A 57671-nucleotide genomic window follows, 5' to 3' on the forward strand; every position below is an offset into this window, starting at 1 on the left:
GGTGTGATCCCGGCTACATACTTCTTTTCACATATTATGCCTTATACACTCCCTACAGGTATTTTGCTGAGCCTTATTTTTGCATTTATTTTACGTGATTTTCAGAATGAACAGAATCGTATTTTGCTGATCCAGAGTACAAACCGGCTTTTATCTGTGCAAAAGGAAGAGTTACAGAAAGCCCAGATTGTACTGGAGGATCGAGCGAAACAATTGATGATTGCCTCACAGTACAAATCCGAATTTCTCGCCAATATGTCCCATGAACTGCGTACACCACTGAACAGTGTCATTAACTTTGCCCAGATGATCAGCGAGAATGCCGACACGATGGATCAGGAGGATATTGTACGTTTTGCCAATATGATCGACCACTCCGGGCAGGAACTGCTTACGCTCATTAACGATATTCTGGATCTTTCCAAAGTAGAAGCGGGGCGGCTGGATATTGTACTGGAGGATATCAGTGTCGCACAACTTACAGAAGATGCCATGAGCCACTTTCAGCTTGTTGCCGAGAAAAAAGGTATTCAGTTGGTTCTGGACAAAAAACCGGGACTGCCCGAGACGCTCTGGTCTGATCCCCAGCGGGTTCAACAGATTTTGCGGAATCTGATGTCCAATGCCATCAAGTTCACTCACCGGGGGAAGGTCACGCTGACCGTAAGCACCAAGCAGATTAAGAATGCAGGTATTCAGAATCGATGGCTTATTTTCTCCGTTCAGGATACAGGCATTGGTATTTCGGAGGACAAGCATCATTCCATATTTGAAGCATTTCAGCAGGCTGACGGGTCGATTAGTCGAAAATTTGGCGGTACCGGACTAGGCTTGTCGATCAGTCGGGATTTAGCGAGATTACTGGGGGGATCGATTGAACTGGAGAGCGCTGAAGGTAAAGGAAGCACCTTCTATCTCTATCTTCCGTTGGACCGTGAAAAAATGAGTTGACAACCTTCGCGCCGTGAGTAGAATTTGGGATGACAACTAGCATCGACCGGCTTTTGAGACCCGGTCTAAGGAGTGTATCCCCATACAGAAGACGGTCAACGTTAACCCTCCCCCGTTAGCAAGCAAACCACGGCGCAAGGGTTCGACACAACGCACGAATTTATCGATTGCAACATGGGAGGGTGTACCGGCAATTATTTTACAGACCTTGCTGGGAGGCCCATTTTTAACCGGATTTCTGCTGTACCTTGGGGCCGGGTCGAGACATATCGGCTTTGTGCTCGCGATTACGACGTTTGTAAACATTGCCCAGATCGGAGCAGCTTACTGGATGCAGCGTATTCGCAGCCGTAAACGCATGCTGCTGTTATTTGTGGGCACACATCGCATCTTGTGGAGTGCAACGGGACTGATCCCGTTTATATTCCCCAAAGAGTGGTGGGTAAGTGTATATATTGGCGTGTATACGGTTGCTTTTATATCAAATACCATCGGCGGTATGATCTGGACTTCACTAATTGGCGATATCGTACCTGCTAAGGTGAGAGGGCGTTATTTTGGAATTCGAAATACGATTCTGAATGCTCTTGGAAGCGTATGCTTATTTGCAGGCGGTATTGTTTTGGACCGTTACCCGGGAGAAATGGGCTTTCTGATCCTGTTTATTCCGGTGTGGATATGTGCTATTGCCAATACAGTCATCTATTTCTTCTATCCGGACGTTCCCTTCGAACGTTCTACCGAAAAGGTTTTCTGGCGCATGTTCATCAAGCCGTTCCAGGATCGTTCTTTCCTGAAAGCAACGCTGTTCCTGGCTTCATGGTTATTGATCCAGACCTTGATTGTTCCGCTTTATTCCTATGTTATGCTCGATTTATTGAACATCAATTATCAGACGGTATCCCTGATCACGGTAGTCCAGACGCTGGTCATGATGGCCGGGTTCTATGTTTGGGGTAATCTGAATGCCAGATTCAGCAACAAAACCCTGTTGTTTTGGACGTTGCCAGTCATTGCACTCTCCTGTTTGTCGTGGGGTTTAATGTCGTTCATGCCCGTATTGATCGCACTATTTCTATCTCATATCTTCCTTGGGATCGGTGTAGGTGGATTTAACCAGCTGGCATTTAACTTTACGATTGGAGACACACCCAAAAGTGAAAGACCGATGTTTGTCGCGGTGTATTCGGCTCTGACCGGAGTCACTTCGTTTCTCGGGCCGTTGTTGGGTGGCTGGTTGTATGAAAAGATGGAAACCTGGTCCGATGCGCTGGCCTGGATCTCAGCCTATGGATTTCAGATGGGGGTTGGTGTCGTGATGCTGATTCTGACATTTACCCTTGGACGTCGTGTACTGTTAAAATAGATATTGAATATTTACACGGGCACTTCGATGACAGAACAACCTTGTAAATATTTAGATTGATCATATGTATCTGGTATGACTTCAAAAAAAGATGGCGAAGTGGAGGGATGTATTTGAAGCGTCTCGAACGGAAAGCCATGGTGATTGGAGCCACGGGGCTTGTAGGTGAATTACTGGTTCATAGTCTGCTGGAGCACCCGGCATACAGCTTGGTTCGCGTTCTGGTTAGACGTCCGCTTGAGCTGCAACATCCCAAACTGGAACAGCATGTGGTGGACTGGGAACAGCTGGAGAGCCAAGACCACTTATTCGATGGAATCGATGACCTGTACTGTTGTTTGGGGACAACGATCAAAAAAGCAGGCAGTCAGGACAATTTCCGTCAGGTAGATTATCATTACCCGGTTCGTGCAGCTACGATTGCGAAGCAACATGGTGTATCACAGATGCTAGTGATCTCCTCCATGGGAGCGAGTGCAGATTCCCGTGTCTTTTACAGTCGGACCAAAGGGGAAATGGAGGATGCATTGTCCGATATCGGTTTTCCGTCATTGCATATCTTCCGCCCTTCCTTGATTCTGGGAGATCGAAACGAGAAGCGGTTTGGTGAGCAGATGGCTGCCTATGCCATGAAGTTTCTGGATCGCTGGATGAAAGGCAGAGCGGACAAATACCGGGCGGTCCACGCCGCAACTATTGCACAGGCCATGACCAATATTGCGCTGGTGCAAGCCAAGGGAAACCATGTGTATTCAAATGAAGTCATTCATGTCCTTGGTGTGGACGGGGGCTAAGAAACCTTTGAACGAGCTGTTTGCTTCATGTGGCTAGTGAGGAGCGTTTCTCGCTTGAGGTAGATCGTGGTATAATAGGCAACAAAAATGAGTTCGAACCCTGACTCCATGCGGCAGCAGGATAACGAACACAAAGGAGAACTCGTCCATGAAAAAACCAATCTCTACCGATCATGCGCCAGGCGCCATTGGTCCATACAGTCAAGCCGTTGATGCAGGCGATTTCATCTACACTTCCGGACAGCTTGGTCTGAATCCTCAAACGGGAGAGTTCGGCGCAGATGTACAGGAGCAGACACGTCTGTCTTTGAGCAATGTGAAGGCTATCCTTGAAGCAGCAGGTACAAGTATGGATAAAATCGTGAAAACGACGGTGTTCCTGAAGGACATGAACGACTTCGTTCCTGTGAATGAAGTGTATAGCACGTTCTTCGAACAGCCTTATCCTGCACGCAGTGCAGTGGAAGTTGCTCGTTTACCAAAAGATGCACTGGTGGAGATTGAAGTTATTGCCCTGAAATAGGACAACCTTATTCGTTCTTTTATACATAAACAGCCGATTCAGGTCGAAGACCAGAATCGGCTGTTTGCTTTTATGTTTTTTCGTTATATTTAAGCGTTATATTTGAAGTAAACTACTCAATCGCGATCTTGATTCCGGGCGAAGAACAGCCATACCGCATAGATGGCCAGGACGATCGCAATGATGATTGCCGTATAATATACGGAAGTGACATCCTTCTGTTTAAGTGCAATGGCGATATATGCCCATGTGAATACAAGTGGGTATATGCTATCGCGATAACGGAAGCTAACGAGAACAGCCAGCACCATACCGACAATCAGCATAATGATCGTCCAGGTTGGTTCGCTGATACCAAAACCATCCCAGCCAATTTTATATAACAGTACAGCTGCATTGACAATCGTTGCCACGCTAATCCATCCAAGATAGATGCTGAATGGTAGCTTCACAAGCCAGATCTCAGCAGTGGTTGGAACCGTAATGGTACGTGTTTTTACATACAGCATGATCAGGCACAACAGAAGCATTACAATAATCAGTAAAGCGAGACCGGTCTGCAAGTTTTGAAAAGCAAAAATCCAGGCTACGTTGAAAGCACAGCTTGCCAGGAACCAATACCCGAGACGGGTAATCGAATCCCTTTTCCAGGAAGCGGGCACGAACTGATAGATCACAAACCCTGCTAATAGCAGGTAGATCAAACCCCATATAGAGAAGGCATAGCCAGAAGGTGTGAGTAGCACAGGATACATATCCGATACTTCTTTATTGGTCTTGCCCCCGATCGGCAGAGCGTTGGAGAGGTAGTTCACGATAATTACAGCGATAAAACCAATGGCGTTTAACCACTTGTACGGATTGTTACGTGACATTGTGTTTCCTCCTTGGTTTAACGAATGAATGAACCACGGGTCAGTCTACAATGAATATACCCAGTTCTTGCACATTCTAATAACAGCCGCAAAAAATTCACAAGTTGATCCTTCAGATCCTTGTGCTCTGCCGCTTATGTTGGAACGGCACTCTGTCCCAATGTACGCGAAACGAAGCAGAAATATGTCCATGCCCACGATGTCCCACTAGAAGAGGAGGAAGAGAAATGCTCACAAGAGAAACGATGGAGCAACAGCAAACCTGGTTCTATGTAGTTGCACTGTTCGTAGGGGCAGCGATAGGGCTGAGTAATCCGGTATGGGGGAATGTTTTACACTACACTGTGTCCCCGGTTCTTGCCGTTCTGTTATACAGCATGTTTGTACAGATTCCCTTTTTACAGTTAAAAGAGTCCTGGTCGAATCTTCGATTTATGGTGGCGCTACTGGTGGCTAATTTTATCGTAGTACCTGTAGTTGTATGGTTGCTCACACTTGTCTTTCCGCAATCACCAGGCGTTCTGATCGGAGTCTATCTGGTACTGTTAACTCCCTGTATTGATTACGTCATTGTGTTCACACAGCTCGGCCGGGGCAATGAGAAGCTGATGCTCGCCGCAACACCTTTTTTATTTGTTATACAAATGATCCTGTTGCCGTTTTATTTATGGTTATTGATGGGTACCGAGATAGCGCAGATCATGCAGTTAGGGCCGTTTGTAGAGGCTTTTTTTGTTCCTGATCGTTATTCCACTGCTGCTCGCTGTTGTTACACAAGTTTTCTCCAGAGGTAAAGCGAGCGGGGAGTGGGTCATAAATGCGACGGCATGGCTCCCGGTTCCGATGATGGCACTTGCGCTGATCGTGGTTGTCGCTTCCCAGATTGGCAAAGTCTACAATGATATGGCGATTATCGTAAACGTGATCCCGATCTACATTGCTTTTCTGATCATTATGCCTTGGATATCTCGGATCATTGCTAATTGGTTTCGATTGAATACAGGCGCAGGGCGGGCGTTGATTTTCAGTTCAGCCACACGGAATTCGTTGGTTGTTCTGCCACTGGCGCTGGCACTCCCGCCAGAATGGGCAACTATCGCTGCGGCTGTTATTGTTACACAGACGATGGTGGAGCTTGCAGGGGAGATAGTCTACATTCGACTTGTACCTGCGGTGATTTTGCGGGATCGGTAAGCGTACTAGGGTGTGTCTATGTTATGATATATTACAATTAATAAAACCATTTTTGGTAAATAAAAGGGGGATGTGAGAATCCCTATTTATCGAAAGATTATGTTCTACCTGGATATTGTCCTATTACTGTTCAGCCTCATCTATTTCCCCGTAGTAGCTCATAAGACAGGAAATAATATGGCTTATGGATTTATGGCTGTAATTTTAATAGGTACAATCTCTCGGATCGTATCCTATCTTAGAAAAGAAAGAGTCAACAAATCGTCATGATATAGGCTATTTTCTGTAAAAGTAAAATTAAAAAGAGTACTTCCGATGGGTTATGCCGGGAGTACTCTTTTTAATTCGGATCAAATACTCATTACGTACCCGCCTCCAATAATGTTTTACGATATTCCGCTGGCGTGATGCCCTCCATTTTTTTGAACACTTTGCTGAAATACTTTTCATCTTGGAATCCAACCATCTCCGAGATTTTGGCGACACGCAGGGAAGGATTTTGTAGTAACAGCTTGGCGTTGTTGATACGCAGTTTGCCCAGATATTCCGACCAATTCAGACCAAATTGCTGTTTGAATTTACGGGAGATATACTCCCGGCTCAGATAGAAACGCGCGGCAATCTGCTGTAAGGACAGGTCCTCCTGATAATGGGCGTCCATATAACGTGCAATCTCACTCATGGGATCAGGATTGGCGTGGTGATGAGCGGTGAGCGCCTTACCGGCCGCGAGCAGTCGTTGTTCCAATGATGAACGAAGCAGGGGGAAGGATAACAGTCCTTCAGCGTCCAAAGGTAACTCGGCAAAGGGAATAGACTGTTCCTCCGTCACTTCTTCCTCATGGAATGACGAACCTGCCGTATCATCAAGCCAGCGGCTCAGCATCCATTCCAGCTCATCGATCCATTGCTGGATCTGCTCAGCACTGACAACCGCAAGATCAGTAATCGGGTCAAGCCACTCGGCGACCGCAGCAGATACACTGGAAGCCCGGCAACTCATGGCTGCCATACGCAGGGGTTCTTCATGGGCGGTTAAACGCCTGATTTTATTTCCATTTGATGATTCCACTGAGGCATGGATTCGCTGTTTAATTTGCACAGCATTACGTCGCCACAGCCTTGAACTTGCTTCCAGATAGGCCGCTGAGATTCCGCCAGGGTAAGACTCACAGGTGGAGATGCCAAAATGAAGCCGGCGCTGAATCGTCTGCTCCAATCCCTGATTGACCTTGTCCAGAATATGTTCCAATGAAGTGGATGGACCCCAATGCAGCAGAACAATCTCGTCCGGTTGATCCAACTGACGAAACATTACGCCTTCGTCTGGTGTGGATAACATCTCGGCACAGATATTGAGCACCGAGAACACAAGCAGGTCCGGTTGACTGCGGTATTTTGCCAGACAATCTGCATCCAGATGGGACAGGCTGGTGACAGCGACACTACAGACAGAGATTAGACGGGGGAGATTTAACTCATCCTGCAATCGCTGCATGTGTGATGGGCTGCTGCCTCTTCCGACGGCAAGTTCGGTGAGCAGACGATCCTGGTAGTGGGGGCGCATTCGATTAACAACAATGGATTGCCTGGTGGATTGTATCCGAATGGCGTCTTCCTCTTCCCAAGCTGTAACGGCCTTTAATAGAGATGCATTCAGCTCATCTGCTTCCACAGGTTTCAGGAGGTAGTCCATGCCACCATGTCTGATTGCATGCCTCACGAGTTCAAAATCATCATATCCACTGATAACCAGCACCTTGCTGTGCGGGGTATGAGCCGATATCCATTCAAGCAATGCCATACCGTCCTTGCCCGGCATCCGCATGTCACTGAGTATGATTTGAGGTTGATGTGCCGTGATGGCGGCGATGGCTTCATCCCCGTCTGCTGCTTCAAGTAATGTATCAATGCCAAACTCTTCCCAATGACCAAGCAACCTTATGGCATCGCGGACATGTTTTTCATCATCTACAAGCAGTGCCTTCATGTTGTTCACTCTCCCGCGTATAGTTTAACCGTAATCTTCACACCATTGGGTTCCTGATTGTTGATCTCAAGCCTGGCTGAGTGACCGGGATGTGAGTTCAATTGAAGTCGGCGTATTACATTTCGTAGACCGATGGATTCAGACTCGTCGGATTCTTGTGTGGATAACCCGGTTGTTGTATGACTTGGATGCAGCCATCCGCGGATCTCCAGTAATTTATCTTCAGGTATGGAGGGGCCGTTATTATTCAGTTCTATTTCAATCCAATGATCGTTGATCCGGCGGCTGGATAGGGATATGTGACCTTTGCCAGGCTGAATATCTGCTCCATGTTTGAAATAGTTTTCAATTAAAGGTTGTAACGTCATTCTTGGCATTTCGACAGATAGAGTATCTTCGGCAAAATCCAAATCCACCTCAAGGCGGTCACCAAACCGCTCCTGCTGTAGTTCCAGATATAATCGGGCATGCTCCGCCTCTTCGCGTAAGGTCACGCAGGTCTGATCCCGCATGCTGTAGCGCAGCATTTTGGACAGGCTAGAGAGTAGTATATACGCCCGTTGTCCCTGATGTTGAAGGGCAAGTGTACCGATCGATTGCAGTGTGTTATATAGAAAATGCGGATGAATCTGCGCTTGCAACGCTTTGAGTTGATTTGTTTTATTGGCGATCTCGAGTCGATATTCCCGCAAAATAAGATTGTTTACCGTATCCATCATATCTCGGAAATGACGAGCGAGCACTCCGAATTCATCTCGGCTGGATAGATGGATATCCACATGCAGACGCCCGGCTTGAATCTGGTTCATATACCGCATGAGTTGCTTGAGCGGACCGGTGATTCGGATGGAGATGAACAAGGTTGCAACAATGACCAATACTAGTGCCGCAATGGCAATCATCGCGTTATTCCACGTAAGTGTGGTGGCTCTGGCATATAACGTCTCATTTGGGATCTGTTTGACGATGGTCCAATCGGCGTACGTGCTGCCAAGTTGCTGGTATACATACATGGAACGATCCTGTTCAAAATGCCCTGCAACATTCTGGGCTGTACCTAAGCTAGATCGCGCGATATTCAGTTCACTAGCCGTTTCCTCTCGTAGTGCATCCGTATGATTGACCTCGGAACGTCCTTGGTAAATGATCTGATTCTGACCATCCACCACATAGATCTGTTCCTTAGCCGGATCATACAGCCTGCTACAGATTGCTGCAATGGTATTCATATTCAGATCAATGGCGAGTACACCCAGACGCTCAGTGGACGGAATATCCTTGATCACCCGATGCAGGGTAATGACCGTTCTGGCAGGGTCATCGGGGGAGGCAGCCTTGAATCCGTACGTGTGACTCATATGGGCCGATTCCACCCAGATATCCGGGCTGTCACCGCTTGTTTTTCCATGAAGCGAGCCGGAATAGGCCTGTTTGCGTTCCTCCCGCTTCGGAAAGGGATTTGTAATTAAGGTGGATTGATTGGCGGCAAAAGAGTGCAAATACAGCTGGAATACATCCGGCACAGCCGCGCGTATTGTCTGCAAAGTGGTATAGACTTCGGCAACCGCACGATAATCACCAGGAATTTTTGCCAAGTTACGCAGAAAGTTCGGGTCGTTATACACAGCGAGCGACGCTCTGGCCACGTTATCCACATAGTTATTGAGATTGGTGGACGCTTGGTAGATCAGGCGTTTGTTTTCTTCCACAGCTTGTTCCCGCAGGGCTGTCTTGGTCTGGATAAACGTCATGCTGATCGATGCGAGCAGCGGAAGGGTGGTAGCAATGAGCATAAAAGCAATCAATTTGGTGCGTATACTGTAGTATTTGGACATCGGAACACCCCTTCTGGTTGCAGGTTAAGAGAGGACAATATTTTACCCCCAACTGTTCACAAGGGTCGGTGTTTCCCTCGGTGATAATGGGGTTTAATAGAAAAAGAGACCAATTTCATCCATCTATAGAAGGGGAGAACGATATGAAGCATCGCAAATCTTCACAGCTGTTACAGCAGCTTGTGTTCGTGGGTCCCTCCATCGTGTTTTTTATTCTCATCATCGTGGTCCCTTTCCTGCTTGGCATGGTGTATTCCTTCACGGATTGGAACGGGGTATCCGAGAACATTAATTGGGTAGGGTTTGATAACTTCGTGCATGTGTTTGCGAATGATCCCAAGTTCCAAACGGCGTTTTGGTTTACGGTGCGCTTCACCGTGGTTGGTGTGGTACTGACCAATGTGATTGGCTTTTTCCTGGCGTATTTTCTGACCAAACCGCTCAAGACGAGAAACATTCTGCGTACGATCTTTTTTATGCCTAACGTGATCGGTGGGTTGTTGCTCGGCTTTATCTGGCAGTTCATATTTGTGAAAGGGTTTTCAGCAGTAGGCGATGTAACCGGCTGGTCATTCTTCAACCTTCCTTGGCTGGGAGACGAACCAACCGCCTTCTGGGGAATCGTGATTGTGTTTGTATGGCAGACCGCAGGATATCTGATGGTCATCTACATCTCATCTCTGACAAATGTATCCCCTGATCTGCTGGAAGCCGCCGAGATTGATGGCGCAAGTCGCTGGCAGGTACTGCGGAGCATCATTCTTCCGCTCATTATGCCAGGTGTAACGATCTGTCTGTTCCTAGCGATCTCCTGGTCGTTCAAAATGTTCGATCTCAATCTGTCACTGACCAAAGGTGGACCGTTCGGATCGACAGAGTCGGTTGCACTTAATATTTACAATGAAGCCTTTGTAAATAACAGATATGGCATCGGAACCGCCAAAGCGCTCGTGTTCTTCGTAATCGTTGCCATCATCACCATGATTCAGGTACGTCTGACGAAGAGCAAGGAGGTAGAAGCCTAATGGAGACGACAAAAAATTACCGCTTCAGTACCATTGTAACCGAGATTGTCATGGTACTCCTTGGACTTTTATTCCTGGTTCCGTTTTACTTCCTGTTCGTGAATTCGGTCAAAACCTTCGGTGATCTACTCACCAATTCGGCTGCATGGCCGGAAGTATTTCAGTGGGGCAATTATGCTAACGCTTGGGAGAAAATTAACTTCCCGTCCGCGCTGATGAACTCGCTTATCGTTACTGTGGTCAGCAATCTGTTGCTTGTGCTGATCAGTTCCATGGCCGCGTACCGAATGGTCCGCAGCGATACCCGGTTCAACCGTATTTTGTTCGGCATGTTCATTGCCGCTATGGTGATTCCGTTCCAGTCTATCATGATTCCACTTGTTACTGTAACCAGTAATCTGGGATTGATCGACAGCCTTGGCGGCCTCATTATCTGTTATCTCGGTTTCGGGGCACCGATGTCTGTCTTCCTGTTCCACGGATTCGTAAAATCCGTCCCACTGGAGATTGAGGAAGCGGCTCGTGTGGATGGAAGCTCGGTCTACGGAGTGTTCTTCCGGATCGTATTTCCACTCATGAAACCGATGTATGTAACCGTCATCATTCTGAACACACTCTGGATCTGGAATGATTATCTGCTTCCATCGCTGATCCTGCAAAGCTCCAACCTGCGTACGATCCCAATTGCGACTTTTGCACTCTTCGGTCAATATACGAAGCAATGGGATCTGGCTTTGCCGGCACTTGTGCTCGGTATTATGCCGATCATTATCTTCTTCCTGCTGATGCAGAAGTACATCATTCAGGGGATTACGGCTGGATCAGTTAAAGGGTGAGGGTGCGAGTGCAGGGTCGCTGTGGGAGAGTGCGAGTGCAGGTCGCTGGCGGGATCAAGTTGCGCTTTCGGTCGCTGTTGCTCCTCGGTGGCCTGAATGTATTAGGGCAAGGAAGCCACCGAGTATCAAAGGCGAACGCTCCGCTCCTACATCGCATCCTGATCCCTTTGCTCCCACCTCGCACGGAGGTGTGCAAAGGGAGTCATGCCCGCATAGCTTGGGCACGACTCCTGGGGAAAGAGCAATAAAGAGAAAAGACCAAGAATGAAATGATTTTAAGACCAGGTTTGATAAGGCAGAAGGTGAGTGTATAAGGGCAGGGTCGCTGCGGGATCAAGTTGCGCTTTCGGTCGCTGTTGCTCCTCGGTGTCCTGAATGTATTAGGGCAAGGAAGCCACCGAGTATCAAAGGCGAACGCTCCGCTCCTCCATCGCATCCTGATCCCTTTGCTCCCACCTCGCACGGAGGTGTGCAAAGGGAGTCATGCCCGCATAGCTTGGGCATGACTCCTGAAGAGAAAGCATCGATAAAGAGAAAAGATCAATAAAGATGCTTGTATAGCCAGGAACTTCTTCTGCAGAGTGAGGGTATGCTCCCTGTTCAAAGCGCTAACGAACCCACCGCATCTTAATAGGTGGATAATCAAGGAATACAAATTGTAACGAATCTCTGAAACGTTATTCGGTTACAAAACAGCGTCAGAGGCTTAAAATTCGACCAAATCGACGAAATAACGTCGCTGTGATTCGTTAGAATTGGAACCTGTGCAAATAGGTGCGAATAACGTGCGCTCGGTTCGTTAGAATGAAAACACGCTTCAAGGGAAGGTTATTCTGTCATCGGAGTGCCAGTGTAAATATTCATTAGTGGAACGGTTATACTGAAACTACTATAGGGAGAGTGTATGTATGAAAAGAATGACAAAGTTGACGTTGCTTATGCTGATTGCTTTTTCGGTAATGCTCGCGGGTTGTGGCAATGGAGATAAGAGTGGCAGTCCGGTCAACACGGATGCTCAAGGTGGTGGCGAGGCTGCTGCTGGAGATAAAACCATTAAAATCTTCCAATTCAAAGTCGAAATCGCGGAAGCGCTCAATCGTCTCAAAGCGGAATATGAATCCTCCCATCCAGGTGTCAAACTGGACATTCAGACTGTAGGTGGCGGCAGTGACTACGGTGCTGCATTAAAAGCCAAGTTTGCCGCTGGCGAACAACCGGACATTTTCAACGTAGGTGGTTATCGTGAATTGGATACATGGCTTGAATATCTGGAAGATCTGTCTGGAGAATCATGGGCCAAGGATGCACTCGAAGTAGCCAAAGAGCCAATGACCAAAGACGGCAAACTCTACGGACAGCCGCTCGCGCTGGAGGGTTATGGTTTCATTTATAACAAAGACCTCTTCCAAAAAGCAGGTATTACCGAAATTCCAACGACACTGGAACAATTGGATCAAGCTGCACAGAAACTTCAAGCCGCAGGCATTACCCCATTCTCTAATGGATATCAAGAGTGGTGGGTGCTGGGCAATCATAACGTAAACGTCGCATTTGCAAATCAGGCAGATCCGGTTAAATTCATCCAAGGACTCAACGAAAGTACGGAGAAGATTCCTGGGAACCAAGTGTTCGCCGACTGGATTAACTTGCTCGACTTAACGCTGAAATACAGCAACAAAAACCCGCTGACAACCGACTACAATACGCAAGTTACGTTGTTTGCGAGTGGAGAAGCGGCGATGATGCAACAAGGGAACTGGACTCAAGTACAGATCGATGGAATCGATCCAGATCTGAATCTGGGTATCCTCCCAATGCCAATTAACAATGAACCCAATGACAAATTGTTTGTCGGCGTGCCGAACTATTGGGTTGTGAACAAGAATTCCCAAGTGAAACCGGAAGCAAAAGAGTTTTTGGAATGGCTCGTAACTTCGGATATCGGGAAACAATACATGACAAAAGAATTCAAATTCATTCCGGCGTTCAGTTCCATCACGGCATCCGAAGAGGATCTGGGTGACCTCGCCACAGAGATCATGAAGTATAGCCAGGAAAATAAAACACTCAGCTGGAACTTCAACCGTTTCCCTGAAGGGGTTCCACAAGAGTATGGCAGCACAATTCAGGCTTACGTTGCAGGCAAATCGGATAAAGCCGGATTGCTCGACGCATTGCAACAGAACTGGGATAGTCTGAAAAAATAATCCGGATCATGGACGGTTTACTATCTGGTCATATTGATTAAAAAGGATGATCCGACCGAAGCTTCAATTTAGGGTAGTTATCCAAATTAACTAGTATCCACAGGTTACCAAAGAAAAAGTTGGCCAATTGAAACAGGTTAGCCAGAAATCTTATTCTGGTTGGCCTGTTTTTGTTTTTCCGAGGAGCCAATGACGCTCTCTGAAAAGTTCAAAGTCAGCTATATTCCTGAAATGTGGATAACCTCAAAGCGGTTTAACGATCTAATGACTTATTTAACACAGAGTTAATACTATATGTGGATATCCTGTGTGTATAACACTCTAAATGTGGACAAGTATGGAGTAGCTGGAGTGGGAGGTCCTCTTTTGTTAACAGAAATACTTGTTTTCAACTGTTTAGTACTGTATAGTTCTAAATATGACAAATCCAAAAATGAACACGGGACCCGCCAAATCCAAAAGTACCAATCCGGTGAACCGGACCAAGGCAGTTGAAGTGGCGGCACAATTATTTCTGCGTCAGGGGTACAGCTACGTCAGCATGGATGAGGTCGTGCGAGTGAGTGGGGTATCCAAGTCAAATATTTATTATCATTTTAAAAACAAGGAGGAGCTGCTCCAGGCCGTGGTACAATACTGGATTGCCCAGTATGAGTCGGAGCTGTACCTGCTACTCAGTCAGCGTGAACGAGGAGTGGAGGAGCGTATCTACTCATTCATGGCATTGCTGTCGGCAGGTATTGAGGGCCGAAATTACGAAGGGAGCTGTCCCTTTGTTACGTTATATATGCAGACACCGGACAGTGCACCCCAAGTGAAGGAAAGCATATCCAGATTCTTTCGTGAACTTAGACCGATGGTGGAGAAGTTGTTTCAGCAAGGTTTGGATCGCGGTGAATTTCGCAAAGAAATCGAACCGGGACCGGCTGCGTTGTTGTTTATTGCCGCATTGGAAGGTTCACTAATCCTAGCGGGAACTGCCCGTGATGTTGGGATTATTGAACAATCGGCACGTACGTTTTGTCAGATGCTTCGTTAATCGAAGCTCTTTTTTTGAATATAACTAGTACTGTGTAGTACTAAAAGGAGCCGTAACAGAATGAATGTACATACTAACCGTGTATCCAATGAAGAAAACACTGCAGCACATTCAACAAACATGAATCAGGTAATAAGTAAGTCTGATATGGCAAGTACGACCATTTTTATGACAGGAAGTACAGGTTTTATCGGCAAAGAAACGGTCAAACAACTCACGCAGGGAGACGCACAATTGCTCTTGCTGGTTCGTTCGGAACAGCGAGCCAGAACTGTGCTGAAGGCTTATGGAGTGAAGGATCTCGACCGGATTACCTTTATTAAAGGTGATTTGTCCATTTCGGGTCTTGGCCTTACCGCACCAGATCGGGAGCGTGCTCTTGAAGCGAATGTGATCATGCATGCGGGAGGAACGATGGACGTCACTTTGGAACGAAAAGTAGCCGAGCAGATATTCATGAACGGGGCCAGGGAACTGGCACAGCTAGCACAGGAAATCCACTCTACTCATGGATTGAGACACTTTATCCACGTTGTTGGTTATATGAGTCCTTATGGAGAGCGGAATGAACAGGGGAATTATCTACAGGTTGAGCATGTGGATAACAATGAAAGTGCATATGAAGAGATGAAGTTCCATGCCGATCTGCACATTCGCGAGCATGCAGAACAGCATCACTATCCCTTATCCGTTGTAAATCCGAGTACAGTGGTTGGGCCACGTCCTACAGGTGAAACCGAGCAAACGGGTGGGATTGGGCTGCTCATTCAGGCGATTCAGAAAGGACTTATGCCGGTAGTGCCGGGAGGTTCATCCTATTGGTTACCGCTTGTGGAGAATGACATTGTTGCACAGACGCTTGTTTTTCTATCTAGGGAAGCTGCTCCAGTCGGAGGAACTTATCCACTGTTGGCGCAGAAGGAAGACAGTCCCAATATGAAGGAACTGCTGCAACTCTTGGCGCAGCAATTGGATGTACCCAAGCCGAAAGGGGCTGTGCCACTACCATGGATTCAATGGATCATGAAATCAGGTGGTTCACGCATCAGTGGTGTTCCAGCGGAGTCGGTTGCTTTTATTACCAACAGGTCATTCCCGGTTGAAGAGACGGAGGCTCTGTTCACACGTATGGGGCAATCCTGGCCGGACATCCGGGAACAGCTTCCGCTGGTTACAGCCGATCTAGACTATCGTTTTCGGTATGCGCCGTTACCTGAGGGTTTTCCGACAGATTATATTCGGTCTCGAAGTGGAAATATGGCTATGCTTCGTTGGGAGGGTGAGGGAGAGCCTTGGATTATTGTACATGGTTTGCTTCAATCTGCGGATGAGATGTTACCGTTAGGAAAACAGCTTAGGGACCTAACCAGGAACCCGGTATGGTTAATCGATCTCGCTGGATTCGGACGGTCCCCGGTACATCAGGGGGATGAAGCATTTGAAGGTCAGGTGGATGCACTGCTAACGGCTCTTGGTGAGTTTGAAGGTCCGGTGAAGCTGGTGGGGCATTCGATCGGTGCTGCTATTGCAGCTGCGGCACAGATGCGTAGCGGGCGGGCGGACATTCGACTGGGGTTGCTTCAGCCAGTAGCTGACAATTCGAATCCGAATGTGCTGAGATGGATTTCTCGTTTACCAAGAGGAGTGATGCGCTCCCTGCTGCGTGGCAGATCGGAGAAAAGTTGGAATCAAATGTTCAGTTCACATAGCGGCGTAGGTGACAGCAGTGTTATGGCCGAGGCCATGGGCAAGAGAATACGCTCCAGTCTCCAGTCCCCTCGTATTGCAGGGGCACATGCAGACTTGTTGCGCTGGATCCACTCGGGTCAGAGGAAAGGCGCCAGATCAACGTTGTGGGCGAAAATGGAAAGTCAGCATTATGCCAAGAATGTATTAGTTGTGTGGGCCAATCAAGATCAGGAATATCACTATCCCCAGGATATGAACTTACAGGTCAAACGGATAGATGTACCCTATGGACATTACTTTCCGACGTTTCAGTATAAGGAAACAGCTGCAATCCTGGCCGAATGGGCCTATACCTTGAGGTGAGTTCAGGTTTGGACATGCAGGAATCCCGTGCCAATTGTCGAAAGGGTCAAGTCGAGTTGCAAAGAGGATTAACCAAAGACAGGAGAGATGAATGTATGAGCAAGCAACGTGTGGAAATCAGTAAAAATGTGCTAACGGAATGTCTCGGACTGCGCAACGGAGAGAATCTGGTAGTTATCGCAGACGATATGAAACGGGATCTGGCTGAATCCATCTATGAGGCAGGCAAAGCACTTGGAGCAGAATCAGTCCTGTTAATCATGGAGGAACGCAGCAGATCCGGTGAAGAGCCTCCTGCGCCAATTGCAGAGGCCATGATTCGAGCAGATGTAGCCGTGTGTGTAACGAAATATTCATTAACACATACCCAGGCACGCAAAAAAGCCGCTGCTTCAGGGACCCGAGTGGCAACCATGCCCGGCATGACAGAGGATATGTTTGTGAACGGAGCCATTACAGCTGAATATTCGCAAGTAAAGGCGTTGACCGAGAAGGTAACGGCTCTATTAACCGCAGGTCGCCATGTGCGAATAGAGAAGCAGGGCCATAGTCTTTCCTTTTCCATTGAAGATCGTAACGGTGTACCAAGCACAGGTATGTATTTGAACCCTGGTGAATCGGGCAACTTGCCGTCAGGAGAAGCTTATATTGCTCCCGTTGAGGGCAAGGGCGAGGGCAGTATTGTTGTAGATGGTTCCGTTGCTGGAATTGGGGCACTCTGTGAACCGATGCTATTGACCGTTAGTGAAGGACGGTTGGTGTCAGCTGAAGGACCAGATGGGGCTCAATTACTGGAAACGCTTGGTGAGGGCGATGGTCGTTTTCTCGGCGAATTCGGGATCGGTACCAATAATAAGGCGCGAATCACGGGTGTGGTGCTGGAAGATGAGAAAGTGTACGGCACAATTCATGTGGCCTTTGGCAGCAATAACACATTTGGTGGAACGATTGCCGCAGGTGTTCATATTGATGCAGTTGTACAAAAGCCGGACGTGTACATCGATGACAGGCTGATCATGCGTCAGGGTGAATTGGTCGAATAACTACAGCGAAGGAAATTGGGCATGTCCACAACGTGTCCACAGTAATGGATAACTGAAGCGGAAATTCAGATTTTACGTCAGATTTACAAACAAATACACAACATGTCCACATTAAATTAATGAATATCCACATGAAACGCCAAAGATATCCACAGCATGTGTGCAATATGTGCACAACTTATCCACAAATCAGGTATAACTCGTGTTTTCATCCGATAAAACAGTCGTTTTGGAGTAATGAAACAAGTTATCCACAGGAATATCGCTTTTTTGTTCCAAGTATTTGAAAACATAGAAACAGATCCATAATATATGGGGATAAAAAAGACCCGAAATCGGCATAAAGCTGATCTTGGGTCTTTTTTATGAATATAATTTTTCAATCCGATGTCAGGTTACTTACGCTCAATTCTAAAACGACTGACTTCCACCACCCTCCACAACAGGGCAAATGAGCAGAGCGGAGACAGCAACCGTAATGCAACGTCTGTTGAAGTTGGCAAAATTGATCTGAAGCCTAAACATTTGATCAAAAATAACCGATACACCAAAGTAACATCTAATGGGACGAAAGTAGTCTGATTATACGGAATGAGAGGATATGGGGATAACTATGGACGAGGGAATGCAATATATTAATTTTTCGGTAGGAGACCAGATCTTTGCACTACGAATTGATGAAGTTCATGAGATCATCAGAATGGTGCAGGTGACAACAGTTCCATTTGGAAGCCCGGAGATCCGAGGTTTTGCTTCGCTGTACGGTAAGGTCGTTTCGGTGGTGAGTCTTCGTGTATTGTTAGGCATGCCAGACCAGGAGGATACCACTTCTACACGTATTATTGTGGTGCCTTACAAAGGTGGATTTGTACCGCTTATCGTAGATATGGTCGATTCTGTCGTAAGTTATGATCGTTTCGAGGAACCAGCTGAAGAACACCGCCGTTTCATGCTTGGCGTTTTTGACAAGATCGGGTTCTGTGAAGATCATCGTGCAGGTATTTTGAACCTGGATGTATTGCTGGGCAGCTTGATCAGATCATAGGAGTATAACGATCCGTAATTCTTTCAATATTCAGTATTATCCTTCGGTTTACCCAAATGTTCCTCATCCGCTTTTCGGGAGAAGGGACATTTTTTTGTGCCGCTAGGGCGTTTTCAGACACGCCCTAACCATCGAAATAACCACTTTTTATGGGCAAAGGTTTTTAAATCCGGTCATTTTCGTATATGATGGAGAGTAACAATGCGAAGGGATGACGGGAGACTTTAATGATGCAATCGCTGTATGGAGTATGGCTTGGTGACGTATTTTTTTGTTTTTCCGGTGAAACATCGGAACCACGTGTGGATGCATGGAGCCACGTGGTAAGAAGGTTGAATTTTGGCGACGGGGGTCGTCTGTTTCAGCCTGCCGCTCTGCGTCTTGCGGAGCTGCGCTGGCCGAATCCGCTGAGGAACACGGCTGAAGCGAAGAACACGAAGCGGCGTCAACTGCTGGGACGCACATTGGAAGGATTGGCAGTCTCGCCCAAGGATGCCTTCAGGCTGCTGTTGCAATGGGATGACCGTTTGTTAAATGCAGCCGGAATTCAGGTTGGAGAAGAGATGCGTTACTGGATCAAGGCGGCGCAGTTCACACAGGAGCTGCTGTTGCGGGGAGCAATTGCTCCATCGGCTGAATTCGCAGCAAAGACCGGAGCACGGCGACGGACCGGGCAAGAGACATTAACAGGCGTATGGCGTCCACGCTTGCAGCAGGAGGAGGACATTGAACGCTTCCGCGATCTTGCTGAAGCGATGCCTCCGATTGGATTGGCTGCTCCTGGAGCTTATGCTTCATTGGAACCGGAAACGCGTGAAGAAGCAGGGGCTGCGGTATTATTTTCATTCATGAGTGGCATGATTCATGCTGTAGTGACAAGTGAACTGGAGGGCATGGACAGTGAACTGTCCCGTTACCGCACCCCATATCGACGCGGATCTTCGCCAGTAGCCGAACTCTGGTGGAACAGTCTGATCTCGATGTTCCGTCCTGTGACGGTGCAAGGGCCGACGGACGATATGACAGCGTTTATTCATACGCTGCAAGAAGTTGGTGGAACGTCAATGCCAATTGTGGGAGCAGAAGAGATGGCGCCTGCTGAAGGCCAATTGAAGCTGGTGCTCCGCTTGGAGCCGCCGCTGGGCGAACATGAAACGATCTGGGGGATCAGCTTTTGGGCGGACAGTGAGCAGGAACCAAGCTTGAGGTTGCCTGCACGGACTATCTGGGCACATCCAGAGCGAGATCTGGACCGAGGGAAGGTGTTATATACCTCGGCGGCAGAGCAATTATTGATGGCACTCGGGCAAGCAACAGAACTGGCACCTGAACTGGAGACAGCGCTGCTTACCGCTCGTCCGGAGGAAATTAAGCTGGAGCAGCAGGGTTTCTTTGAATTTCTCACGCATGCGGTTCCACGTTTGCAGAAGGCCGGGATAACCGTTCTCATGCCTTCAAGGTGGAGTCGTGCCGGGAAACGTCGTGCGGGACTGCGTCTGCAGATGTTGAATCGGGGAACAGAGCGGTTGCCTGGAGCCACATCGGCACTGGGCATGGAACAATTGGTTGCTTTCAAGGCGGAACCTATGCTGGATGGTAAACCGGTCACGGCGGAGGAACTGGCAGCACTGGCTGAATCCACAGTACCTTATGTCATGTTCCGTGGTGAATGGATTGAAGTGGATACAAAAGAGATTCGTCAAGTTCTGCGTTACATGAAAAAAGAAGAAGAACAATATATGCCTCTCTCCGAATGGCTGCATCTGGCAGCGGATGAAGGGGAGGATTCCGCATGGAAGGGCCTCTCCGTCTTTGGTGCCGAATCTGATGGGATGCTTGCTTTCCTGCTCGATGGACAGGTGCTTCGCAGTATTGAGCCTCGTCAGGTTCCGGCAGAATTGCATGGTGAACTAAGACCTTATCAGGAACGGGGCTACCAATGGTTATCCGCGATGCGTGAGCTGGGCTTTGGCGTATGTCTCGCGGACGATATGGGACTTGGGAAGACGATTCAAGTAATTACCTGTCTGCTAGACCGCAAACACGAGGAACGCCAGGCAGCTGAAGAGGAAGCCCATGAGAATGAGCTGTTGAATGGATCAGATCATTCTTTCCCAGCGGATCAGCACACGCATGAGCAGCCTGTTCATCTGCCTGCACTTATTGTGTGTCCTACCTCGCTGCTTGGAAACTGGCAGCGTGAGCTGAAGCGATTTGCCCCGGATCTGTCGCTGTATATTCATCATGGCGGACAACGGCTGCACGGGAACGAATTCCAGGCAGAAGCGCAGACGCATGACATTGTACTGACGACCTATCATCTGGCGGGCAGAGATGGCCCGGATCTGGCTTCGTTGCACTGGTCCACCATTGTGCTGGATGAGGCACAATATATTAAGAACTACCGTACCAAACAAGCGCAAAGTGTAATGCGCCTGTCTACACTTCATCGTATAGCGATGACAGGAACGCCTGTAGAGAACCGACTGAGCGAACTTTGGTCGATTTTCCAGTTTCTCAATCCGGGGTATCTGGGCACAGCTTCATCGTTCCGCCAGCGGTATACGGGACTGGGGCCATCCGAAGAAAATGCAGCATCCTTGCGTGAGCTTCATCGACTGGTATCTCCATTCATGCTGCGCAGGCTGAAGAGTGATCCGGATATTCGCAAGGATCTGCCAGAGAAGCTTGAACTGAAATCCTATTGTTCTCTGACGCCGGAGCAAACGGTGTTGTACCAGCGTGTGGTGGATGATCTGATGGGTGGTCTGGACGGCAGAAATGGCATTGCCCGGAAGGGGATTGTTCTGTCCTCCCTGACCAAGCTCAAGCAGATCTGTGATCATCCGGTGCTGGCGGACAGCAATCGGAAAGACCACGGCAAGGCTGAGGCATCTGGTAAGATGGAACGTTTGCTTGAACTGCTGGACGCCATCCGTGATAACGGGGAATCTGCCTTGATTTTCACGCAGTATGTTGCTATGGGAGATCTGCTGGTATCGAGGTTGAAACAGCGATATGAGGAAGAACCTTATTTCCTGCATGGTGGTGTGTCGAAGTCGCAAAGAGACGATATGGTGGAGACTTTCCAAAAAGGAGAGGGGCCATCCATGTTTGTTCTATCTCTTCGTGCTGGAGGTGTAGGTCTGAATCTGACACGCGCGAGTCATGTTGTTCACTATGATCGGTGGTGGAATCCTGCGGTTGAGAATCAGGCAACGGACCGTGTATTCCGAATTGGGCAGAATCGCAATGTGCAGGTTCACAAGTTGATCTGTCAGGGAACACTGGAGGAACGGATTGATGAGCTGATCGAAAGTAAGAAGGCACTCTCCGAGCAGGTCGTTGGTTCGGGTGAGAATTGGCTGACCGAGATGTCGGATGATGAGCTGCGTGGCCTGATCTCTCTTCAGGGTGAGACGTGGCTGTGACCTTGAACATTCAGGGGAATATAGATGTTGAGAAAGGGGGATTATTGTGAGCGAAAAATGGAAGATCGAGCTGCATATGTCCCCCGGTGGATGGACAGCAGAAGTAAATACAGCAGCGGAAGCGGACCAGGAAGTTTCCGTTTCCGCTTCCGCTGTTAAGGGCAAGACCGGATCGGCCGCAGGCATGTTCACGGTCACGGGAACACCCGCCCGACTGAGCGAAGCCCAGCGCGAGGCTGTACTGGCTCAGCTGCGCAAGCGCCCGCTGACGCTGTACGCCCTGCTGCGCGGCGGCCCGGCGCCCGAGGAGATCGCCGGGCTGCTGCCTGTTGCGCAAGCGCCCGAGGGCTCGCCAGGCGCAGCAACGGCCAGCGCGGCCGTGGCGTGCACCTGCGGCCGCCCGGGGCGCGCGCATGCCGCGGCCGCTGAGCGCGCCGTAGCCGCGCGCCTCGCGGCCGAGCCGCCGCCGCGGCCTGGCGCACGCCGGCCTGCCGCGCGAAGCGGCTGCCGGCGTGCTGGGGGCATGGGCGGATGAACTCGCCCATGATCCCAGCGGCCCCGGCCGCGCGGCCGAAACGGCTGGCCGCCCGCAAGTGCGCGGCGGCGAAGGCGGCGCCGTCGGCGAGTGGATCGCCGAGGCCGCCGCGGACGGCGCCATGCACCAGCCGGGGCCGGGCTTTGGCGCCGTTGAGGTGCGCCTCGCGCGGCCGGGCAAGCCGCCGGCCTTGCCGGAGCTGACGGCGCTGCTGCCGGGCGTGCCGGCCACCGCAGGGCTGGATTTGATCCGCGAGCGTGTAGCCGCGCGGATGTGGCAGGCTGTCCAGAAGAAGACGGACAGCCCGGCAACCAAATGATGCACCCATCAGAGCGGGGGAGATCTCAGATCACCCCTGCTTGTTTTTATTGCAGCATGTTGCATTATTTGATTTAATTCATTTCCCGGTACAAGATGAATTTTGTCTTTATCCAACAATGCTAATGCTCATTAATAAAGTGCATCTCGGTATAATCAATTTTTTGCATATTGGATATATAAAGGTATATTCCCATTTCAATTCTATTGTGTACAGCACGGGGATGTTGCTCTAAAAGTCTAAAAAACGATCATACAGGCTGTACAGCCCGTATAAGTTCATTCGGATCTCTTCTAAAGGAGGTCTTTACCGGTGGAGCTTCGCTCCCAATTAAGGTATACTGTCGCAGGGAACATTGCACGCTGAGAACTATATAACATTTATATTATTGCGATAGGAGTTTTTACATGAAATCAACTACAGGAAGACAGCGCCGCATGGTGGTTATGCTGTCCTCATTGATGATATGCGGAGCATTGCTTGCCGCGTGCCAGAATGGTTCAGGCACAGAGGAAAGCCAGAATCCGAATGGAACAGGTAACACACAACAGGAGACGGACGGCACAACGGTTCATTTTACGGAGGATAAAGGAACGGATGGCGACAATGCTGGCGGGGATGACACATCATCTTCTGGCAACAGCGGTGAAGGCACGGATAGCGAGTCTGGGAATGCTTCAGCGGGCGGAGAGCAGGGCTCTTCGGACAATGGTAACGGGGCGACAGCGGAAGACCCATTGCTGGAGAAACGCAGTATCAGCGCACTGCAAACGACGATTGATGCACAATCCGTGGTGACCAATGCCGAGTCTATGACCGTCATTGTGAACAAACAACGGAGTCTGCCTGACGGTTACGAGCCGAACGATCTGGTAGAGCCGAATGTACCGTTCTCCTTCGACGAACCACACGAGAAGCGGCATATGCGCAAGGAAGCTGCGGAGGCGCTGGAGAAGTTGTTTGCAGGTGCAAAAGCGGATGGCATTGAGCTTCGTGCGGTGTCCGGTTATCGTTCATATCAGCGTCAGGTATCCATCTATAACAATAATGTCAAAACCAAAGGTCAAGAATACACGGATCGCGTGAGCTCTGTGCCAGGCCGAAGCGAACATCAGACGGGTCTTGCCATCGATGTATCGAGTCCGAGTGTGGGCAATGTGCTGGAAGAGGTATTTGGCACATCGAAGGAAGGCCAGTGGTTGGCTGAACATGCTGCAGAATACGGATATGTCATCCGTTATCTGCAAGGTGAAGAAGATACCACAGGTTACGTCTATGAGCCTTGGCATATCCGGTACATCGGTACAGATTTGGCACCGGATGTGGCGAAGAGTGGGTTAACTCTAGAAGAATACTTCGATGAGGCTAATATCAAGTTGTAATTTGGATGTTTCATCCTTAAAGAAAAAGAAAAGATACTAATTCTCATAAATCCCCGAATGAACCGTCCTTGTTCTAACCAATGGGCAGTCATTCAGGGGATTTTTTTCTGTGCAAAAATGTTATTGGAGTTAAGATAGAATTAAACTTGATTCCATTGTCTGAGATGATGGGGGACTGATATAATTCATGTTTAATCTGAAGAGACAAATACAACCAAAGCGAGGGACGAGAGAATGAGCAGACAGCAGGTTTTTACGGGCTCCCCATGGGAACCGTTAGTGGGATATTGTCGTGCCATCCGTGTAGGGAACCGAATTGAAGTGGCGGGTACAACCGCGATGCAAGATGGTGTAGTTGTTGGGGCAGGTGATCCGTATGCACAGACAAGGTTCGTTTTGCAGACGATCGAGAATGCACTGAAAGAACTGGGGGCTGACATGTCGCATGTGGTGAGAACCCGGATGTTTGTGACCGATATCTCCAGATGGGAGGAAGTTGGCAAGGCACACGGTGAATTTTTTGGACAGATCCAGCCTGTAGCCACCATGGTTGAAGTTAGCGCACTCATTGATCCCTTGTTGATGGTTGAGATTGAAGTGGAAGCGATTGTTGAAGATGAAGTCACAGCCGATTGATTCTGACGGTTATCCGGATGATTTCTAAGGAACCCAGGACGTCTTATTTGGCGATAAGGTCCTCTTTCTAAAATGTAAGGAACATCAGACACGTTATTTCCCAAATTACTCTGATAAAAATGCTATAAACAGCTATTAATTCAAATTAGCGTGCCTGAGATTCCTTAGATTTCTGCGGGTACTTCAAATCCTTGAATAAGATGCCTCAGATTCGTTAGCGTTAACTCCGCTTGCTCTTACATTCGGTAAGCAATGTATTTCGTATGCAGTGCACATCGCACGTGTCTGCTCCGGACAAGTTTCAGATACCCTTCGGTTTGAAGCAGTTTGTAGACACACTCTAAAAAACCAAAACCAAAACAAAAAAAACAACCTTATCCATGCCTGTCAAAAGACAAGCGGATAAGGTTATTTTGAATTGACTTCGCCGCCTGGCCGCACGGCTGAGTTCTTGATGCGCCAAACTCATTACACCGCGCGTCAGGAGCTACATGCGGATGGCTGGTCATTATGATGCTCCACACTCATGACCCCGCGCTAAGCGATGCACACGGTCGTCTGCAACAACATATAACATGTGTTTCAGCCAGACGTTTTTCCAATCGTATTATTTCGCTTCCGGCTCTGCTCCAGGTGTTTCAACAACCACTTTCCAAGCTGTTCCGATTGGAGGCAGGCTACGTGTCAACACAGGGCTGTAGAACCCAATGACTTTAGCGCCTTTGGTCAGTTCTTCAGCTTTCACCGTCTCACCTTCGTGGTTCACGAGCAGCGTGTCTTTAGCAATGTTCAGCACGACATGGTCAGGAGCGGTTTCTGTTAACCGTGTACCTGTAATCTCAATCTGTGAGATGCTGCCTTCAGCTGATGTTACATTTTCAATTGTACCCGCTGTACCCAGAAGCTCTTTAGGTTGTACCTCAGATGCTGTAGCCGCATCCAACACAGTGACTGTATAGGTCGGCGTTTGTGGTGGCAGACTGCGGGTGGTGATCAGGGAATGCTCAGCTTCCACGTTCATGCCAATGGCCAGATCAGTCAGTGCAATCTCTTTTCCCTCAACTGAGATGAATTTTGTCTCATCGCTCAGATTGAGCACAATACCATCCGTACCTGCACCGCCAATCTGGATGGACTGATATTTATCTTGGTTCGAGATTCTGGTAATGACACCACGTTCAGTAACCGTCTTCACGTCCTCTTCACTCGAGATAGTCACCTGATTTCCTGTTGTGTTCACTTGTCCATGCAGTGCTTTCTCAGCAAAAGAAACCGGTACATACAATTTGCCGCCTGTGATTTCGGGCGCTGTACCCAGCGTGAGCAGCATTTTATTCACGGAATATTGATCCTTGCCTGTGATTACCTGTGTCCAGAGAGCACCACGAGTCAGCTCTGCAGTTTTAGTTTCTTTATTCCATTCCAGTTCAATACCCAGTGCGTCGGTAAGATCACGCAGCGGGATCATGGCTACTTTGCCATCTTTGTTCCAATAACCATCAGAGATGGTTGCACCATTCACGGATACGTTTACTACACTCGCTGCGTTACTATCTGCTGAAACGGATGTTTGATGGACTGGTTTTGTGTTGTCCAGTGTTGCTGCATAAGCGGCTCCACCACCCAATGCCATGGATAGGGCCATCAGTGCACTTACTTTTTTCATGTTGTTGTTCATCAATATTCATCCCTTCTAATCTGTGTACTGACGCGGTAAAATCTTCCTTAGGGCCGCGCTTCAAGTTAATAGACGGGACAAATCGTCTAAGTGTTGCAGTTGAAATGCAATGAATGTAAGCGGTAGGTTAGTTTAAATTAGAAATATCGCTTGTATTGCAGGTTATCCGCAGCAGGATCAGGTTAATTTCAGGTAAGTGGCCAAACCTTTGTCCTATTTCACATTCAAGTACGAGGAGGAACGGATTAGATGAGTGATATGTTGGTAGCGCTCTATCGTTTACCGGAGCAAGAGAGTGGACTGAGAATGCTGGAGGAATCCTCCATTGTGATTCGAAGAGCCATTGCCCCAGAGAAACAGCTTGTACTGGATTGGGTGAGGTCACATTTTAGTCAGGCTTGGGTAGATGAATGTGATGTCGCTTTTGCGCGTCAGCCGGTGTCCTGTTATATTGCGGTTGAGCATGGGAAAATGATTGGATTTGCCTGTTACGAAGCGACATGTCGCAACTTCTTCGGACCGACCGGTGTGAGCCAGGATGCACGAGGCAAAGGTGTAGGCACAGCCTTGTTACTGTCCTGTATGCATGCGATGAAGGCGGACGGTTACGGGTATGCGATTATCGGATCAGCGGGACCTGTGGATTTCTATGCCCGGACGCTGGGTGCAGTGAAGATTGAAAATTCAACGCCGGGTATTTACGAAGGTATGCTGCGGGCAGACTAGACAATAATGATGTTGTGGAAGCTGTGGAAAAGGAAGGGAGGACGATGATGAGCACGAAACAAATGTTGCACATCGGAATGATCGGTACGGGATCAATCTCGGATCTTCATATGAGGTGTTATGCCAAAAACGAGGATGCCGTCATCTATGCGATCTGCGATCTGAACGAAGAACGGGCTAAAGCTGCGGCACAGAAGTATGATGCTCAATCCGTGTACACCGATTATCGGGAGATGCTGGAGGACCCGCATGTGGATGCTGTCAGTATCTGTACCTGGAATAATACACATGCGGAATTTGCCATTGCTGCATTGGAGGCAGGCAAGCATGTGTTGCTGGAGAAACCGGTCGCAACCAATGTGGAAGATGCACTGCGGATTGAAGAAGCGGTGAAGAAGAGTGGACGTACGTTTATCGTTGGTTTTGTGCGGCGTTATGATAACAATATGCAGATGATGCGCAGATTCATTGATGCCGGGGAGTTTGGTGAACTGTATTATGCCAAAGCTTCCATTCTACGGCGACACGGCAATCCGGGCGGTTGGTTTGCTGACAAAAGCCGTTCCGGCGGCGGCCCTCTGATTGACCTGGGCGTACATATTATCGACCAATGTTGGTACCTCATGGGCAGGCCGAAACCTGTTACGGTCAGTGGTAATACGTATCGGAAGTTGGGCAATCGTGCCCATATTGAACATCTTTCTTTTTACAAAGCAGCCGACTACAGCGCAGCTGTGAATGACGTAGAAGATATGGCGAATGCGCTCATTCGGTTTGAAAACGGGGCTTCGCTGGCGGTGGATGTGAGCTTTACCCTGCATTCACGCGGAGATGAATCTTCGGTGAAATTATACGGCGAGCGTGGTGGGTTCGAACTGGAGCCGGAGACACTGATCGTCACGGAGAAAAATAACACCATCCTGAATATTGAACCCCAGACGGACAATACGGGTCTCCATATTCATAGTGCATTCCAGAACCAGATTGACCACTTTGTGGATTGCTGCCTGAACGGTACAGAGCCGATCAGCCCAATTGCTGATGGTGTGGCTTCCACGCGCATGTTGTGCGGAATCTACGAATCCGCTGAGAAAGGGCAGGAGATTCGTCTGGATTGAGTTCATTTTACATGGCAGTTGTCCTTCATCATATTAAAAAGCATGCGTCTTCCGCGTGATCTGCGGTTACGCATGCTTTTTGGCATAAGGTCATTTATTCAGTGGTGAATTCTCGTATCCAGGGTCATCATAATCCGTATCCTGCAGCCTTGGAAGCACGTTCATGGTTTCAATTGCCTGCCGGGTATCCGGCGTGCCGTGGTCATACAGAAAGGTGTACAGCAAGGTCATGCCATCCGAAAACTGCTCCGTTGCCTCATCATGGTCTGCCGATTTGTAGGGTACTGGCGCCCGTTGCAATGTATAGGCATCGTCATCCTCCAGCACCTTCATCAGATCTTTCAATCGGCCCAACTGTTCGTCATCCACCAACACCTCAAAGGGTGTAGATTCGTTCTTTGTTTGCTCAATAAGATTATGTGTTACCGATACATACAGATGTTGTTTGCCGTCCTGCATATTCCAACCCCCATTCTGAAATGGAAAAAAGACGCTTCTACTGTTAATAAACAGCAAAAAGCGCCCTGAAACGAGCTACTGTGCTCGTGTGTTATTTACTCATCCACATGTTCAGTCACATATGACCAGCCATTACCTTTTCCTTCTAATCGACTTTGTTCAAAAAAGTCAATTCCATCTACTGTAATACTGACTGACACGAGTGATGGTTCATCTTTAACGGGATTAACGACGATGAACCCTTTATCCAATAGATAAGTAATGGTTCTAAGTTTCTCAATATGTGATTGTGGAAAAAGTTTTTCTTTGGGAGCGATATAAGCCGGATTTTCGGTAAACCACATATCGTACAATTCCTGTAGGGTGTCGAATCTTTCTTGAATCCGCTCTTTAATAATCATCTCTAACTCCATAAGGGACCTCTTCCTTTGAGTTATTTCCCAAATCTCCCCGTTACGGGCACCTGGCGGGTGCCGGCCTCCATCGATCCTGAACACAGGGGACAGGCGGGAGGGCCCGAGGATGCCTTCTTGGTTGCTTTTGAAGGCACAGCCGGCTTCTGTCTTAGCCAAGCTTTACAGGTGGATGAACTACACTTCCAGACCGCAACGGTCTCCGTACGCTCAGCATTACCTGAACCTGAAGTGTGCGAATGTGAACTGGAGGAACTTGCAGCTGTTGGACTCAGACCTGTGGTGCTGAATGCCTTATGGTTGCGAATCTCCCCACTACCACGCCGTTCACCGAGGCGATCCTCATCACGTTCGTTGTGGACCTCGTAGTCACGACGGTCACTGTGGCTGATGGCACGACGCTGTGCCGCATCCCGACCTTCTGAACGGGCACCTGAGCCGGACGAGCGGGCATACTGTCCGTTGCCTTTACCATATGAAGCCTGACTGCTCGTCCGGCTCTCCTCACGAGGTTTGCGTTTGTCCGGTACTTCCATGCCGAAGGCTTCAAGCAGGAAACGGGACACATCCGCTGGTTTTCCGTGATGGCTCGCCGGTGAGGTGACATACAAGTACTGCTTGGCCCGTGTGATGGCAACGTAGGCGAGCCTGCGTTCTTCCTCCAGCGCCATGTCCAGTTCGGCATCTGTCTGCTGCATAGCAAGCGCAGCTTTCTGATCCTCGGGAATATCCTGGCGAAGTGCTGTACTGTGAGGCACAATGCCTTCACTGGCTCCAATCCAGTACACACAAGGGAACTCCAATCCTTTGGCCCGGTGGATCGTCATCAGCTGTACCGCGTCACTATCCTGCGCACGACGCAAAGATTCCATCTCACGGTGTCTGCGGGACAGCTCATCCGCGAATTGGATGAACTCTTCTACCGTTTCGAATTTTTTGACAGCAGCTTCGAATTCATCCAGAGTTTCCAGCATCGTTTCCTTATAGTGGGTGAAGATGCTGGGATCACCACTTTCCATATACTTGTCGTAGAACTGCCTGCGCATCTCCTGAATGGCGATGATGGGTTTTAGTTTGTGCAGTGATTTGATCAGCTTGATGCGTTCCTTGACCTGTTCCTGCTGGAACGGTTTCAGCTTGTCCCATTTCACCAGATGGATGAGCGGATATTTCTTCGCCTGTTGTTGTTCACAACGCTGAATCCACTCCAGCCCTGCATCCCGTGATACATAGAGCGGACCCAGTGCACTTGGAAGAGCATCCATGGCTCGTGGGTCAAGGGACAGACGCAGATGATCCATCAGGGGTCTGATGAGAGACTGGTCATAGAACACCGGAGAAGCACCATGCTGTACAAAAGGCACATCTTTCAACACAAGCTGCTCAAATACAGCCCGGCTGCTGCTGGCTGTCCGGTGAAGAATCGCAATATCGCGATAGGTGTGTAGTCCTTCTTCAACCTGCTGGCACAGCTGGTTTACAACCCACGCCGCTTCTTCCTCTGCATTGGAAGGTGTAGCGAAGCGAGGCGCATCTCCGCGGTTTCCAGCGGCACGTAGCCGTTTGTCACGTCTGCGTTTATTGCGGGCGACCAGTTCACTTCCGAGTCCCAGAATGCGTGCATCACTACGATAATTGATATCCAGCGTCACAATGCGTGCGCCGGGGTATACTTTATCGAATTCCAAAATTGATTCCTGGCGTGCGCCATTAAAGGTATAGATCGTCTGGTCATCGTCTCCCACAACCATCAGATTGCGGTGAGCGGAAGCCAGTTTTTGCACAATTTCATACTGCAGATGGTTGGTATCCTGGAACTCATCCACCATAATGTACTGGAAACGCTTCTGAAGCGGCCCCAGAACAGCAGGATCACGAAGCAGCGCGGCTGCCCGTAGTAAAATATCATCAAAATCCATTTTGCCGCGATCCTGCTTCCAGGCTTCGTAACCAAGCAGAACACGCTTGGCATCGCGTTCTTCCTGTGATTTTTCAGGCAGATCGGTTGTTTCCGATCCTTGCATCTTCCATGCGGACAGCATAGCCAGCAGACTTTCAGGCTGGAAGGCTTCACTCATGCCATTTTGGCGAAGAAGCATCTTCAGCACCGTATGCTGGGCTCGCGACTCGCCAAAGATCTCTTCCTGCACACCGTAATGACGCAATAATGTCAGCGCAAAAGAGTGGAAGGTGCGAGCCTGTACGGCTCTCGCGGCTGCCGGGCGTATGCCTGGCAATGCGGCGATCCGGTCTTTCATCTCGGTGGCGGCTTTGTTCGTGAACGTCACCAGCAGGATACTGCCTGCATGTACGCCACTGACCTCTATGAGGTAACCGGCTCTTGCAGCCAGTACAGTTGTTTTGCCACAACCGGCTCCGGCGAGAGTCAGAATCGGTCCTCTGCCGTGACGGACTGCCGAGATTTGTGGTGCGTTTAACTTGATGCCTGCCTCTTCAAGAGAACGAAAATAAAAGGCATCCTGTTGCTCATTACCCACGAGTTGCCGACTGGTCTCCAGCGGAGCAGACGGGGACTGGGGCAGGGACGCCGCCGGGGTAACCCCGAGCGGACGGGGGTAGAACGTTGAGTTCGGACTTAACATGTTTCATCCACCTCTGTATGCATTCAGGGATAGGACTATCCCGGCTAAAAGTAAACCATTTGCCCTTTTCACAATCGCATTGTAAATTGGTATGATAGAGTTAGTCGCCTAAGCAGGCGGTTAAGTAGGGCCAAAGCTTCATTATACCCGAACATATGGTCTTGACGAAAGCCCCCGATTTCATCCAGTATCGGTATAAAACGGGCACCTGCACGAGATTACGCAACTTTTTGGCATGATATCGTATAAGTTATATGCCTGAGCATTTTGCATGAAAGATGTAATATGCTAATTTACTACTAAATAGAAATGATAATATTGGTTTTGACGGGACAGAGGAGGAATGGTCATGAAACTGCTTCAGCGCATCAAAGACGGAGCGAACAAAGCAACAGAGCGTGCCCAACACGCCGTTGAGATTGGGAAACTGAACAACCAGATTGTGGGCTTGCAACAGGAACAGGAAGTCCATTTTACAGATATGGGTCGCATCTTCTATGAGGGTTATCGGGCACAGGATATGACGCGTGCAGAAAAAGAGATGGTGGATCTGTCGCAACTCTGCGACGAATTGCAGGACGAGATTGATGGTCTGCGCAACAAGATTGCACAACTTAAGAACGAACGGTTGTGCGAGTGTGGACACGTCGCTTCCCTGGATGCCAACTTCTGCCCTAAATGCGGACGTAAGTTGGGTGAACTCAAGACAGCAACGCCTAAAGTAGCAGCAGGAGTTGCAGGAGCCACCACAGCCGCAAGACAGGAGGCAGCTGTAGCTCAGACCCCAACTCCAGAGCCGGACTTCTACGATGCGCCACCTGAGTTGGAACTGGAGGAAGACGAGCCGTACCATACGGTCATTCCGTCCATAGCGGATCTGGAAACGGAATCGGAATATAACAGTACGGAATTTACCCAGGAAGAAAAGGAAGCGTTTGATGCGGAGTGGGAACGTCGCAGAGATGAAGAGATGCAACGGGAACGTGAGCGTCAGCAGGAACTGGATGAACGCATCCGCTACTGGAAAGAAAACAACCCGATCGTGAACACGGTGGACGTACAGACCGAAGTATCACGTGAAATGGTGAATTGTCAGATTTGTGCAGCCGAGCTACCCAAAGGGTCGAAGTGGTGCCCGCGCTGTGGTGCCGAACAGATCTGATCTGATGCAGTAGAAGCACTGCCGCATCATTGTTAGGCAGTGCGGGTTGCTGACAGCATGGGGGGACGGGAATATGGACCAACTGCTGCATCATTTGCGTCATCTTGGGTTTACCGAGATGGAATCTAAAATTATGGTGGAACTCGCCCGTCAGGGATCAGCCTCAGGATATGAGGTTGCGAAGCGGCTGGGCGTGTCCCGTTCCAATGTATATGCGACCCTGCAACGGCTGGAACAGCGTGGATTCTTGCGGTGTAGTCCTGGGGAACCGGCGAAGTATAGTGTGCTGAAGCCGGAGGAGATGACACGTATGATCTCCGATCAAATGCGTACCTCGCTGGATTATGTCCAGAGCAGCATGCCCAAGAGTGAACCGGAGAAGCCTGTCTTCTATAACGTCGATGGTGACAAGAATGTGTTTGAGAATCTGAGCCGTGAATTGGCCGAGGCTCAGCATGAGATTGTTGTAGACGTTTGGCGTGAAGAGGCAGAGCTACTGCGTAATGACTTACAGCAGGCTGAAGCTCGGGGTGTGCGGCTGTTATGGTCGTGTGATGGTGGCGAAGGCATGCTTGATCAGCCTGTTCCTTGGCCGGGTTTGCCTATGTATGGTACAGGTAATGGTCGGAAATTTTCCCTGGTGGTGGATCGCCGCTGGTGCATGTTAGGCATGCGCGGTGAATCATGCGCCACACAGGCACTAGTTACGGAGCATCCGGTAATGACCGGACTGCTGCTGAATCATTTTGCTCAAGAGCTGGTGTTGTACGAATTGGAACAGGATATGGGGGAGGAACTGGAGTCCCGCTATGGGCACCGGTACGAAGAACTCTCTGCGCGTTATTGGTCTTCTCCTTCAGGAGAGGTTGACCAGAGCTAGACAGATCGGCGACTAATCACCTCTGATGGAGTGAACATGCCAGCACATAGGTACCTATCTTGACGAAACGAATACGTGTGTACATAAAGCAGGCGCTGCCCGAAGGCAGACGCCTGTTTGTGCTGGTTTGAGATATGACAGTGATGTTCGTCACAGCATCTGTTTCCAGTCAAGTCGATAGTAAAGGTATGAAGTTATGCTATTTTTGAGAAAATGAAGCTATGAACATTCGATTGAACTAGATCGGGTTGAACAGGATTGTACACGATCACTCTTTGGGCACGTGGTACAGAGCTTCCAGCACGTCCGTATAATAAGCTGTACCATGGGGTACAAATTCCGTTGCCCGAATCTCGCGAACGATACGTTCCGGCTCATCAGCTGCATGATCACTTAATGGGTCCTTATGACCGATGGAATGTGGCGGTGATGTCAACGGCTGAGTCTGAACTCCGGTAGCTTGAATGACGTCGATCTCATTACGAAACAAAGCGAGTAGATCATCCAGCGGCACTTCATACAGGCTATCCACCTCGCTAGGCTGCAGAACGTAGGCTTCGAGCGGCTGGTTCAGACATAATCCATAGACGGCGCTGAATTCCCGATCTATGAATGGGACACCACGCACCTCTCCTTGGAGCTGCTGTGTAGCCGTGAGTAGATAGGTTAGTGCCTCGAATGGAGTATAAACACCCAGTTCTTCCTCCAGCTCACGACTGGCGTCTTGCAGTTGTTCACCTGCGGTAAGATGGCCTGCTGCTGTAATGTCGTAACAACCGGGAAAGGTATCCTTAATATCACGCCGCCGCTGAAAAAGAACCTGTCGCTGCTCGCCTTCGTCACGCACAATCCAGCAGTGGAATGAACGGTGCCAATATCCTTTGGCATGGACCTCGCTGCGTAGTGAAGTGCCGATCCAATTTTGCTGATCGTCATAAATGTCGAAACGTTCTGGGGTCATGAAACGTATCTCCTTATATAGCAGATTTTAAAGTTCAAAATTTCACAAAGTATGTATTAAACGAAAGGGGAACGATCGTATGGAATGCATTGTACACTTTCAGGTGATTTATCCGCAACCTCAGGAACGTAAAAGTCTTAGAGGACTTATATTTGTAGGGCAAGGTCAGGAACCGGCTAACAGTCAGTTAAGCAGCATGTTTAAGGATATGGGATTTAATGTACGTTTGGAAGATGAGGCCCAGTTGTTATTCAAGCCAGTGGATGCTTCGGCAAACTTTGAATATATTCGTGTGACAGAGCTTGATACTGGAGAAGAAGTTTACAAAGAAGATAAAGATCTGAAGTCGATCCTGGAGCATTTGCTGCCACGCCGCTTCTAATTCATGAGCATGGCCGCGAATGAAATTCATGGGGGAGTATATGTAATACATGTATGATAGGCACAAAAAAGGCCCCACCTTTACGGTGGAACCTTCAAACCTTTAAGCTACGCAACCCATAGTTAATGAAGCCCATATGGCTAGCTTTTCATACATAAACCCTAGCAAGTAAGAGGTTGTCCCCCGCATCAGGATTTATCCGTAATTCAACTCGGTGCGTCTTTAAACGTTCATTGTAATTATGCTAGAGCGCCGGTTCCTTCTGCTTCCAGTTCTGAAGTACAGTGCGAGCAGCGGGTAGCCGCGGCTGGAATTTCCGATAGGCAATACTTGCAAGCCTTGGTCGTTTTTTGCGGCTCGGGCTTTTTGTGTTCTTTGCTTTTCAGATAGTTGATGCCCTTCACAAGCATGAAGATACAGAACGCAACGATGAGAAAATCAATCATGACGTTGATGAACTGACCATAAGCAATCACGGTAGCCCCAGCTTCGTTGGCTTGAGCGAGTGTGGTGATCTCCTGTCCGTTTGCTGTTTTCATACCCCGGTCCAGGTTGATGATTTTCTGACTGAAGTCGATTCCACCCATCAGTTTTCCAACCGGGGGCATGATGATATCATTCACAAGGGATGTGACGATTTTACCAAAAGCAGCCCCAATAATGACACCGACCGCCAGATCGATGACGTTGCCGCGGACGGCAAATTCCTTGAATTCGTTAAGTACGCCTTTCATGTTTGCATATCTCCTTTGATCATTCAATTCAAAATGTAGGCCGCGTTTCCATCCATTCTCCGTTCAGATCCGCGCTTCCGTTCTCATATTGTACATAAAAAATAGATTCCAATCACCCCCTGTTTGCAAATTAAGACAAGTTTCCGCAACTTCCATGAAAATACTTCTTTATTTCACGCCGTCGATTCGGTATACTTCTAACATTGTCAGTTATGTTTAACCTTTTACATTCAGGTTCGCGATCATACATTGTAACGAATCATGGAGCCAAAAAATTAAATATGCCGTTACTCGTATATGTGCAGGAATAGGCCTGCATGTCTCTACCTGATCACCGGAATGATCGGACTACGGGAAAGATGTTGCAATGTTTTGTAGGGTTGGCATGAGATCATTCTCAGACAGTTTGACTGAAGAGCAGGTTCAAGTGGCTTTTATCTGTTTCTGACTACACTGTTTGAGGTTTCTCACAGCAGGATTGAACTCCTGTCATTCTGTCCATCCAGTACACTTGCAGCATCCATACGGCTTGTCCATATACGTACAAGTCCGTCTTTCCCGTCTCCGGTTATTCCGCAGCGTGTGAAAAGGCGGGCTTTTTGCTTTTTTACCATGCGATTGGAAGAGCATGTGAGCTTCTGTGCGGAGGGCATTCAGGGGGAAGAATTACAATGCAATTGTTAAAAGACAAGGTAAGACAGGAAGGCATTGTCCTGTCCGAGCAAGTACTCAAAGTGGATTCATTCCTGAACCACCAGATGGACCCGGTTCTGATGAAGGAAGTAGGTAAAGAGTTCATTCGCCGCTTTGAAGGTGAGAATATCACACGTGTGCTGACGATTGAGTCGTCAGGGATCGCTCCGGGCATCATGACTGCGTTGGAGCTGAACGTGCCGCTGATCTTTGCACGGAAGCAGAAGTCGCTCACACTGACAGAAGATATTCTGGTAGAGAAGGTCTACTCCTTCACGAAGCAGGAGACCAATGAAATTACCGTTGCCAAGAAGTTCATGAAGCCTGGTGATCGCGTACTGATCATTGATGATTTTCTGGCGAATGGTGAAGCAGCATTTGGTCTGGCTCGCATTGTGGAGCAGGTTGGAGCAGAAGTGGTGGGTATCGGTATTGTTATTGAAAAAGCATTCCAGCCGGGAGGTCGCTTGCTGAAAGAAGCAGGATACCGTGTGGAATCGCTGGTTCGCATCGGGGCACTGTCGGATGGACAGGTTACATTTGCGGACGAGGAGGGCACGAACTAATATGGCACGCGAACGTATTTTTCAGCGGCATCGGCATCCAATCAAAACGTTCTCCCTCGGACTACAGCATGTGCTTGCGATGTATGCAGGAGCCGTCGTTGTCCCATTGATCGTCAGTAATGCATTGGGTTTTACACAGGAACAACTAACCTATCTCATTGCCATTGACCTGCTCGCATGTGGTGTGGCTACACTGCTCCAGGTATGGGGAAATAAATATTTCGGCGTAGGGCTGCCTGTCATGCTCGGTTGTGCATTCCAGGCTGTGTCCCCGATGATCCTAATCGGGATGAACAGTGGGGTATCTGCCATTTACGGAGCGATTATTGCCTCAGGGCTGTTCGTATTGATCTTCTCCGGAATCTTTGGGAAGCTTATTCGGCTCTTTCCACCAGTGGTTACGGGGTCGGTGGTTACGATAATCGGTTTAACCTTGATTCCCGTTGCTTTCCACGATCTGGGCGGCGGTCAGGGATCAGAAGATTTCGGCAGCGGAGTTAATCTCATGCTCGGTTTCGGCGTGCTGCTCTTTATCATTTTAATGACTCGATTCACTACAGGTTTTATCCGTTCCATCTCGGTACTGATTGGTCTGCTTGTAGGTACGATTGCGGCAGGGTTTATGGGCGAGGTTAATTTTGCCCCTATTCGCGATGCAAGTTGGTTCCACGTTGTTCAGCCGTTTTACTTCGGCAGACCGACATTTGAGATTGTACCTATTCTGACGATGATTCTGGTGGCGATTGTCAGCGTGGCCGAGTCCACAGGTGTATTTATGGCTCTGGGCAAAATCCTGGACAAGGACCTGTCGTCCAAGGATCTGGCGCGCGGTTATCGCGCAGAGGGCCTAGCCATTGTGTTAGGCGGGATTTTCAACTCGTTCCCGTATACAACGTATTCGCAAAATGTAGGGCTGGTACAGATGACACGTGTGAAGACACGTGATGTCATTGTGGTGGCTGGTGTAATCCTGGTGGTCATTGGATTTGTACCAAAAATTGCAGCCCTCGCACAGCTCGTTCCAGGGGCAGTACTTGGCGGAGCCATGGTGGCCTTGTTTGGCATGGTGGTATCATCAGGCATTCGAATTATCGGCAGTCAGGTTGATCTGAACCGACATGAAAATCTGTTTGTCATCGCTTGTTCTGTAGGTATGGGGCTTGGGGTTACCGTTGTACCTGAGTTGTTCGCAGGAGCACCGGCCTGGGCTCAGATTATGCTCGGTAATGGTATCATCGCAGGCAGCTTCACGGCGATCTTCATGAACCTGCTGTTTAATGGTCTGGGTACCAAGGAAACGGCTGCCAAGATGGCTGAACAACAGGCAGATGCCATCCTTGGAGAGACGGGCAAGTCAGCTTAAATTAGCTGAAGTAGGCTAGGGTTATCATCCAGCAGGATTGTTATGTTAACTGTTATGAATAGACGATACACAAGATGAATAATGAATCAGGTTAATCATGGTGATATACAGCATGAATGGTTTATGACATACATCGTTTATGCTATGAATATTCAATCCCATGAACAAATGAAAGAGACACTTTTAGATGCGAAACACCGAAGATACAGACTCAGCAGAGTCGTGTTTTCGGTGTTTTTTTTATTTTGTTTATCATCAGCATAGAGTCCAATGTGCTGCTGTACAGGAACAATACAGGAACAAGACCTTATGCCGGATGTAAGAAGTTATTCACCTAATTCGATGGCAAGCCATGTTGTATGAAGGATAGACTGTTATCATGCATGGGGATATACACCAAAGAGATAAGCGATCCAATCGCTTTTTGATTACATAATAATAATTTCACTGGGAGGAACGATGAATTATCAACCTGTATCAAAACAAGATCGAATGAAGTTTCTGGATTTGTTTCGAGGGTTTTCCTTGATAGGCCTACCATTCGTAAATATATTGGCATTGTGGGTTATGTTGAAGCCGGATACTCGTGTAGATTTTTGGATCCAACGAGCATTATATTTTTTGGTGGAGGCACGTTTTTACGATATCTTCTGTTTTTTATTTGGCCTTGGATTTTATCTTTTTCTAAGCCGGTCAGCTCCCAAAGGTCAAACCAAGCTGTTTCTCTATATCCGCAGGATGCTTATTTTATTAGCGCTGGGATATATTCATCAACAGTATCAGTCTGGAGAAGCTTTATTTCTTTATGCCATCATAGGGTTGGTTGTCATTCCGTTATATTGGGCACCTCGAACTGTGAATTTGGTGCTCGGTGTGGTGGGATTCAGTGCGGCCGCCGCGATAGGTGTCAAAATGCTAACGATTCCTTTTTTAATTATACTGGGATTGTCAGCAGGCCAATATCAACTGATGGAGAAGATCCAGAAAGGACTCCCGTATCTGGGCAGAATCTGGTTCATTTCATTCATCGCTTCTACGGTGGGGATCGGTATCATGTGGTGGGTTGCTCCTCCGGATGCGATGAGTCCGTTTCTATACGAAGTGATTGGTGCGAGCCTGCCTGTTGCTGAGCAAGCCAATATGGATGCTGCTTTTCGATTAGAACATATCGGTGTGGCAATTGGTCCGGTGGTATCCATCTTTTATCTAAGTACATTACTGAGATTGAACCAGAACATGACCTTTGCCAAAATGTTAAGTCCCCTGCATGCATTCGGACGAATGGCCCTGACCAATTATATTGCACAGACCATCATTTTGTTGGTGGTATACCAACTCATATTTGCAGATGCTGCTGTATCGTATACGGTGTCTACCCTTGTGTGCATTGGCATGGTTATTGTACAAGTCATCGCGAGTAATCTGTGGATGCGCTGGTTCCAGTATGGGCCGCTGGAATGGGTATGGAGATGTGGTACTTATCTAAGTTTCATTCCGATCCGGAAAAAGCATTCTAAGCCACGTGTTCATGACAAAAGGGTGAGAGGTTGACTCTTTTTCCTCGTTATAATCAAAGACGATCCACATCCGGTTGAACGGAAATGGATCGTCTTTTCTTTTTGGAACACGTATACTTTTTGTTTGAAGTTACAGATGACGCAGCTGTTTTTCTGCAAAATCGCCAACCCACGGCAGTTTTAGCCATTTCCCCTGCAGGCTGGTAACGACCATAATAAGCCAGACCACTACACCAAGCAGGGATAACAGCGATGCCACCAGTGGTCCGAACAACGGAAGGAAAGCCGATAATACATGCCCGACCATAATGATGCCAAAGACCGTTACAGATTGCAGCGCATGAAATAACACGAACCGGCTCCGCTTCTCCACAGCGAGAAAGACAATCCCACCTACAAAGGTAAACAGATAACAAAGCATACCGGCAATATTTTCATCCAGACCGCTAGACGATTTCATGGGGGACATCCGGTCCAGCCTCCTTTGACCTTTTTAACTAGGTTATGAGAGAGGTGGACAGAACTGAACCGGTTTGGTTAAGGAATGTTCCAGATGAACAAAAGAAAATAATATATAGGTAAACATGTGAGACTATAGATTCATTTAGAAATTCAAGTGCGTAAACACACATACAATTTGAGACTTTCTACATATTCAAAATATTCCATTAAACCCCGATTTATATAGAGTGATATATAATATCTTTTTAAGTGAAAGATTACTTTTTATATAATATTTTCCTAGTACATAAGTTTAACCAAGGAGTGGAAGAAATTTTGTATCACACAGAGCAAGAGCATTGTCCTGAATGCGGACATCAAATGGAGGTAAACCCAGGGTACATGACCTGGTGTGAGAAGTGTAATTGGAACATTTATGGGGAAGGGGATCAAGGTAGAGAATTCATATCTGAGAAATTGAACAACGAAACAAGGGAACAATCTTCTGATCCATTGCTTAAGGAATTCAAGTACAGTATCAATAGAGAGATTCCCTTTACTAAAAAGAGTATATTTACCTATTTGATTGCCCTTCTAGTCCATAGCTCAACATTAGCTATTTTAGGATTGGCAATTTATTTCTTTTCAACCACTTCTTCTTGGCTCTTTGTATTAGGTATTGCCCTGGTACTTCTATGGATTACGATTATCTTGCCGTATCGGAAACGTCTTCCAGGTAGAATCATCAGAAGAGATGAGTTTCCCGAATTGTATGGGATGATTGATGAGATTGGGGAGCGTATGAATGTTCCGCCTGTGGATATGATTCTCATCAATGAGGAATATAACGGGTACGTACTACATCTCAAAAGAAAAAAGAGAGCTATCGTCTTGGGAATCCCTTTGTTTGCAGCCTTGACACTAGAGGAGAAGGTAGCCGCAATTAGTCATCAAATGAGTCAGTTGGCACACCCCAACATATCTAATAGCTCTTTCGTTGAACGTGCCAAACACGTGCTTCATTCCTGGCTCGACACGATTAATCCGGAGGGAAGCGGTTTATTAACTTGGGTAGTATTCCCAATCATCATATTTCGTCTATTGTTGCTTGCCATTGTTGGTGGGATATATGTCTTATTGCTTTGGAGCATGAGGCCTGAGATGCAACGAGCTTTCTACATCGCAGATCATGAAGCTTCGGAGACAGCTGGAAGTAAAGCGGTAGAGTCTTTGTTCTTAAAGTCTGAGATGGCAGGCCTTTTTGCACTTACAGCTGAGCAAGTGGCAGAATATCAGTACAACAAGGAATTGTATGAGGAATTCAGAAGTCGTATTTCTGCCGTTCCAAGCCAAGAGATTCTTCGACTTCAACGTTTGCAGGTAACACGTGATACCCAGGATCATGCGTATCATCCTCCAACAATGTATCGCATTGAATTGATAAGAGAGCATTGGGCAATGATTCCGGGTTATCGGCCTGATGCAGCCAGAGAACGGAAAATCAACGAGGAATTTCGTCTATTGGAACAGAGCTCCCAGAAAATTCTACTGAGTGATTTAAGGGGAAACTAACAAAAAAATTGAAATTTATCTTAAAATGGAACAAGTGCAGTACAAGCCGATATATGGCTTGTACTGCACTTGTTTTTTTCTAGCACTACATACGTTTAACAAACAAGACTACCCGCCCTGAAACTGTCTGCGTGGGCTGTTGATCTTGCCGTTTTTGTCGGTGTTGTTTTCTTTGGGAACCAACCGCTCATCGGTTCTTCCTTTGTGATGATTATCATATGCATATTCCGTCAGTTTCCATTCCGACTTGCCAAGAACGGGATCAGCCGGGAAATGTTGCCCCCGGTGCAGATGTTCCTCACGTCCGGCTTCGTTGATGTAAACTCCGTCTACTTCCACCTTTTCATGCGAAAGGGGCAGCATATCTTGTTCTTTGCGGTCCATGAGACGACGCCTCCTTTGGATACCAGTAATTTAACTGTATGGGTTGTCCGTGATAATATCCCCCGAATAGTTCAGTGTTATGCTGGATATATTAATTCCGTATAGAATGGTGGCAATCTTAACATATGATTCGGAATTAAACTTTTTGGGCATGAAAACCGTTATATTTATTAGAGGAAATCGTCAAGTCGTAAGATACTTCCGAATATGCTACAATAAGATTATGATTCATTCCGAATCATATCGGGTATTTATAGTGTCAGGTACTTGCTTTCTAGCGAGGTTCCCGACCTAAAGCTTGCTTTAAGCCGCGCACAACTTCATGGATGGCATTTAAGACTTATTCGGCATTCTCTAAACGGAGCATTCACTTTCAACGTTTTGGGAGGGAATTACAATGGCAACGAAAGGTCACAATGAGGTCAAAGAAAGTTTGAGGGAAATGACTCGGATTTTCCGTCCTAAGGATCCAAAAAAATTCGTGAAGGAGTACGTGAGAAAATACCGGATTACGGGTGGATATGAGGAAGAATTGACTTCTGTGGTTGAGCATGAGCTTGTCAAGATGGATTCTTCCGTGTCCTGAAACAACACACAACTCTGATTATACTGTTCCGATAATGAATAGAACCGTCTCTCGGGCGTTAAGCTCCGGAAGGCGGTTTTTTTTGCGTTCCTGCTGCATATATATGGGAGTACACCTACAGCGGGAAGGATGAATGCATGTGGACCCTATTTTGAAAACCAAAGAAGAGATTGGCTACATGCGGGAAGCTGGACGAATTTTGCGAAGTTGTCACCAGCATATTGAGCAGTGGATGATCCCCGGTATCACGACCGCAGCGATTAATGAGCGGGTGGAAGAGTTTCTGGCAGCACGAGGAGCCACACCGGAGCAAAAAGGGTACAAAGGATATCCGTACGCGACGTGTGCCTCTGTCAATGAAGTGGTCTGCCACGGATTTCCGGGGGAAGAGGAGCTGGCAAGCGGGGATGTAGTGACCATCGATATGGTGGTGAACAAAGACGGCTGGCTTGCTGACTCGGCCTGGACATATGGAATTGGTGAAACAAGCAGATCCATTCGCAAGCTGATGAGGCGCACGGAGAAGGCACTTGAGCGGGCGATTGCCCAGGCAGTTCCAGGGAATACACTCGGAGATATTGGAAGTGCCATTGAACGAACAGCCAGACTGTATCGGTACGGGATTGTGAAGCCTCTCATCGGTCATGGGATTGGTCAATATATTCATGAACCCCCAAATGTTCTGCCTTATGGCAAACGTAGAACGGGCACGATGCTCACCGAGGGCATGGTTATTACGATTGAACCAATCTTTACAAAAGGCAGTTCTGGGGCCGTTGTCTGGGATGAAGATGGATGGACGGTAAGGACGGTAGATGGCAGCTGGGGGGTCCAGTATGAGCATACGGTTGCGATTACTGGGAATGGCCCCTTGATTCTGACCGATGGCACGTGAGATGAACTCAGTGAAGAAGAGGGCTTGAGTTGAACTTTCTCAGAAATGCTCCATGCTGTTTTGAGCTTAAAGATAGCGGTATGGAGCGATAGGCATGTCTTCTGAATGGATATGGAAGAGGTTTTCCATATATTCTGATCTTTCTTTTGCATAATAGCACATGTTTTCAATGTGAGAAAAATCACCAATAAATCGAGTTTTATCACCGAAATTTGGCAAAAATTTTCAAATGTAGAGTGTAATACTTTTAACTGAAATCGTTTGCAAATCAAGTTGTAGAGCGGTTTTTTACATAAAGTGAACAATTTGTGAACATGTGTCCAAAGATTGACAAAATCATACCCTCAACTTATATTTAATAAGTGATTGAAGCATATAGAATGAATTGGAAGAATGCGCAGACATGCCCTGAGCAGGAAATCACGGGAGTACTGGAAGCGTTATTTTTCTAAGCGTTCTGTATGATGAAGAGGATTATGCGTATCGTGCTGAAACGTACCTTTTGTTGCCTTTCTACCGAACGACAACGGTAATCTACGAAAACGTAAAAAAGTGGGGTAGATCAATGATGAAACAGTGGCAGGTTGCAAAGCGAATTCTCCCCTTGCTGGCGGTGTTCTCTTTGCTGCTATCCGCATGCGGGCGGGAAGACTTGTCGGTAATGAAACCTCAGGGTCCTGTAGCGCAAGGCCAATATGATCTGATGAAGTTATCCATCGCGATTATGATCGTGGTGCTCATCATTGTATTTGCCATAGCGGCCTATGTTCTGATCCGGTTTCGTAGACGAGCCGGGCAGACTGAGATGCCCGAACAGGTTGAAGGTAATTTCAAGCTGGAAGTAATCTGGACAGCCATTCCGTTATTGCTGGTTATTGTTCTGGCAGTACCGACGGTCCAAACGATTTTTGCCCAAGGCGAAGATCTGTCCAATGACAAAAATGCACTTAAGGTCCAAGTCACCTCGCATCAGTACTGGTGGGAATTCACTTATCCTCAATATGACGTAACCACCGCTCAAGATCTCATCATCCCGACCGGAACAAAAATTGCATTCGAATTAAAAACCGCTGACGTGCTTCACTCCTTCTGGGTGCCGTCACTTGCGGGCAAAATGGACACAAACCCGGATGGAACACTTAACAAGTTCAGTTTCTCTGCACCGAATGAAGGCGTTTACCGTGGTAAATGTGCCGAATTATGTGGCAGATCGCATGCTTTCATGGAGTTTAAGGTAAAAGCAGTGAGTCAGGAATCCTTTGACAGATGGGTGAACCAGATGAAAGCACCTGCAGTCCTTCCTGAAGACACTCAATTGGCCGAGAAGTTCAAAACAAACTGCCTTTCTTGCCACGCTGTTGGTGATCAAGGTGGACCGGTTGCACCTAACCTGACGGGAATCGGCGGCAAGGAATCTGTCGCAGGCATTTTGCTGAATTCTCGCGAGGGACAGGAAGAAGGTAGTCCGGTACTGGATAACATGAAAGAATGGCTCCATGATCCACAATCCGTGAAGCCGGGCAATACCATGCCGAATCCCAAAGATCTTGGGTTGACGGATGAAGAAATCGACGGAATTGCCGAATATCTGGCCAACTACAAATTGGACTATGAATAGAACAGCAAGGACGAAGAAGGGGGTACACAACCTTGGCTCATGCGCATAGCGTCAAGAGGTACAGGGGCTTGATGGATTGGATCACCACCGTCGATCACAAAAAAATCGCCATTCTCTATTTGGTTGCGGGTGGATTTTTCTTTGGAATCGGCGGCATTGAAGCCATTTTGATTCGGATTCAACTGATGAAGCCTATGAATAATTTTGTATCGGCACAGGTCTTCAACGAATTGATTACAATGCATGGAACAACGATGATTTTCCTTGGTGTCATGCCACTTATTTTTGCCATTATGAATGCTGTCGTGCCTTTGCAGATCGGGGCGCGGGACGTTGCTTTCCCGTTTCTTAACGCGCTGGGTTTCTGGACATTCCTGTTTGGTGGATTGTTGCTGAACCTGAGCTGGGTTATGGGCGGAGCACCGGATGCGGGTTGGACCTCATATACGCCGCTTTCGGGCAGTGAGTACAGTGGAACGCATGGTGTGGATTTCTACACCATCGGCCTTCAGATCGCGGGTCTGGGAACGCTCATCGGGGGCATTAACTTTCTCGCAACAATTATTACAATGCGTGCTCCAGGCATGTCCTACATGCGGATGCCGATGTTTACATGGACGACATTTATTACATCTGCCATTATCCTTTTTGCTTTTCCTGCCATCACGGTAGGACTTGTACTTTTGACGTTTGACCGTATACTGGGAGCGAATTTCTTCGATGTCGCAGGTGGCGGTAACCCCGTACTCTGGCAGCACATCTTCTGGATCTTCGGGCACCCGGAAGTATACATTCTGATTTTGCCGGCATTTGGTATTATCTCGGAGGTTATTCCGACCTTCTCGCGTAAACGGTTGTTCGGATACAGCTCCATGGTATTTGCTACCATCCTGATTGCCTTCCTGGGCTTCATGGTATGGGCGCATCACATGTTTACAACAGGTCTGGGTAATGTAGCCAACGCGCTTTTCTCCATCTCCACGATGTTGATTGCCGTACCTACCGGGATCAAAATCTTTAACTGGCTCTTTACGATGTGGGGTGGACAGATCCGCTTTACCGCGGCAAACCTGTTTGCTGTTGGATTCGTCCCAACCTTCGTTATGGGTGGTGTTACAGGCGTTATGCTGGCATCTGCTCCGGCAGACTTCCAGTTCCATGATACGTACTTTGTTGTAGCCCACTTCCACTACGTTATTGTAGGGGGACTCGTACTTGGATTGTTCTCGGGACTACATTACTGGTGGCCGAAGATGTTCGGACGTATTCTCAGCGAAACACTGGGCAAATGGACGTTCTGGACATTTATGATCGGTTTCCAATTAACGTTCTTTGTACAGCATTTCCTCGGTCTGATGGGGATGCAGCGCCGGATCGTTACATACTTGCCGAATCAGGACTTTGACCTGCTCAATCTGGTCAGCTCCGTCGGTGCGTTTCTAATGGGTGTTGGGGTTATCATGTTCCTCGTGAACATCGTGATCACAATGAAAAAACCGGCTGGCGCGCCAAACGATCCGTGGGAAGACGGCCGTACACTGGAATGGTCTATTCCATCTCCGCCGCCGGAATATAATTTCAAGCAGACGCCGCTGGTACGCGGAATTGATGCATATTGGAAGGAAAAAATGGCAGGACATACGGAGATGACACCGGCAGAACCTGTAGGTTCGATTCATATGCCTTCAGCAACGCCGTTGCCGTTTGTAATGTCAGTAGGTATCTTTATCGCCGGACTTGGCTTGATGTTCAGCAATGATGAATTTGGTAATGCATTTATGAATGTCATTTTCAACAATTATATTGTAGTTATTATTGGTCTCGTAATCACATTTGGTGCAATGGCACTTCGTTCACTTTATGATGATCATGGCTGGCATATTGAACCGGAGGATCAGGATGAGAAGGGGGCTAGAACATGACAACCTCACATGCCGAACCGGTGAACGACAAATTGCCGCATGAACCGGAGAAAGCAACGCTGGAAGGCCGTAACAAGCTTATCGCCTTCTGGTTGTTCCTTGGCGGCGAAACGGTACTGTTCGGTACACTCTTTGCTACCTTCCTGGCTCTTCGTGGCCAAACCAATGATGGACCTACGGCGAATGAACTGTTCCACCTGCCACTTGTGGCCGCTGCAACGTTCATTCTCCTGGTCAGTAGTTTGACGAGTGTATTTGCGATTCAGGCCATGCATAAGGGCAAGCGAGATGCACTGGCGTTGTGGCTTGGCATCACGGTAGTACTGGGTATGGGATTTCTCGCACTGGAAATTTACGAGTTCTACGAGTATGTGAAACATAAAGAGTTTGGCATGACCACGAGTGCATTCAGTTCAGCATTCTATACACTGGTCGGGTTCCACGGAGCCCACGTTGCTTTTGGTATTGTGTGGATCGGAATCATTATCGGTCAGCTGTTCAAAAAAGGATTGACGGTCGTAACCGCACCTAAAGTATACGTCTCCGCAATGTACTGGCACTTTATTGACGTGGTATGGGTGTTCATCTTTACGGTCGTGTACCTGCTCGGAAAGGTGGGGTAGCACATGTCGGCACAGGATAAGACAGATCAACAGCCTGTGAAACACCGTCACCGGACGGAAGGGCCACAGAAACACGTCGTGGTGTTTATCTTCTCCATTATTCTTACGCTGATTGCGTTTGCGGCTGCTTCTGCCGGAGGGGTCAACACAACCTTTATCATTATTATTTTGCTCGTCATGGCTATTCTTCAAGTATTCGTTCAATTGGGTTATTGGATGCACTTGAAGGACAAAGGGCACTTGATGCCGATTCTGTTCATGGCCTTTGGCTTTTTCGTAGCCTTTACGTGCATCATTATGGCACTCTATTGGGTCTGGTGGTAAAAGAGATGGCGGCGGCGCATTGCCGCCGTCTTTTCCCCTTTTTGGTGAATGAATCTTCACAAAGTAATGATGGCAACAACCAAATCAGGTCACGGGGAGGTTTCCCGTATGCTCGGGTTGCAATATTTTAGCTTTAACGACTTATGGAGTCCGCTTATATTGGCTTTATTTCTAATCATTGCTGCGGCTTATCTGGTGCTTGTGGGACCGTTAAGCGAACAAATAAAGGATGCAGAGCCTGCGACTGCTGCACAGAAAATCATGTTTATTACAGGACTGTTTGTCCTGTATCTGGCTCAAGCTGGACCATTTAATCTGCTTGGTCACGTGATGTTTAGCTTCCACATGGTAAGTATGGCGTTCTCCTATCTGGTAGCTCCGCCGCTGATGATGAAAGGTTTGCCGATCTGGGTATGGCGCAGAATCGTGCGCTGGTTGCCTACACGACAGCTATCGTTCCTGGCTCATCCGATCGTTGCGGCAGTACTCTTTAACGGGCTGTTCTCGCTGTATCACCTACCGATTGTACATGATTACGTCATGCTGAATTTTACCGTTCACCGGTTGTATTATATTGCGCTGTTCATCACCTCGATGCTCATGTGGTGGACATTGCTGAATCCGTTGCCAGAAGGCAGACAAGCATCGGGGTTATCCAAGATTGGTTTTATTTTTCTGAATATGGTACTGCTCACGCCTGCGTGTGGATTGATTATTTTTGCGGCCGAGCCGTTGTATCAGACGTACAGCAACCCGGCAGTATGGGCTGAAGCAATGCGGTATTGTGTGTCTGGAGATTCTACGGCGTTACTTCGCTCATTCGGTGGGCCTGCGTTCTTCAACTTCCTGTCTTCTGCGAAAGAAGATCAGCAGGTCGGTGGCATTGTCATGAAGTTTATTCAGGAAGGAATCTTTGCCTCGATGCTGGCTTATGTCTTTTTCCAATGGTATCGGAAAGAGAAGCAGGAAGATGATGATGATTCGTATCCTGCAGGGGGCGCAGGAGGGCCGCTCAATCCGGCTGCCAAATAATGAAGTAATGTTCTGACAAGAGGGGGAACACACGATGGATATGTATTTTTGGCTACCAACGATCAGTACTTCTTTCATTGTGATTAGTGCAGTACTGGTGGGGATTGGATGGGTACTGATTATTCGGGGGAAACGTGAGGCTCATCAGTCCGCCATGGTAGCAGGTGCGATTGCAGCTCTAATCTTCTTTGTGATCTATATGTCTCGTACAGTGTTCGTGGGCAATACGGCTTGGGGCGGGGACCCGGATCTGGAGATCTTTTATCGGATATTTCTGATCTTTCATATTATCCTGGCTACCGTGGCAGCGATATTTGGCATCTCCACACTGGTGCTGGGGTTCAAAAAGAAGTTCGGAAAACATCGCCGCTGGGGTAAGTTCACGTCCATGATCTGGTTCGGGTCAGCGCTAACAGGTGTTGTCGTGTATGTTCTTCTATATCTCTTATATCCTGGTGGTCATACACGTCCGGTATGGGAAGTTATCCTCGGCGTATAAAAGTTGAGATATAACCTCCTGTTACTTGGGCGGCGTCACTACTCTCTTCTGAAAATATGAAAATGGACGAATCTAGCAGATCATTCGTCCACGCTTCCTCTCTCATTCATTCATAGAATGAGTTCGAGAGGGGGAAACAAAATGAAAAAAACAGTCAACGTCAGTCAAACGTATCCACGTCTTACCGTGTATTCAGAAGAGAACTACAGAGGGAGAAGCCGCATCTATCGTGGCAACACGGGTCTTCGTAACCTGGACAATATTTTGGATGGGGTGGAGAGCCTGCGCTTTTTCTCAACAAGTTCCAATGCAACACTGGTTGTGTTTACACGTCCTAACTTCCAAGGTGGATTCCGAGTCTTCCGAGGCAACACCAACTTGAGAGATTTGGATGATCTGATCCGTGGCAATGACGTGGAATCCCTGATCTCCACCAATCAACGGTTAACGCTGGCTCAGATTCGCGCAATCCGCAGGGATCGCAGTCTGCCTAGTGGCTATAACCTCGTTTAATCGTAAGGCCTCTTCTTCTAACAGGTGCTAGAGAGCGGCAAAGGGCTGTACCCGAATTGTGTTTACACAATAACAGGTACAGCCCTTCTTTTGTGATTGGGAAATGATGTTTAATCCCCGCCACCCCCACTGTCTCCGCCGCCACTATCCCCACTGCTGTCATTGCTGCTACCACTATCGCTGTTGTGATGAGAATGTGTGCCTCCTGAAGAATCTGAATCATGATGTTTGTGATCCGGTGTGTGTCTAGCATGTCGATCGTAGGAGTCATCTCCCATAATGACCGGATATCCCGAAGCAGAGTCGGTATAACCGTTGTTACGGCGGATGCGGTGTCTGCCTTTTTTGGCAGAATGACGATGAGGCTCATCCCGGAGGACCAACCAGATTACGACGATAAGGAAAAGGAGGACAAATCCGATCTCTATCAGCCAATCCATAGCTGTAACCTTCCTTTCTATGATTCGTTACTATAATTTATTTTAACGTAAATTCGTACTGTGTCCCATCCCGTCTTCCTGATTCAGGAAAATTAGGGGTTGACGGGATGAGAAATAGGTCTGTATACTGTGTATATTGATATATACAGTAATCACAGTAAGCAACATGAGTGAATGACAGGTGAAAGGCAGGCATGCATATGAACGAATGGAAGCAGGCGTGGTGGTTGACCCGCAGCCAGATGAGTAAGGATAGGCTCCAATGGCTATGGTCTGCATTATTCATGATATACACTGGCGGTATGAGCGGTGTGATGTTTTTAGGACAACAACAGACAGATATTATTAATCCAGTAGTGGATTCCTTCTTTTTAATCATGTTGCCATTTCAAGGGTTTATGTTCTGCAGGCGCTCCTTCCGTTACATACAGGAAGATTCTTATACGCAGATGCTGGCCTACTATCGTAGAATTCCCATTCCTGAACAAGTGGTGATGTGGTCCAGGCTACAGCAGTCTCTGATGGCGTTTACGTACAATGGAATCTTTTTCTACGGATCGTTATACGTGGTTAACCTTCATGCCGAAGGATTCCGATGGGATCAGTATCTGGCCTTTAGCCTTACCTGTACAGGTTATGGCCTTTTGGTAACAGGGTTCTATATTTACGGAGAGTTTCTGAACAGTGGCAAGAAATACTTGCTTCTCAGTATGCTTTTTATACCATTCGCCATTGGCATATCCATACTGATTCGAATATCAGGCAGTTACGGATTGCGGATTGTAATGGATGGAAGTAAATCATGGGGGCTGCTTTCCCCGATCATGTGGATTTCTCTGGTGGCTGGCGTAGCGGGATTATGGCTGTCTAGTCGTTTTACGCTGAAGAAGCTGGTTCATCGGGATTTGAATTAAAATGAGAATTGAGCTTATGTACGAATACAGGATGAAACCGGCACGGTCAGGTAACAGACTGGAGTGTACCGGAGGGCGAGGTGCAAGATGTGAAAATACCCATTCAAATTAATGAAAATAGCGCTGAACCTTTATACCACCAAATTGAAAATCAGTTAAGATCGTTAATTATTACGGGTCAGTTGGGGGAGGGAACACATTTGCCGTCCATTCGTGAGTTCGCCGGAGCACTGAATTGCAGTGTTATTACGGTTAGACGGGTCTATCAGGATCTGGAGAATGAAGGCTTGCTTCGTACGAAGCAGGGGACAGGTACATTTGTGGCCCAGGTAGAAGCCGGTGACAGAGAAAATTATAGATTAAAGGCCGCACAGGAAGCGATGCAGGCAGCGGTGCAGTCCGGGAAATCGGTAGGCTGTACGGAAGAAGAGATGGAGAGCCTATTCCGGGAAGTCCTGAAGGCTATTTACGTGAAGTAAGGGAGTGATTCATACGTGGAACCCATAGCAATCCAGTTGAACGGCGTATCCAAAATGCGAAAACGCAGAGTTATTGGCCCAATTGATCTGACCATCCCGGAAGGGTATATAGTGGCTATTCTCGGTCACAATGGTTCAGGCAAAAGCACCCTTCTTAACATGTTACAGCAAGTGGTGCTGCCAGATGCTGGGCAGATTATATGGTTTGGTCAGGAACATGATGGGCCACTTCCCATTGAACTGAGACAACAGATTGGTTTTGTGGCAGATAACGCTGGTTCAGAAGAGAACCGGATAACAGCACAAGAAGCGGCCCATTTCCGGGCGTACTGGTACCCGCGTTGGGATATGAAGTTGTTCGACCAACTGATTCAGGATATGGAAGTACCTGTTGATGTGAAGCTGAACAAGATGTCCAAGGGAGAAAGGCGAAAATTTGAGATTGCAGCTGCAATTGCAGCTCGCCCAAGACTACTGCTTTTGGATGAGCCTTCATCAGGATTGGACCCTTTTGCCTGGAAAGTGATGGTTGAGCAGTTCCGTACCTTCATGGCGGGGGGAGACACCACGATTCTGATTGCCACACATATTGCAGACGAAGTCAAAAGGCTTGCGGATTACATCGTATTGATGCACCGTGGTCAGTCACTGGGGATGGCCGAGAAAGATATGGTGCTCGATCAGTGGAAAGAAGTCTGGTATGAAGGAGATTTAAGGCCAGAAAGTATTCCTGGTGTTGTGGAATCTTCTATAGAAGAGGGAGGTCTGGTTCGCGTAATTACAACCCGGGTCAGCGAGGCGCAGGAAAGGCTGGAGCTGTCCAATAACCGGGTATTGAGAATCCGTAACTTGGAATTGGATGAAGTGCTGGCATTCTGGATTGCCGGGTATGCACCCGTACAGTGGAAATAACCGAAGGGAGACGATAAATGATGAACCGATTGGAATTGAAGCAAGTCGTCAAGCAATATGCAGACAAAACAGCCGTTAATGGAGTCACGCTCAATGTAAAAGAGGGGGAGATTTACGGACTGCTCGGAGCCAATGGTGCAGGTAAAACAACCACAATGCGTATGGTGCTCGGACTGATTCACCCGGACGGAGGGAATATCCTGTACAACGGCAAGCCCTATAATACGGAGCTGCAACAGATTATGGGTTATCTTCCGGAAGAGCGCGGATTGTACCCGAAGGTGAAAGTCAGCGAACAGATTAATTATCTGGCACGACTTCGTGGCATGAATGGTAAGGACGCAGATCAGAGCCTCAAGTACTGGCTGAATCGGTTTGAGGTACCTGAGTATTACGATAAGAAGATCGAGGAGTTATCCAAAGGTAATCAGCAGAAAATGGGCTTTATCGCGGCTGTAGTGCATAGACCGCAGATTCTCATTCTGGATGAAGCGTTCAGTGGACTGGATCCTGTGAACGTGGAATTACTCAAGTCCACCGTCAAGGAATTGCGTGATGAAGGCACGGCCATTCTGTTCTCAACACACCGTATGGAGCACGTTGAAGAGTTGTGTCGTCAGATCACCATTCTGCATCGTTCCAACACGGTGGTACAAGGAGAGATCAAGGAGATCAAGAGCCGGTATCCGCGTGAACAGGTATTCCTGGGTACGATTGGTAGTGTGGAAGGACTTGAACAGTTGTCTGGTGTGAAGAAAGTCGAGCGGAATGAGCGTGGGTACCTGATACATATTAGTCAGGTGGAAGCGGCTCAAGAGATTCTGAGAACAGCCATGACTCAGACGACAGTGGAACACTTTGAACTGAAGGAACCAACGCTTAACCAAATCTTTATTCGTGAGGTAGGTGAGTCGAATGAATAAAATGGGAACGATTACGGGTTTTACATTCAAAAACAAAGTTAAAACGAAATCATTCATGGTAACGACCATTGTACTTGCACTTTTAATTTCAATCGGACTCAATGTCCCGTATTTCATTACCTTATTTAATGGGGGTTCCATTGGTGGAGCTTCAAGCAGTAATCCTGTAAATATTGGTCTTTTGAGTACAGGGCAGCCTGAAGTTTCCGAGAAACTGGAGAGCTTCTCTGCGGCTCAAGGAGATCAGGCCTATCGATTCATTGCCAGTGGTGACAAAGATGAGGCTGCTCTTGCGGCGGATGTGGAAGCAGGGCTTACCGATGGTTATCTGAAGTTTGAAGCTGTTTCCGGGCAAGAGTTCCCGCAGCCCATTCTATATTCAGCAGATGACGTATCACCTCAGATCATTGCATCTATTGAAGCGGCATTACAGAGTGTGAAGCTGGATGTGGTTGTGAAGGATGTACTCACAGCGGAGCAGAAGGAACTGATTACAACACCTGTGAAGCTCACCGAGCAAAGTTTGAGTACAGATGAGAGCGGAGCAGGTACTGAGTCTGAAGGTAAAATGAGCCCGATTAACTATATTGTGGTGTACTTGCTGATCATCCTGCTGTTTACCTCAACGATGATGACAGGTAACATGATTGCCTCTGAGATCACAGCTGAGAAGAGCTCACGTATTATGGAGATTCTGATTACGAGTGTATCACCGCTCAGTCAGATGTTTGGTAAAATCATCGGGATTTTCATGGTGGGGATGCTGCAAATCGGGATCTTCGGAGCGGTGGTTGCCGGAAATATCTTGTTGCCGCATAACCGTGCAGTATTAGGTGATTTCAATATGAGTGTAAGTGATGTGAATATTGCGGTTATTGTGTACGGACTCATATTCTACATTCTGGGTTACTTCCTGTATGCCGTGTTGTTTGCTGCCATTGGTTCAATGGTAAGCCGTACTGAAGAACTCGGTCAGGCTGTTCTGCCGATTACGATGTTGTCGCTTGTTTCCTTCTATATTGCGATCTTCAGTATTTCTACGCCGAACATTCTGTTGTTGAAGATCGCAAGCTTCATTCCATTCACGTCGCCGACCGCGATTCTGGTACGAATCGGTGCAGGAGTTGCGCCAACTTGGGAGATTCTAACGTCCTTAGCGATTCTCATCGTATCCATTATCATCTTCGGATGGCTTGCAGCCAAAATCTATCGCACAGGTGTGTTGATGTACGGTAAACGCCCAACCTTTAAGGAATTGTTTAAAGCCATGAAGGCATATAAGATCTAGGTTGAGTGTTTTTTAATAAAATGTGTGTTGTCGCAAATAGAGATATGCGTATTTATCCATAAATACGCATATCTCTATTTTAAATTAGCTTGTAGCCATTGGTGGCCAATTTAATGTTGAACGCGCTACATGTTGTTTAATGGTGTTCGATACAAACAGTCAAGAACGAATAATTACTTAGAAGTTATATTTAATTTGGGATGGTTGATTTTTGTATAAACAAGCTAAATTACATTCCGTAGGTCGAATTGACAATAAGTTAAGTAAATTACCTTTGTTTGTTACTAAATTTATTGAAAGTAAGAAGCATAGACTTTTAATTGGCTGATTACAGAGAAATTTACCACAGTTCAACAAAGAACAGAAATTGAATTATCCATGCTAGAAATATTAACGATATGTGAAAAAGAAAGCTTCCTTTGGAACGATAATCTAAGAAAAATTAAAAGGACATAAGAGGGCTATAATCTATAAAGCTTTATTTTAGGGTTGACAATATATAAAATTTCAAACAAAATACATGCTATAGCATGTATTAAATTCATATGCATAAATTTATGAAAGAGGGGTAGATATGTTCATTTTTATCACAGTTTTACAGGTTCTATTAGGTGTTTTTTTCCTTTTTACAGGAAGCAAAATTATTTCCGGTAAAATGGCCAATGAGTTTAAACGTTTTGGACTGCCATCGTTCTTTAATGTTTTGACTGGTTCGTTCGAGATTGTGGGGGCAGCTGGTATGATCGTTGGCATCTGGATGCCTGTCGCAGCAATTTTAGCTGGCTTGCTTCTAGCCGGAACAATGCTTGCTGGAGCGTTTACTTTAATAGTCTTAGCTAAAGATCCGATTCAGAAGGCCATTCCAGCACTCATTTTGTTCATACTTAGCTTGATTGTATCCATGTATCATTTTTTCTAAACGAAATTAACGAATTTTTGACGGATTTCATGTGTAACCTTTGAGAGATCGACTATATTTGATTTAAGAAAATGATAAATGAGGGTACTGCAATGGACTTATATAATATTACCGGCTTCTTGATCCATCGTACAGATGTCAAGCTTACAAACTATTTTACGAAACAATTAAAGCCCTACAAGGTGACACCGGAGCAGTGGAGCATTATCTCCTGTCTTGATATGGATAAAGCTATGACTCAAAAAGAGCTGGCGGAGGCCATCGATCGGGATCAAACAACGGTAGTGAGAATGATACATTCTTTAGAACGCAAGGGCATGGTTCGACGTATTGTTCATGATCAAGATAAGCGCTCACATTATTTATATTTGTCCTCTAAAGGTCAAGAAGTTAAAGGAAAGCTGTTGTTAACAGTTAAAAACGCGCATGACTATGTTACACGAGGTTTGGAACACGATGAATTAAATCAGTTAAAAACGATATTAGATAAACTGTACCGAAATGTGCAAGAAGATTAGTTAGACTCTATACCAGAGGATGAATCATGACAACTACATGCCGAAGCACAAAATTTGTGAGATTCTTTCCGAATGAAGCAGCAAGAATAAGGATCCAGCTTCTACTTACTTTAGAAGGAGCTATCAGAAATATATGGTCGAATATCATCGTTCACTGGATATTTAATTCCATCAATTCGATTATCCCAGCAATATTTTTAGTTGTACTCAAGCTGATAGGAGCTGCTTGATGTTTTCCTGAACATATTACTAGAGAAAGAAGGGGAGGGAAGATCACTGGATTATGATTCTAACTGGTTTTGAGATAGCGGCAATTCACATACGATTAAGTATTTATGTTTCTGTACAAAAATAGAAGACGGAATGATTTTAATTTAAATGAATAAAGTATTCTAAAATGAGACTATTATCTAATACTAGATAGTGGTCTTTTTGCTATGTATAATTAAGATAAAATATCGCAAAAATCCGTATACATTATCATGTATGAAGATGCAAAATGAGTTTTGCGCTTTTTCCTACTTATCATGAAAATA

General features: G+C 47.4%; 53 protein-coding genes, 1 pseudogene and 1 riboswitch (1 of these 55 running past the window's edge). Of the genes and pseudogenes, 42 read left to right on the forward strand and 12 right to left on the reverse strand.

Annotation, left to right across the window (positions count from 1 at the left end):
* The 4 genes from MKY01_RS02950 to MKY01_RS02965 form a co-directional block, all read left to right on the forward strand.
* Nucleotides 1-951, forward strand: the 3' portion of a protein-coding gene (locus MKY01_RS02950; RefSeq protein ID WP_339285302.1) for an ATP-binding protein. 465 nt of this gene lie to the left of the window's left edge; only the last 951 of its 1416 coding nucleotides appear in the window; its start codon lies off the left edge, out of view; it ends in the stop codon at nucleotides 949-951.
* A 208-nt stretch (nucleotides 952-1159) separates the two neighbouring features.
* Nucleotides 1160-2317 carry an MFS transporter gene (locus MKY01_RS02955; protein ID WP_235193865.1) on the forward strand — a complete coding sequence of 386 codons (1158 nt, stop codon included), beginning with the start codon at nucleotides 1160-1162 and terminating at the stop codon, nucleotides 2315-2317.
* 107 nt (nucleotides 2318-2424) lie between these two features.
* The gene (locus tag MKY01_RS02960; RefSeq protein ID WP_339285303.1) at nucleotides 2425-3111 is read left to right on the forward strand and encodes an oxidoreductase; all 687 of its coding nucleotides are present in this window, start codon (nucleotides 2425-2427) and stop codon (nucleotides 3109-3111) included.
* A 148-nt stretch (nucleotides 3112-3259) separates the two neighbouring features.
* Entirely contained in the window at nucleotides 3260-3634 is a 375-nt protein-coding gene (locus MKY01_RS02965; RefSeq protein ID WP_127551150.1) for a RidA family protein, read from the forward strand.
* A gap of 116 nt (nucleotides 3635-3750) precedes the next feature.
* Here MKY01_RS02965 and MKY01_RS02970 read toward each other — a convergent pair whose 3' ends face one another.
* Complete coding sequence (locus tag MKY01_RS02970) at nucleotides 3751-4509, reverse strand: TspO/MBR family protein (protein WP_339285304.1); 759 nt, start codon at nucleotides 4507-4509, stop codon at nucleotides 3751-3753.
* 227 nt (nucleotides 4510-4736) lie between these two features.
* Here MKY01_RS02970 and MKY01_RS02975 point away from each other — a divergent pair.
* Nucleotides 4737-5703 (forward strand): annotated as a pseudogene (locus MKY01_RS02975) (bile acid:sodium symporter).
* A 361-nt stretch (nucleotides 5704-6064) separates the two neighbouring features.
* On the opposite strand, the gene MKY01_RS02980 reads toward MKY01_RS02975, so the two are convergent.
* Together MKY01_RS02980 and MKY01_RS02985 are read right to left on the reverse strand one after the other, a co-directional pair.
* The gene (locus tag MKY01_RS02980; RefSeq protein ID WP_127551146.1) at nucleotides 6065-7693 is read right to left on the reverse strand and encodes a response regulator; all 1629 of its coding nucleotides are present in this window, start codon (nucleotides 7691-7693) and stop codon (nucleotides 6065-6067) included.
* Between the two features lie 5 nt (nucleotides 7694-7698).
* The gene (locus MKY01_RS02985; protein WP_339285307.1) at nucleotides 7699-9528 is read right to left on the reverse strand and encodes a sensor histidine kinase; all 1830 of its coding nucleotides are present in this window, start codon (nucleotides 9526-9528) and stop codon (nucleotides 7699-7701) included.
* 143 nt (nucleotides 9529-9671) lie between these two features.
* Here MKY01_RS02985 and MKY01_RS02990 point away from each other — a divergent pair, with 143 nt between their 5' ends.
* The 12 genes from MKY01_RS02990 to MKY01_RS03045 all read left to right on the forward strand — a co-directional run bounded on the left by MKY01_RS02990 (nucleotide 9672) and on the right by MKY01_RS03045 (nucleotide 25078).
* Complete coding sequence (locus MKY01_RS02990) at nucleotides 9672-10553, forward strand: sugar ABC transporter permease (protein WP_036607341.1); 882 nt, start codon at nucleotides 9672-9674, stop codon at nucleotides 10551-10553.
* Nucleotides 10553-11389 carry a carbohydrate ABC transporter permease gene (locus MKY01_RS02995; RefSeq protein ID WP_036607337.1) on the forward strand — a complete coding sequence of 279 codons (837 nt, stop codon included), beginning with the start codon at nucleotides 10553-10555 and terminating at the stop codon, nucleotides 11387-11389. Before MKY01_RS02990 ends, MKY01_RS02995 begins: the two co-directional genes overlap by 1 nt.
* 908 nt (nucleotides 11390-12297) lie before the next feature.
* Nucleotides 12298-13596, forward strand: coding sequence for an ABC transporter substrate-binding protein (locus tag MKY01_RS03000; RefSeq protein WP_036607334.1), 1299 nt, complete (start codon nucleotides 12298-12300; stop codon nucleotides 13594-13596).
* 472 nt (nucleotides 13597-14068) lie between these two features.
* Nucleotides 14069-14635, forward strand: a complete 567-nt coding sequence (locus MKY01_RS03005) for a TetR/AcrR family transcriptional regulator (protein ID WP_036607516.1) — start codon at nucleotides 14069-14071, stop codon at nucleotides 14633-14635.
* 60 nt (nucleotides 14636-14695) lie between these two features.
* The gene (locus MKY01_RS03010; protein ID WP_282319538.1) at nucleotides 14696-16687 is read left to right on the forward strand and encodes an alpha/beta fold hydrolase; all 1992 of its coding nucleotides are present in this window, start codon (nucleotides 14696-14698) and stop codon (nucleotides 16685-16687) included.
* A gap of 95 nt (nucleotides 16688-16782) precedes the next feature.
* Nucleotides 16783-17730 carry an aminopeptidase gene (locus MKY01_RS03015; protein ID WP_282319537.1) on the forward strand — a complete coding sequence of 316 codons (948 nt, stop codon included), beginning with the start codon at nucleotides 16783-16785 and terminating at the stop codon, nucleotides 17728-17730.
* 613 nt (nucleotides 17731-18343) lie between these two features.
* Nucleotides 18344-18775, forward strand: coding sequence for a chemotaxis protein CheW (locus MKY01_RS03020; protein WP_062837311.1), 432 nt, complete (start codon nucleotides 18344-18346; stop codon nucleotides 18773-18775).
* A 227-nt stretch (nucleotides 18776-19002) separates the two neighbouring features.
* Nucleotides 19003-22206: a DEAD/DEAH box helicase gene (locus tag MKY01_RS03025; RefSeq protein WP_282319536.1), complete on the forward strand. Its 3204-nt coding sequence runs from the start codon at nucleotides 19003-19005 to the stop codon at nucleotides 22204-22206.
* 46 nt (nucleotides 22207-22252) lie between these two features.
* The gene (locus MKY01_RS03030; protein ID WP_339285310.1) at nucleotides 22253-22741 is read left to right on the forward strand and encodes a hypothetical protein; all 489 of its coding nucleotides are present in this window, start codon (nucleotides 22253-22255) and stop codon (nucleotides 22739-22741) included.
* Nucleotides 22719-23060: a hypothetical protein gene (locus MKY01_RS03035; protein WP_339285313.1), complete on the forward strand. Its 342-nt coding sequence runs from the start codon at nucleotides 22719-22721 to the stop codon at nucleotides 23058-23060. Before MKY01_RS03030 ends, MKY01_RS03035 begins: the two co-directional genes overlap by 23 nt.
* A gap of 407 nt (nucleotides 23061-23467) precedes the next feature.
* Nucleotides 23468-24442 (forward strand): M15 family metallopeptidase, encoded by a 975-nt coding sequence (locus MKY01_RS03040; RefSeq protein ID WP_127551134.1) that lies wholly within the window; start codon nucleotides 23468-23470, stop codon nucleotides 24440-24442.
* Between the two features lie 234 nt (nucleotides 24443-24676).
* Entirely contained in the window at nucleotides 24677-25078 is a 402-nt protein-coding gene (locus MKY01_RS03045) for a RidA family protein (protein ID WP_074093334.1), read from the forward strand.
* Between the two features lie 607 nt (nucleotides 25079-25685).
* Here MKY01_RS03045 and MKY01_RS03050 read toward each other — a convergent pair.
* Nucleotides 25686-26756, reverse strand: a complete 1071-nt coding sequence (locus tag MKY01_RS03050; protein WP_282319533.1) for a copper amine oxidase N-terminal domain-containing protein — start codon at nucleotides 26754-26756, stop codon at nucleotides 25686-25688.
* Nucleotides 26757-27005: 249 nt separating this feature from the next.
* Here MKY01_RS03050 and MKY01_RS03055 point away from each other — a divergent pair, with 249 nt between their 5' ends.
* Entirely contained in the window at nucleotides 27006-27482 is a 477-nt protein-coding gene (locus tag MKY01_RS03055; protein ID WP_282319532.1) for a GNAT family N-acetyltransferase, read from the forward strand.
* Nucleotides 27483-27529: 47 nt separating this feature from the next.
* Complete coding sequence (locus MKY01_RS03060) at nucleotides 27530-28600, forward strand: Gfo/Idh/MocA family oxidoreductase (protein WP_253505440.1); 1071 nt, start codon at nucleotides 27530-27532, stop codon at nucleotides 28598-28600.
* A 90-nt stretch (nucleotides 28601-28690) separates the two neighbouring features.
* Here the strand turns inward: MKY01_RS03060 and MKY01_RS03065 are convergent, their stop codons facing one another.
* The 3 genes from MKY01_RS03065 to MKY01_RS03075 all read right to left on the reverse strand — a co-directional run bounded on the left by MKY01_RS03065 (nucleotide 28691) and on the right by MKY01_RS03075 (nucleotide 32075).
* Complete coding sequence (locus tag MKY01_RS03065; RefSeq protein ID WP_036668594.1) at nucleotides 28691-29059, reverse strand: hypothetical protein; 369 nt, start codon at nucleotides 29057-29059, stop codon at nucleotides 28691-28693.
* Between the two features lie 95 nt (nucleotides 29060-29154).
* On the reverse strand, nucleotides 29155-29472 hold the full coding sequence (locus tag MKY01_RS03070; protein ID WP_282319531.1) for a hypothetical protein: 318 nt from the start codon (nucleotides 29470-29472) through the stop codon (nucleotides 29155-29157).
* 20 nt (nucleotides 29473-29492) lie between these two features.
* Nucleotides 29493-32075 (reverse strand): UvrD-helicase domain-containing protein, encoded by a 2583-nt coding sequence (locus MKY01_RS03075; protein ID WP_282319530.1) that lies wholly within the window; start codon nucleotides 32073-32075, stop codon nucleotides 29493-29495.
* A 349-nt stretch (nucleotides 32076-32424) separates the two neighbouring features.
* Here MKY01_RS03075 and MKY01_RS03080 point away from each other — a divergent pair, with 349 nt between their 5' ends.
* Both MKY01_RS03080 and MKY01_RS03085 read left to right on the forward strand, forming a co-directional pair.
* Nucleotides 32425-33237, forward strand: coding sequence for a zinc ribbon domain-containing protein (locus MKY01_RS03080; protein ID WP_282319529.1), 813 nt, complete (start codon nucleotides 32425-32427; stop codon nucleotides 33235-33237).
* Between the two features lie 73 nt (nucleotides 33238-33310).
* Nucleotides 33311-34117: a TrmB family transcriptional regulator gene (locus MKY01_RS03085; protein ID WP_282319528.1), complete on the forward strand. Its 807-nt coding sequence runs from the start codon at nucleotides 33311-33313 to the stop codon at nucleotides 34115-34117.
* A 268-nt stretch (nucleotides 34118-34385) separates the two neighbouring features.
* On the opposite strand, the gene MKY01_RS03090 is transcribed toward MKY01_RS03085, so the two are convergent.
* The gene (locus tag MKY01_RS03090; protein WP_282319527.1) at nucleotides 34386-35078 is read right to left on the reverse strand and encodes an NUDIX domain-containing protein; all 693 of its coding nucleotides are present in this window, start codon (nucleotides 35076-35078) and stop codon (nucleotides 34386-34388) included.
* Between the two features lie 79 nt (nucleotides 35079-35157).
* On the opposite strand from MKY01_RS03090, the gene MKY01_RS03095 reads away from it, so the two are divergent.
* Complete coding sequence (locus tag MKY01_RS03095; protein WP_017690846.1) at nucleotides 35158-35460, forward strand: hypothetical protein; 303 nt, start codon at nucleotides 35158-35160, stop codon at nucleotides 35458-35460.
* A 239-nt stretch (nucleotides 35461-35699) separates the two neighbouring features.
* Here the strand turns inward: MKY01_RS03095 and mscL are convergent, their stop codons facing one another.
* Nucleotides 35700-36194 (reverse strand): large conductance mechanosensitive channel protein MscL, encoded by a 495-nt coding sequence (gene mscL / locus MKY01_RS03100; protein ID WP_282319526.1) that lies wholly within the window; start codon nucleotides 36192-36194, stop codon nucleotides 35700-35702.
* Between the two features lie 271 nt (nucleotides 36195-36465).
* Nucleotides 36466-36565, forward strand: a riboswitch (purine riboswitch).
* A 300-nt stretch (nucleotides 36566-36865) separates the two neighbouring features.
* Here mscL and MKY01_RS03105 point away from each other — a divergent pair.
* From MKY01_RS03105 to MKY01_RS03115, 3 genes are all read left to right on the forward strand, one after another.
* Complete coding sequence (locus MKY01_RS03105) at nucleotides 36866-37453, forward strand: xanthine phosphoribosyltransferase (protein ID WP_036613196.1); 588 nt, start codon at nucleotides 36866-36868, stop codon at nucleotides 37451-37453.
* Nucleotide 37454: 1 nt separating this feature from the next.
* A complete protein-coding gene (locus MKY01_RS03110) occupies nucleotides 37455-38816 on the forward strand; it encodes a nucleobase:cation symporter-2 family protein (protein WP_282319524.1) in 1362 nt (453 codons plus the stop codon).
* Between the two features lie 459 nt (nucleotides 38817-39275).
* A complete protein-coding gene (locus MKY01_RS03115) occupies nucleotides 39276-40367 on the forward strand; it encodes a DUF418 domain-containing protein (protein ID WP_339285317.1) in 1092 nt (363 codons plus the stop codon).
* Nucleotides 40368-40463: 96 nt separating this feature from the next.
* Here the strand turns inward: MKY01_RS03115 and MKY01_RS03120 are convergent, their stop codons facing one another.
* Complete coding sequence (locus MKY01_RS03120; RefSeq protein WP_047840268.1) at nucleotides 40464-40802, reverse strand: membrane protein; 339 nt, start codon at nucleotides 40800-40802, stop codon at nucleotides 40464-40466.
* A 242-nt stretch (nucleotides 40803-41044) separates the two neighbouring features.
* Between MKY01_RS03120 and MKY01_RS03125 the strand changes: the two genes are divergently transcribed.
* Nucleotides 41045-42346, forward strand: a complete 1302-nt coding sequence (locus MKY01_RS03125) for a M48 family metallopeptidase (protein WP_127551111.1) — start codon at nucleotides 41045-41047, stop codon at nucleotides 42344-42346.
* Between the two features lie 108 nt (nucleotides 42347-42454).
* Here MKY01_RS03125 and MKY01_RS03130 read toward each other — a convergent pair whose 3' ends face one another.
* Nucleotides 42455-42730 (reverse strand): transposase, encoded by a 276-nt coding sequence (locus MKY01_RS03130; RefSeq protein ID WP_282319521.1) that lies wholly within the window; start codon nucleotides 42728-42730, stop codon nucleotides 42455-42457.
* A gap of 397 nt (nucleotides 42731-43127) precedes the next feature.
* Between MKY01_RS03130 and MKY01_RS03135 the strand changes: the two genes are divergently transcribed.
* From MKY01_RS03135 to MKY01_RS03175, 9 genes are all read left to right on the forward strand, one after another.
* Nucleotides 43128-43316: a hypothetical protein gene (locus MKY01_RS03135; protein ID WP_017690840.1), complete on the forward strand. Its 189-nt coding sequence runs from the start codon at nucleotides 43128-43130 to the stop codon at nucleotides 43314-43316.
* A 133-nt stretch (nucleotides 43317-43449) separates the two neighbouring features.
* A complete protein-coding gene (map, locus tag MKY01_RS03140) occupies nucleotides 43450-44211 on the forward strand; it encodes a type I methionyl aminopeptidase (protein WP_076329704.1) in 762 nt (253 codons plus the stop codon).
* Between the two features lie 565 nt (nucleotides 44212-44776).
* Nucleotides 44777-45829 (forward strand): cytochrome c oxidase subunit II, encoded by a 1053-nt coding sequence (gene coxB / locus MKY01_RS03145; protein WP_047840266.1) that lies wholly within the window; start codon nucleotides 44777-44779, stop codon nucleotides 45827-45829.
* 32 nt (nucleotides 45830-45861) lie between these two features.
* A complete protein-coding gene (gene ctaD, locus MKY01_RS03150; RefSeq protein WP_339285321.1) occupies nucleotides 45862-47751 on the forward strand; it encodes a cytochrome c oxidase subunit I in 1890 nt (629 codons plus the stop codon).
* The gene (locus tag MKY01_RS03155) at nucleotides 47748-48374 is read left to right on the forward strand and encodes a cytochrome c oxidase subunit 3 (protein WP_047840264.1); all 627 of its coding nucleotides are present in this window, start codon (nucleotides 47748-47750) and stop codon (nucleotides 48372-48374) included. Before ctaD ends, MKY01_RS03155 begins: the two co-directional genes overlap by 4 nt.
* Nucleotides 48375-48377: 3 nt before the next feature.
* Nucleotides 48378-48698, forward strand: a complete 321-nt coding sequence (locus MKY01_RS03160) for a cytochrome C oxidase subunit IV family protein (RefSeq protein ID WP_036613178.1) — start codon at nucleotides 48378-48380, stop codon at nucleotides 48696-48698.
* 108 nt (nucleotides 48699-48806) lie between these two features.
* Nucleotides 48807-49730 (forward strand): cytochrome c oxidase assembly factor CtaG, encoded by a 924-nt coding sequence (ctaG, locus tag MKY01_RS03165; protein WP_127551107.1) that lies wholly within the window; start codon nucleotides 48807-48809, stop codon nucleotides 49728-49730.
* A gap of 34 nt (nucleotides 49731-49764) precedes the next feature.
* Nucleotides 49765-50229, forward strand: a complete 465-nt coding sequence (locus MKY01_RS03170) for a DUF420 domain-containing protein (protein ID WP_074093349.1) — start codon at nucleotides 49765-49767, stop codon at nucleotides 50227-50229.
* Nucleotides 50230-50370: 141 nt separating this feature from the next.
* Complete coding sequence (locus MKY01_RS03175; RefSeq protein WP_036613171.1) at nucleotides 50371-50742, forward strand: hypothetical protein; 372 nt, start codon at nucleotides 50371-50373, stop codon at nucleotides 50740-50742.
* Nucleotides 50743-50852: 110 nt separating this feature from the next.
* Here MKY01_RS03175 and MKY01_RS03180 read toward each other — a convergent pair whose 3' ends face one another.
* A complete protein-coding gene (locus MKY01_RS03180; RefSeq protein ID WP_339285323.1) occupies nucleotides 50853-51182 on the reverse strand; it encodes a hypothetical protein in 330 nt (109 codons plus the stop codon).
* A 200-nt stretch (nucleotides 51183-51382) separates the two neighbouring features.
* Between MKY01_RS03180 and MKY01_RS03185 the strand changes: the two genes are divergently transcribed.
* From MKY01_RS03185 to MKY01_RS03215, 7 genes are all read left to right on the forward strand, one after another.
* Nucleotides 51383-52096: a hypothetical protein gene (locus tag MKY01_RS03185; RefSeq protein ID WP_047840453.1), complete on the forward strand. Its 714-nt coding sequence runs from the start codon at nucleotides 51383-51385 to the stop codon at nucleotides 52094-52096.
* An 89-nt stretch (nucleotides 52097-52185) separates the two neighbouring features.
* On the forward strand, nucleotides 52186-52575 hold the full coding sequence (locus MKY01_RS03190; RefSeq protein WP_036613231.1) for a GntR family transcriptional regulator: 390 nt from the start codon (nucleotides 52186-52188) through the stop codon (nucleotides 52573-52575).
* 15 nt (nucleotides 52576-52590) lie between these two features.
* Nucleotides 52591-53487, forward strand: coding sequence for an ABC transporter ATP-binding protein (locus MKY01_RS03195; protein ID WP_047840261.1), 897 nt, complete (start codon nucleotides 52591-52593; stop codon nucleotides 53485-53487).
* 20 nt (nucleotides 53488-53507) lie between these two features.
* A complete protein-coding gene (locus MKY01_RS03200) occupies nucleotides 53508-54410 on the forward strand; it encodes an ATP-binding cassette domain-containing protein (protein WP_036668607.1) in 903 nt (300 codons plus the stop codon).
* A complete protein-coding gene (locus tag MKY01_RS03205; protein ID WP_282319515.1) occupies nucleotides 54403-55698 on the forward strand; it encodes an ABC transporter permease in 1296 nt (431 codons plus the stop codon). The genes MKY01_RS03200 and MKY01_RS03205 overlap by 8 nt, the downstream gene beginning before the upstream one ends.
* 574 nt (nucleotides 55699-56272) lie before the next feature.
* A complete protein-coding gene (locus MKY01_RS03210) occupies nucleotides 56273-56617 on the forward strand; it encodes a DoxX family protein (protein ID WP_036613160.1) in 345 nt (114 codons plus the stop codon).
* Between the two features lie 92 nt (nucleotides 56618-56709).
* Complete coding sequence (locus MKY01_RS03215; protein WP_127551101.1) at nucleotides 56710-57135, forward strand: MarR family transcriptional regulator; 426 nt, start codon at nucleotides 56710-56712, stop codon at nucleotides 57133-57135.
* The last annotated feature ends 536 nt before the right edge of the window (nucleotides 57136-57671 follow it).

This window comes from Paenibacillus sp. FSL R5-0486 (assembly GCF_037975155.1).
Taxonomy (GTDB): domain Bacteria; phylum Bacillota; class Bacilli; order Paenibacillales; family Paenibacillaceae; genus Paenibacillus; species Paenibacillus amylolyticus.

Bases quoted from the DNA above. Each gene is read 5' to 3' on its own strand.
- MKY01_RS03090 (WP_282319527.1), bottom strand. From the start codon at position 35,078: ATGACCCCAGAACGTTTCGACATTTATGACGATCAGCAAAATTGGATC.
- MKY01_RS03045 (WP_074093334.1), top strand. From the start codon at position 24,677: ATGAGCAGACAGCAGGTTTTTACGGGCTCCCCATGGGAACCGTTAGTG.
- map (WP_076329704.1), top strand. From the start codon at position 43,450: ATGCATGTGGACCCTATTTTGAAAACCAAAGAAGAGATTGGCTACATG.
- MKY01_RS03050 (WP_282319533.1), bottom strand. From the start codon at position 26,756: ATGAACAACAACATGAAAAAAGTAAGTGCACTGATGGCCCTATCCATG.
- coxB (WP_047840266.1), top strand. From the start codon at position 44,777: ATGATGAAACAGTGGCAGGTTGCAAAGCGAATTCTCCCCTTGCTGGCG.
- MKY01_RS03055 (WP_282319532.1), top strand. From the start codon at position 27,006: ATGAGTGATATGTTGGTAGCGCTCTATCGTTTACCGGAGCAAGAGAGT.
- MKY01_RS03135 (WP_017690840.1), top strand. From the start codon at position 43,128: ATGGCAACGAAAGGTCACAATGAGGTCAAAGAAAGTTTGAGGGAAATG.
- MKY01_RS03160 (WP_036613178.1), top strand. From the start codon at position 48,378: ATGTCGGCACAGGATAAGACAGATCAACAGCCTGTGAAACACCGTCAC.
- MKY01_RS03025 (WP_282319536.1), top strand. From the start codon at position 19,003: ATGATGCAATCGCTGTATGGAGTATGGCTTGGTGACGTATTTTTTTGT.
- MKY01_RS03115 (WP_339285317.1), top strand. From the start codon at position 39,276: ATGAATTATCAACCTGTATCAAAACAAGATCGAATGAAGTTTCTGGAT.
- MKY01_RS03180 (WP_339285323.1), bottom strand. From the start codon at position 51,182: ATGGATTGGCTGATAGAGATCGGATTTGTCCTCCTTTTCCTTATCGTC.
- MKY01_RS03080 (WP_282319529.1), top strand. From the start codon at position 32,425: ATGAAACTGCTTCAGCGCATCAAAGACGGAGCGAACAAAGCAACAGAG.
- MKY01_RS03185 (WP_047840453.1), top strand. From the start codon at position 51,383: ATGAACGAATGGAAGCAGGCGTGGTGGTTGACCCGCAGCCAGATGAGT.
- MKY01_RS03020 (WP_062837311.1), top strand. From the start codon at position 18,344: ATGGACGAGGGAATGCAATATATTAATTTTTCGGTAGGAGACCAGATC.
- MKY01_RS03215 (WP_127551101.1), top strand. From the start codon at position 56,710: ATGGACTTATATAATATTACCGGCTTCTTGATCCATCGTACAGATGTC.
- MKY01_RS03210 (WP_036613160.1), top strand. From the start codon at position 56,273: ATGTTCATTTTTATCACAGTTTTACAGGTTCTATTAGGTGTTTTTTTC.
- MKY01_RS03155 (WP_047840264.1), top strand. From the start codon at position 47,748: ATGACAACCTCACATGCCGAACCGGTGAACGACAAATTGCCGCATGAA.
- MKY01_RS03105 (WP_036613196.1), top strand. From the start codon at position 36,866: ATGCAATTGTTAAAAGACAAGGTAAGACAGGAAGGCATTGTCCTGTCC.
- ctaG (WP_127551107.1), top strand. From the start codon at position 48,807: ATGCTCGGGTTGCAATATTTTAGCTTTAACGACTTATGGAGTCCGCTT.
- MKY01_RS03040 (WP_127551134.1), top strand. From the start codon at position 23,468: ATGAAATCAACTACAGGAAGACAGCGCCGCATGGTGGTTATGCTGTCC.
- MKY01_RS03065 (WP_036668594.1), bottom strand. From the start codon at position 29,059: ATGCAGGACGGCAAACAACATCTGTATGTATCGGTAACACATAATCTT.
- MKY01_RS03015 (WP_282319537.1), top strand. From the start codon at position 16,783: ATGAGCAAGCAACGTGTGGAAATCAGTAAAAATGTGCTAACGGAATGT.
- MKY01_RS03120 (WP_047840268.1), bottom strand. From the start codon at position 40,802: ATGTCCCCCATGAAATCGTCTAGCGGTCTGGATGAAAATATTGCCGGT.
- mscL (WP_282319526.1), bottom strand. From the start codon at position 36,194: ATGAAAGGCGTACTTAACGAATTCAAGGAATTTGCCGTCCGCGGCAAC.
- MKY01_RS03000 (WP_036607334.1), top strand. From the start codon at position 12,298: ATGAAAAGAATGACAAAGTTGACGTTGCTTATGCTGATTGCTTTTTCG.
- MKY01_RS03170 (WP_074093349.1), top strand. From the start codon at position 49,765: ATGGATATGTATTTTTGGCTACCAACGATCAGTACTTCTTTCATTGTG.
- MKY01_RS02960 (WP_339285303.1), top strand. From the start codon at position 2,425: ATGTATTTGAAGCGTCTCGAACGGAAAGCCATGGTGATTGGAGCCACG.
- MKY01_RS02990 (WP_036607341.1), top strand. From the start codon at position 9,672: ATGAAGCATCGCAAATCTTCACAGCTGTTACAGCAGCTTGTGTTCGTG.
- MKY01_RS03085 (WP_282319528.1), top strand. From the start codon at position 33,311: ATGGACCAACTGCTGCATCATTTGCGTCATCTTGGGTTTACCGAGATG.
- MKY01_RS02965 (WP_127551150.1), top strand. From the start codon at position 3,260: ATGAAAAAACCAATCTCTACCGATCATGCGCCAGGCGCCATTGGTCCA.
- MKY01_RS03205 (WP_282319515.1), top strand. From the start codon at position 54,403: ATGAATAAAATGGGAACGATTACGGGTTTTACATTCAAAAACAAAGTT.
- MKY01_RS03130 (WP_282319521.1), bottom strand. From the start codon at position 42,730: ATGGACCGCAAAGAACAAGATATGCTGCCCCTTTCGCATGAAAAGGTG.
- MKY01_RS03010 (WP_282319538.1), top strand. From the start codon at position 14,696: ATGAATGTACATACTAACCGTGTATCCAATGAAGAAAACACTGCAGCA.
- MKY01_RS03200 (WP_036668607.1), top strand. From the start codon at position 53,508: ATGAACCGATTGGAATTGAAGCAAGTCGTCAAGCAATATGCAGACAAA.
- MKY01_RS03095 (WP_017690846.1), top strand. From the start codon at position 35,158: ATGGAATGCATTGTACACTTTCAGGTGATTTATCCGCAACCTCAGGAA.
- MKY01_RS03175 (WP_036613171.1), top strand. From the start codon at position 50,371: ATGAAAAAAACAGTCAACGTCAGTCAAACGTATCCACGTCTTACCGTG.
- MKY01_RS02970 (WP_339285304.1), bottom strand. From the start codon at position 4,509: ATGTCACGTAACAATCCGTACAAGTGGTTAAACGCCATTGGTTTTATC.
- MKY01_RS02995 (WP_036607337.1), top strand. From the start codon at position 10,553: ATGGAGACGACAAAAAATTACCGCTTCAGTACCATTGTAACCGAGATT.
- MKY01_RS03070 (WP_282319531.1), bottom strand. From the start codon at position 29,472: ATGGAGTTAGAGATGATTATTAAAGAGCGGATTCAAGAAAGATTCGAC.
- MKY01_RS02980 (WP_127551146.1), bottom strand. From the start codon at position 7,693: ATGAAGGCACTGCTTGTAGATGATGAAAAACATGTCCGCGATGCCATA.
- MKY01_RS03110 (WP_282319524.1), top strand. From the start codon at position 37,455: ATGGCACGCGAACGTATTTTTCAGCGGCATCGGCATCCAATCAAAACG.
- MKY01_RS03075 (WP_282319530.1), bottom strand. From the start codon at position 32,075: ATGTTAAGTCCGAACTCAACGTTCTACCCCCGTCCGCTCGGGGTTACC.
- MKY01_RS03060 (WP_253505440.1), top strand. From the start codon at position 27,530: ATGAGCACGAAACAAATGTTGCACATCGGAATGATCGGTACGGGATCA.
- MKY01_RS02985 (WP_339285307.1), bottom strand. From the start codon at position 9,528: ATGTCCAAATACTACAGTATACGCACCAAATTGATTGCTTTTATGCTC.